The organism is Methylomonas defluvii (genome assembly GCF_033949435.1).
GTDB classification, from domain to species: Bacteria; Pseudomonadota; Gammaproteobacteria; order Methylococcales; family Methylomonadaceae; genus Methylomonas; species Methylomonas defluvii.
Map to the genome: position 1 here is coordinate 1 of NZ_JAXARY010000002.1, position 57,671 is coordinate 57,671.

Annotated in this window: 51 protein-coding genes (1 of these 51 running past the window's edge); 14 read left to right on the forward strand and 37 right to left on the reverse strand. The window is 51.1% G+C overall.

Features of this window, described 5'->3' with window-relative positions; translation table 11 throughout:
• Window positions 1-146: 146 nt before the first annotated feature.
• From QLH52_RS03075 to QLH52_RS03090, 4 genes are all read right to left on the reverse strand, one after another.
• Window positions 147-383, reverse strand: a complete 237-nt coding sequence (locus QLH52_RS03075; RefSeq protein ID WP_319960507.1) for a hypothetical protein — start codon at window positions 381-383, stop codon at window positions 147-149.
• 195 nt (window positions 384-578) lie between these two features.
• On the reverse strand, window positions 579-1,361 hold the full coding sequence (ppk2, locus tag QLH52_RS03080) for a polyphosphate kinase 2 (protein ID WP_171694790.1): 783 nt from the start codon (window positions 1,359-1,361) through the stop codon (window positions 579-581).
• 43 nt (window positions 1,362-1,404) lie between these two features.
• Window positions 1,405-2,724 carry a response regulator c-di-GMP phosphodiesterase, NosR family gene (nosR, locus tag QLH52_RS03085; protein WP_319960508.1) on the reverse strand — a complete coding sequence of 440 codons (1,320 nt, stop codon included), beginning with the start codon at window positions 2,722-2,724 and terminating at the stop codon, window positions 1,405-1,407.
• Between the two features lie 19 nt (window positions 2,725-2,743).
• A complete protein-coding gene (locus tag QLH52_RS03090) occupies window positions 2,744-4,528 on the reverse strand; it encodes a bacteriohemerythrin (RefSeq protein WP_319960509.1) in 1,785 nt (594 codons plus the stop codon).
• Between the two features lie 50 nt (window positions 4,529-4,578).
• Here QLH52_RS03090 and QLH52_RS03095 point away from each other — a divergent pair, with 50 nt between their 5' ends.
• Window positions 4,579-5,037, forward strand: coding sequence for a hypothetical protein (locus tag QLH52_RS03095; RefSeq protein WP_319960510.1), 459 nt, complete (start codon window positions 4,579-4,581; stop codon window positions 5,035-5,037).
• A 12-nt stretch (window positions 5,038-5,049) separates the two neighbouring features.
• Here QLH52_RS03095 and QLH52_RS03100 read toward each other — a convergent pair whose 3' ends face one another.
• From QLH52_RS03100 to QLH52_RS03125, 6 genes are all read right to left on the reverse strand, one after another.
• Window positions 5,050-6,936 (reverse strand): ATP-binding cassette domain-containing protein, encoded by a 1,887-nt coding sequence (locus QLH52_RS03100; protein ID WP_319960511.1) that lies wholly within the window; start codon window positions 6,934-6,936, stop codon window positions 5,050-5,052.
• Window positions 6,927-8,147 carry a competence/damage-inducible protein A gene (locus tag QLH52_RS03105; RefSeq protein ID WP_319960512.1) on the reverse strand — a complete coding sequence of 407 codons (1,221 nt, stop codon included), beginning with the start codon at window positions 8,145-8,147 and terminating at the stop codon, window positions 6,927-6,929. The genes QLH52_RS03100 and QLH52_RS03105 overlap by 10 nt, the downstream gene beginning before the upstream one ends.
• Window positions 8,144-9,058: an AEC family transporter gene (locus QLH52_RS03110; RefSeq protein ID WP_319960513.1), complete on the reverse strand. Its 915-nt coding sequence runs from the start codon at window positions 9,056-9,058 to the stop codon at window positions 8,144-8,146. Before QLH52_RS03110 ends, QLH52_RS03105 begins: the two co-directional genes overlap by 4 nt.
• A 143-nt stretch (window positions 9,059-9,201) precedes the next feature.
• A complete protein-coding gene (locus QLH52_RS03115; protein ID WP_319960514.1) occupies window positions 9,202-12,507 on the reverse strand; it encodes a bifunctional diguanylate cyclase/phosphodiesterase in 3,306 nt (1,101 codons plus the stop codon).
• 123 nt (window positions 12,508-12,630) lie between these two features.
• The gene (locus QLH52_RS03120) at window positions 12,631-13,317 is read right to left on the reverse strand and encodes a (5-formylfuran-3-yl)methyl phosphate synthase (RefSeq protein WP_319960515.1); all 687 of its coding nucleotides are present in this window, start codon (window positions 13,315-13,317) and stop codon (window positions 12,631-12,633) included.
• Entirely contained in the window at window positions 13,314-13,877 is a 564-nt protein-coding gene (locus tag QLH52_RS03125; protein WP_033157449.1) for a DUF447 domain-containing protein, read from the reverse strand. Before QLH52_RS03125 ends, QLH52_RS03120 begins: the two co-directional genes overlap by 4 nt.
• Window positions 13,878-14,030: 153 nt before the next feature.
• Between QLH52_RS03125 and QLH52_RS03130 the strand changes: the two genes are divergently transcribed.
• The 5 genes from QLH52_RS03130 to QLH52_RS03150 all read left to right on the forward strand — a co-directional run bounded on the left by QLH52_RS03130 (window position 14,031) and on the right by QLH52_RS03150 (window position 21,110).
• Window positions 14,031-14,837 (forward strand): response regulator, encoded by an 807-nt coding sequence (locus tag QLH52_RS03130; protein ID WP_033157448.1) that lies wholly within the window; start codon window positions 14,031-14,033, stop codon window positions 14,835-14,837.
• A 281-nt stretch (window positions 14,838-15,118) separates the two neighbouring features.
• On the forward strand, window positions 15,119-15,730 hold the full coding sequence (lexA, locus tag QLH52_RS03135; protein WP_319960516.1) for a transcriptional repressor LexA: 612 nt from the start codon (window positions 15,119-15,121) through the stop codon (window positions 15,728-15,730).
• A complete protein-coding gene (imuA, locus tag QLH52_RS03140) occupies window positions 15,727-16,341 on the forward strand; it encodes a translesion DNA synthesis-associated protein ImuA (RefSeq protein ID WP_319960517.1) in 615 nt (204 codons plus the stop codon). The genes lexA and imuA overlap by 4 nt, the downstream gene beginning before the upstream one ends.
• Window positions 16,342-16,348: 7 nt before the next feature.
• Complete coding sequence (locus tag QLH52_RS03145) at window positions 16,349-17,839, forward strand: Y-family DNA polymerase (protein WP_319960518.1); 1,491 nt, start codon at window positions 16,349-16,351, stop codon at window positions 17,837-17,839.
• On the forward strand, window positions 17,823-21,110 hold the full coding sequence (locus QLH52_RS03150; protein ID WP_319960519.1) for an error-prone DNA polymerase: 3,288 nt from the start codon (window positions 17,823-17,825) through the stop codon (window positions 21,108-21,110). The genes QLH52_RS03145 and QLH52_RS03150 overlap by 17 nt, the downstream gene beginning before the upstream one ends.
• A 47-nt stretch (window positions 21,111-21,157) precedes the next feature.
• Here QLH52_RS03150 and QLH52_RS03155 read toward each other — a convergent pair whose 3' ends face one another.
• On the reverse strand, window positions 21,158-21,676 hold the full coding sequence (locus QLH52_RS03155; RefSeq protein ID WP_425256949.1) for an REP-associated tyrosine transposase: 519 nt from the start codon (window positions 21,674-21,676) through the stop codon (window positions 21,158-21,160).
• A gap of 487 nt (window positions 21,677-22,163) precedes the next feature.
• Here QLH52_RS03155 and QLH52_RS03165 point away from each other — a divergent pair, with 487 nt between their 5' ends.
• Window positions 22,164-23,270 (forward strand): hypothetical protein, encoded by a 1,107-nt coding sequence (locus QLH52_RS03165; RefSeq protein WP_319960520.1) that lies wholly within the window; start codon window positions 22,164-22,166, stop codon window positions 23,268-23,270.
• Window positions 23,271-23,337: 67 nt separating this feature from the next.
• On the opposite strand, the gene rluB is transcribed toward QLH52_RS03165, so the two are convergent.
• The 9 genes from rluB to QLH52_RS03210 all read right to left on the reverse strand — a co-directional run bounded on the left by rluB (window position 23,338) and on the right by QLH52_RS03210 (window position 31,392).
• Window positions 23,338-24,060: a 23S rRNA pseudouridine(2605) synthase RluB gene (gene rluB / locus QLH52_RS03170; RefSeq protein ID WP_319960675.1), complete on the reverse strand. Its 723-nt coding sequence runs from the start codon at window positions 24,058-24,060 to the stop codon at window positions 23,338-23,340.
• 25 nt (window positions 24,061-24,085) lie between these two features.
• Entirely contained in the window at window positions 24,086-24,784 is a 699-nt protein-coding gene (gene scpB, locus QLH52_RS03175) for an SMC-Scp complex subunit ScpB (RefSeq protein WP_033157481.1), read from the reverse strand.
• A gap of 409 nt (window positions 24,785-25,193) precedes the next feature.
• Window positions 25,194-26,015: a segregation and condensation protein A gene (locus QLH52_RS03180; protein ID WP_319960521.1), complete on the reverse strand. Its 822-nt coding sequence runs from the start codon at window positions 26,013-26,015 to the stop codon at window positions 25,194-25,196.
• Window positions 26,016-26,017: 2 nt separating this feature from the next.
• A complete protein-coding gene (locus QLH52_RS03185) occupies window positions 26,018-26,671 on the reverse strand; it encodes a site-2 protease family protein (RefSeq protein WP_033157440.1) in 654 nt (217 codons plus the stop codon).
• 5 nt (window positions 26,672-26,676) lie between these two features.
• Window positions 26,677-27,297, reverse strand: a complete 621-nt coding sequence (locus tag QLH52_RS03190; RefSeq protein ID WP_033157439.1) for an L-threonylcarbamoyladenylate synthase — start codon at window positions 27,295-27,297, stop codon at window positions 26,677-26,679.
• A 101-nt stretch (window positions 27,298-27,398) separates the two neighbouring features.
• The gene (gene tsaB, locus QLH52_RS03195) at window positions 27,399-28,085 is read right to left on the reverse strand and encodes a tRNA (adenosine(37)-N6)-threonylcarbamoyltransferase complex dimerization subunit type 1 TsaB (RefSeq protein ID WP_319960522.1); all 687 of its coding nucleotides are present in this window, start codon (window positions 28,083-28,085) and stop codon (window positions 27,399-27,401) included.
• 61 nt (window positions 28,086-28,146) lie between these two features.
• Window positions 28,147-30,105, reverse strand: coding sequence for a DNA repair helicase YoaA (yoaA, locus tag QLH52_RS03200; RefSeq protein ID WP_319960523.1), 1,959 nt, complete (start codon window positions 30,103-30,105; stop codon window positions 28,147-28,149).
• Complete coding sequence (locus QLH52_RS03205; protein ID WP_205453868.1) at window positions 30,105-30,827, reverse strand: tetratricopeptide repeat protein; 723 nt, start codon at window positions 30,825-30,827, stop codon at window positions 30,105-30,107. Before QLH52_RS03205 ends, yoaA begins: the two co-directional genes overlap by 1 nt.
• A gap of 25 nt (window positions 30,828-30,852) precedes the next feature.
• Entirely contained in the window at window positions 30,853-31,392 is a 540-nt protein-coding gene (locus tag QLH52_RS03210; RefSeq protein WP_171694768.1) for a hypothetical protein, read from the reverse strand.
• 321 nt (window positions 31,393-31,713) lie between these two features.
• Between QLH52_RS03210 and QLH52_RS03215 the strand changes: the two genes are divergently transcribed.
• Window positions 31,714-33,126 (forward strand): PhoH family protein, encoded by a 1,413-nt coding sequence (locus QLH52_RS03215; protein ID WP_033157479.1) that lies wholly within the window; start codon window positions 31,714-31,716, stop codon window positions 33,124-33,126.
• A 5-nt stretch (window positions 33,127-33,131) separates the two neighbouring features.
• Here QLH52_RS03215 and QLH52_RS03220 read toward each other — a convergent pair whose 3' ends face one another.
• The 13 genes from QLH52_RS03220 to QLH52_RS03280 form a co-directional block, all read right to left on the reverse strand.
• Entirely contained in the window at window positions 33,132-34,229 is a 1,098-nt protein-coding gene (locus QLH52_RS03220; RefSeq protein ID WP_171694767.1) for an AI-2E family transporter, read from the reverse strand.
• A 72-nt stretch (window positions 34,230-34,301) separates the two neighbouring features.
• Entirely contained in the window at window positions 34,302-34,601 is a 300-nt protein-coding gene (locus tag QLH52_RS03225; RefSeq protein WP_033157434.1) for an STAS domain-containing protein, read from the reverse strand.
• 44 nt (window positions 34,602-34,645) lie between these two features.
• Entirely contained in the window at window positions 34,646-35,848 is a 1,203-nt protein-coding gene (locus tag QLH52_RS03230) for a methyl-accepting chemotaxis protein (RefSeq protein WP_319960524.1), read from the reverse strand.
• Window positions 35,849-35,852: 4 nt separating this feature from the next.
• On the reverse strand, window positions 35,853-36,914 hold the full coding sequence (locus tag QLH52_RS03235) for a protein-glutamate methylesterase/protein-glutamine glutaminase (RefSeq protein ID WP_033157432.1): 1,062 nt from the start codon (window positions 36,912-36,914) through the stop codon (window positions 35,853-35,855).
• A gap of 9 nt (window positions 36,915-36,923) precedes the next feature.
• Window positions 36,924-37,562: a chemoreceptor glutamine deamidase CheD gene (cheD, locus tag QLH52_RS03240; protein WP_205453864.1), complete on the reverse strand. Its 639-nt coding sequence runs from the start codon at window positions 37,560-37,562 to the stop codon at window positions 36,924-36,926.
• A complete protein-coding gene (locus tag QLH52_RS03245) occupies window positions 37,559-38,395 on the reverse strand; it encodes a CheR family methyltransferase (protein WP_171694765.1) in 837 nt (278 codons plus the stop codon). Before QLH52_RS03245 ends, cheD begins: the two co-directional genes overlap by 4 nt.
• A 24-nt stretch (window positions 38,396-38,419) precedes the next feature.
• A complete protein-coding gene (locus QLH52_RS03250; RefSeq protein ID WP_319960525.1) occupies window positions 38,420-38,929 on the reverse strand; it encodes an STAS domain-containing protein in 510 nt (169 codons plus the stop codon).
• Entirely contained in the window at window positions 38,929-39,690 is a 762-nt protein-coding gene (locus tag QLH52_RS03255) for a ParA family protein (RefSeq protein WP_033157429.1), read from the reverse strand. Before QLH52_RS03255 ends, QLH52_RS03250 begins: the two co-directional genes overlap by 1 nt.
• Window positions 39,687-40,193, reverse strand: coding sequence for a chemotaxis protein CheW (locus QLH52_RS03260; protein ID WP_033157428.1), 507 nt, complete (start codon window positions 40,191-40,193; stop codon window positions 39,687-39,689). The genes QLH52_RS03255 and QLH52_RS03260 overlap by 4 nt, the downstream gene beginning before the upstream one ends.
• A gap of 45 nt (window positions 40,194-40,238) precedes the next feature.
• Window positions 40,239-42,584 (reverse strand): methyl-accepting chemotaxis protein, encoded by a 2,346-nt coding sequence (locus QLH52_RS03265; protein WP_319960526.1) that lies wholly within the window; start codon window positions 42,582-42,584, stop codon window positions 40,239-40,241.
• A gap of 42 nt (window positions 42,585-42,626) precedes the next feature.
• Window positions 42,627-43,142 carry a chemotaxis protein CheW gene (locus QLH52_RS03270; protein ID WP_051670100.1) on the reverse strand — a complete coding sequence of 172 codons (516 nt, stop codon included), beginning with the start codon at window positions 43,140-43,142 and terminating at the stop codon, window positions 42,627-42,629.
• A gap of 19 nt (window positions 43,143-43,161) precedes the next feature.
• Complete coding sequence (locus QLH52_RS03275) at window positions 43,162-45,252, reverse strand: chemotaxis protein CheA (RefSeq protein ID WP_319960527.1); 2,091 nt, start codon at window positions 45,250-45,252, stop codon at window positions 43,162-43,164.
• A 39-nt stretch (window positions 45,253-45,291) separates the two neighbouring features.
• Window positions 45,292-45,654: a response regulator gene (locus tag QLH52_RS03280; protein WP_033157425.1), complete on the reverse strand. Its 363-nt coding sequence runs from the start codon at window positions 45,652-45,654 to the stop codon at window positions 45,292-45,294.
• Window positions 45,655-46,067: 413 nt separating this feature from the next.
• Between QLH52_RS03280 and QLH52_RS03285 the strand changes: the two genes are divergently transcribed.
• The 6 genes from QLH52_RS03285 (at window position 46,068) to QLH52_RS03310 (ending at window position 54,403) form a co-directional block, all read left to right on the forward strand.
• Entirely contained in the window at window positions 46,068-46,628 is a 561-nt protein-coding gene (locus QLH52_RS03285) for a GspH/FimT family pseudopilin (protein WP_319960528.1), read from the forward strand.
• A complete protein-coding gene (gene pilV / locus QLH52_RS03290; protein ID WP_319960529.1) occupies window positions 46,619-47,119 on the forward strand; it encodes a type IV pilus modification protein PilV in 501 nt (166 codons plus the stop codon). Before QLH52_RS03285 ends, pilV begins: the two co-directional genes overlap by 10 nt.
• Window positions 47,116-48,156, forward strand: coding sequence for a PilW family protein (locus QLH52_RS03295; RefSeq protein WP_319960530.1), 1,041 nt, complete (start codon window positions 47,116-47,118; stop codon window positions 48,154-48,156). The genes pilV and QLH52_RS03295 overlap by 4 nt, the downstream gene beginning before the upstream one ends.
• A gap of 8 nt (window positions 48,157-48,164) precedes the next feature.
• A complete protein-coding gene (locus tag QLH52_RS03300) occupies window positions 48,165-48,665 on the forward strand; it encodes a pilus assembly PilX family protein (RefSeq protein ID WP_171694759.1) in 501 nt (166 codons plus the stop codon).
• Window positions 48,666-48,717: 52 nt separating this feature from the next.
• Complete coding sequence (locus tag QLH52_RS03305) at window positions 48,718-53,760, forward strand: PilC/PilY family type IV pilus protein (RefSeq protein WP_319960531.1); 5,043 nt, start codon at window positions 48,718-48,720, stop codon at window positions 53,758-53,760.
• A gap of 181 nt (window positions 53,761-53,941) precedes the next feature.
• Window positions 53,942-54,403, forward strand: a complete 462-nt coding sequence (locus QLH52_RS03310; protein ID WP_084153333.1) for a type IV pilin protein — start codon at window positions 53,942-53,944, stop codon at window positions 54,401-54,403.
• A gap of 20 nt (window positions 54,404-54,423) precedes the next feature.
• Here QLH52_RS03310 and queA read toward each other — a convergent pair whose 3' ends face one another.
• The 4 genes from queA to sdhA all read right to left on the reverse strand — a co-directional run.
• Window positions 54,424-55,443 (reverse strand): tRNA preQ1(34) S-adenosylmethionine ribosyltransferase-isomerase QueA, encoded by a 1,020-nt coding sequence (gene queA, locus QLH52_RS03315; RefSeq protein ID WP_319960532.1) that lies wholly within the window; start codon window positions 55,441-55,443, stop codon window positions 54,424-54,426.
• 149 nt (window positions 55,444-55,592) lie between these two features.
• The gene (locus QLH52_RS03320; protein ID WP_319960533.1) at window positions 55,593-55,835 is read right to left on the reverse strand and encodes an FAD assembly factor SdhE; all 243 of its coding nucleotides are present in this window, start codon (window positions 55,833-55,835) and stop codon (window positions 55,593-55,595) included.
• Window positions 55,832-56,614: a succinate dehydrogenase iron-sulfur subunit gene (locus tag QLH52_RS03325; RefSeq protein ID WP_319960534.1), complete on the reverse strand. Its 783-nt coding sequence runs from the start codon at window positions 56,612-56,614 to the stop codon at window positions 55,832-55,834. Before QLH52_RS03325 ends, QLH52_RS03320 begins: the two co-directional genes overlap by 4 nt.
• A protein-coding gene (gene sdhA / locus QLH52_RS03330; protein WP_319960535.1) for a succinate dehydrogenase flavoprotein subunit crosses the window boundary here: on the reverse strand, window positions 56,614-57,671 show its 3' portion. Its footprint extends 727 nt past the window's final position; 1,058 of the gene's 1,785 nt are visible here — the last part of the coding sequence; its start codon lies off the right edge, out of view — the gene reads right to left on this strand; it ends in the stop codon at window positions 56,614-56,616. The genes QLH52_RS03325 and sdhA overlap by 1 nt, the downstream gene beginning before the upstream one ends.

The window sequence follows — 57,671 nt, forward strand, 5'->3', positions numbered from 1 at the left end:
TCTATCGCGGGTTCGTAGCCAGTCACTTTTTCATCTTCCACGGTTCAAGTCGTTGTATTCTCCATTACAAATCCAGTTAGGGACAGTATCAATACAGGGAAGTTATTTTTGGCGAAATCCTAAAAGCGTAAGAAGCTCATAGGGTGTCACTTGAACGTGCCCTTAAGAGTATTTTTTAGCATTTCCTCAATTTCTTTCTTGGCTTCTGGAATCAGTATTTCTTTGGCTTGCTCAATACCAGCTTCTTTTAGGTCGCAAAGCATTATCTGGTGTCCGCAAAATACGCATTTTACAAAATCATCATCTTGGACATTCTCGGGTTGCTCAAAGTCTGTGTACCCACATTGTGGACATTGAATTGTTACATGAGTTGTTTTTATCATTCTGCAATCTCCAATAGAATGTAACAAATAATTAAATAGTCAGGGTGGGCACGGTTTTTGTGCCCACGCGGAATTAAAGCAATCTCGCGATATGGTGGGCAGAAAAGCGTTGCCCACCCTACGTTTGAATACGGCTTGCTCAGTTTGGTGCATATAGGTATTTATCACCAACCCGACTCCTTTCTCACCTACACCTCACGGCGCAATCATCCCATTGTGCAAATAGCTTTCTTCGTAATTAAACACGATATTCGCATCCGGCAAGACCAGCGATTCGTCCTTGCCTTTGTAGTCCAAACGAAACAATAAATCCTTGATGATATTGATCCGTGCGGCTTGTTTATCGTCGGATCTAACGACAGTCCAGGGCGCGGATAAATGGTGGGTTCTGGCAAACATGATATTGCGGGCTTCGCTGTATTGCTGCCAGTGTTTTTGGGCTTCCTTGTCGATGGGGCTGATTTTCCATTGTTTCAGCGGATCTTTTTGGCGTTGTTTTAAGCGTTCTTTTTGTTCGGCTTTGCTGATGTCCAGATAGTATTTCAGCAGTTTGATGCCGGAGCGCACCAGCAACTGTTCGTAATGCGAGACGGTTTCGATGAACTCGTGGTATTCGTCATCGTTGCAAAATCCCATCACCCGCTCCACGCCGGCCCGGTTGTACCAACTGCGATTGAACAACACCATTTCCTGGGCGGCCGGCAAATGGTGGGTGTAGCGTTGAAAATACCAGGTGCTGAGATCGCGGTCGGACGGTTTACCCAGTGCCACCACCCGGATTTCCCGGGGGCTAAGATGTTGAATGATGCGCTTGATGGTGCCGTCTTTACCGCCGGCATCGCGGCCTTCCAGGATGATCAGGATTTTGTCGCCATGCTTGATGATATGGTTCTGTAACTTGACCAGTTCCACCTGCAATTGCTGCAAGGTATCTTTGTAGACCTGTTTGTCGGACTTTGGTGGGTGTTTTTTGCTCATAGTTACCTGCCTGTCTAAAAGGGTTTCCACCGTTCCGGCTTATTCAACCGCGTTGTCGCTCACTGCCCATTCTTACCCGCAAAATCAGATTTTTCTTTTGCTTCCTGAGTTCCAGAATGTCTTCGACGTTTTTTTCGTTGAGAATCTGATTCTTTAAATACAACACGTCGTTACAAATAATCTCGGCGGCTTCCATGCCTGCTTGCAACTGGGTCCAGGAAATTTCGATTATCGGCCGTTCGTCGACAGTTTCCGATTCGGCGAGCAGCGCCAGAAAGGTATCAACCACCCGTGGGTCGTAGTCCTTGGCTTTTTTGCTCAGCAGCCGTTCTTTCACTTGCTCGGTCGTCATCGCGGTGCCGGTGATCGAGCCGTCCAGATAATTGATATAGTCGCGCACCAGAGTCAATATCCTTGTACCCAAGGGTATCTCCGCGCCCGCCCAACCCAAAGGTTGGCCGGAACCGTCGAAATGTTCGTATTGGGCGGCGATGAGTTCGGCGGCGTTATGCAAGGGTTCCAGGCCTTTTAATAGCGTTTGCCCTTCCAAAGCGTGGTTTAAATAGCGTTTGCGTTGCAGGCTGTTCATGCTTAACAAAGCCTGGGTCAGCAAACTGTCCGGCAAGCTCATTTTGCCGATTTGCAGCAACAGGCCGGCATACACTACATCCTTCAGTGCGGCGGCATCCATGCCCAGCCGCCGCCCTACTTCCCTGGCATTTTCCGCCACATATTTGGCGTGACCGCTTTTGATACCCGGCCGCATTTCAATGGTTTTGGCGAACACCTTAACCGAATCGGCATACTGTTTTTTCAAGGCATCGTGGGCTTGATCGATCATCTGCAAGGACTTTCTCAACTGCTCGGTGCGTTTTTCGACCTTGTCTTCCAAACCGGCGTTCAGCTCTTTCAGCTCCTGATTTTGCCGGTTGATAATATCGAACAGCTGCCGACGTTCGTCGCGCAGGCGCTTTTGTTCCAGCGCGTTGTTCACCAGAATTTTCAGTTCGTTGTCTTCCCAAGGCTTGCTGCAATAACTGTAGATCTTGCCTTTGTTGACGGCGGCGATGGTCGATTCAATGTCGGCATAGCCGGTCAATAAAATCCGCACGATATTCGGCCAGCGTTCGGCAGCTCTGGTCAGAAACTCGGCCCCATCCATCTGCGGCATACGCATGTCGGAGATAATCAGATCGATAGGCTGTTGCGCCAAAATCTCCAGGCCGTCGGCGCCGCTCTCCGCCATATAGACTTGATATTCCGCACCGCGAAACAGGCGTCGCAGGGCCTTTAAGACATTGGGTTCGTCATCGACGAATAATAAATTGGCAACGGTTTGGGGGTCTGGGGATAGCTCGGTCATGGCGCGGCTGCGATAATCGTTAACTGGCAGGGGTACGGGTCGGCAAATAAATCCGGAACCGAGTTCCTCGGCCTATTTCCGAATCTATCTCGATACGACCATGATGGTCCTGGATGATTTTGTACGATAGCGACAAGCCCAGGCCGGTACCTTTACCGACCGGCTTGGTGGTAAAAAACGGATCGAATATCCGCATTCGGGTTGCCTCGCTCATACCTTGGCCGTTATCCTCCACGTCCACCCAAACCCAATCGGCATCCTGATAACCGGTACGCACCGTGATTTTGCCGAAATCTTCAATGGCTTGCGCGGCGTTGACCAATAGATTCATGAATACCTGATTCAACTGCGCGCCAACGCATTCGAAAGGTTTGATACCGCCGTATTCCTTCACCACTTCGGCCTTGTATTTCAGTTCGTTGTTGACGATATTCAAGGTGGCATCAATCCCGGCTTCCAAATCGAACATCTCCCGGCCCTGCTTATCGATCCGGGAAAAATCGCGTAAATCCTGGACGATTTTCTTCGCGCGAGTCGCGCCTTCCAGCGACTCTTCCACCAGGTCGGCGGCGTCATCTTTCAGAAAATCCAGATCGACCGTATTTTTAAACTGTTTAAAAGCTTGCACGTCCGGGTGGTTATCCGCCAGTTGCCCGGCCAGACGCTCAGCCAATTCGGCGGCCTTGATGAGTTCTTGTATGTATTGTTTCAGGCTGTTGAGGTTGGAATAAATATAACCGAGCGGATTATTGATCTCATGCGCCACCCCGGCCGCCAATTGGCCGATAGAGGCCATTTTTTCCGATTGCACCAGATGGGCCTGAGTTTCCTGGAGTTTCTGATTGAGCAGGGTTTGCTGGTTTTTTTCCATCTGCAGCGTCTGATTCGCTTCTGTCAGCGCTTGGGTGCGCTCGCGAACCCGTTCTTCCAGTTGTTGGTTCAGTTTCAGCAAAGCGGTTTCCGCCTGCTTTTGCGTGCTGATGTCCATCCCGCAGCCCATCAAGCCGGCAAATTTACCGTTCTTGCGCATCCTGGGCACGGCGGTTTCCAGAATCCAGGTTTCCTTGGCATCCTCGGTACACAGCCGGTACTGAATCTTGAACTTGGTTAATTCCTGCGCGGCTTGCTGATAGGTCTGCACCACCTTGTCCCTATCGTCGGGGTGTATCGTGTTCAGCCATTGCCGGCGGTCGACGAAACCGCGTTCGATGTGAAAGGTTTTAAACCAGAAACGATTGCAAAAAATCGGCAGGTTTTTGGCGTTGGTGATCCAGATCAGGGCCGGGAGATGGTCGGCAAGTTCCTTGAAACGCTCTTCGCTTTCCCGCAAGGCCGAATACAAATTGCTGTGCAAAATATCGACATGTTCATCCTTATCGATACTGACTTGCTCGGCGTCGATGCCTTGATTAAGGCTGATCGCCATCAACTTGTCGGTTTTTAAAATATGGTGGCAAAGCCAATCCACCAAAAAATCCAACAGATCCTTGGAAATGACCGAAACATCGGATTGCGCCTCGACATGCACTTGCTGCATTTTATCGATAAATTCTTGATGTTGCTGGCAATGCTGGTCCTGCATCCGCGGATTGAAGCCTGCCTCCATCATCAGTTGCTCTTCGTGTTGGAAGTGCTCGACGGTGTACTCGACCAACTGCTTGACGGTTTCCAGCACGGTTTGCAGGTCTGCGCCCAAGGCGTTTAGTTCATCCAGGCGATTAATCAACGCGACCAGTTGCCGATGCTGATTATCCACACTTTCTATACCAACCAATAGTTGGTCGTTCCACGTTAAAATACTCATCCGCGATCCATTCTCAGGAGGGTCAAGTCTGATTGCCGACGTTTGGCATTATGGCACAACGCATTTACGCTGTCGGTTATTTCAAGACTCAGGTTATTGCTATGGATATTCAAGATTTCGACGGTTTACAAGCCTTGCTGGATTCAACGTTTCCGAAAACCTGTCGCAGTTGCGGTTACGTATATATCTCGGCCGAGCAGTTTTTTATCGAAACCCAAGACATGCCCCATGGCCGTTCATCGTTACGGTCGGCTATTGAGGACGATGGCTTAATTCTAGTGGAAGTATTCAGAAACTGCCGCTGCGGCTCTACGCTGATGGATGAATTCGGCTGTCGGCGCGACCGAAACGAGGATGGCCTGCAGCAGCGTCTGGCTTTTGAGACGATACTGCGGGCCATGCAAGGCCGAAACATTCCCGCAGACGTGGCCCGCATGGAGATTATCAAATTTTTACAAGGCCAGCCCAATACGCTGGTGGCGCTGCTGAATATTGAACTGTTGCCCTAAGCGGCAACCTGCTCAACCCTGCAGGGCTTCCAATTCATCCCAACGCTGATAGGCCTGACTTAGATCGGCCTCGGCGGTTTGCAATTGCGCCAGTTTGGCGGCCACCGCATCGGGACTTTGTTTATAAAAACCGACTTCGTTCATTTCCGCTGTCAGCTGGGTTTGCAATGTTTCCAGTTGTTCGATCAGCGCCGGCAGTTGCTCGAGTTCCCGCTGTTCTTTAAAGCTAAGTTTCTTGGCCGGCGCGGTTTTGGGCTTCTCTTTTTTCACCGCTTGTTCGGCAATCTTTACTGCTTCGGCTTTTTTGTTCTGCTCCATCAGGGCAAACCAATCGGCATACCCGCCGATGTATTCTTCCACCCTGCCCTCGCCTTCGAACACCAATACGCTGGTGACGACGTTATCCAAGAACTCCCGGTCATGGCTCACCAGCAGCAAAGTGCCCTGATACTCGACCAGTTTTTCTTCCAGAATTTCCAGGGTTTCCAAATCCAAATCATTCGTGGGTTCGTCCATCACGATCAGGTTGGCGGTCTTGGTAAACAGGCGCGCCAGCAGCAACCGATTTTTCTCGCCGCCGGACAGGCTTTTGACCGGCGAACGGGCGCGGGCCGGCGCGAATAAAAAGTCGGCCAGATACGACATGACGTGGCGTTTGCCATCCGGCGTATCGACAAATTCGCCGCCGTCCAGCACGCTGTCGGCCACCGAGATTTCCGGATCAAGCTGTTCGCGCAACTGGTCGAAGTAAGCGATTTGCAGATTGGTGCCCAGCTCGATGCTGCCGGTGGTAGGTTGCAATTGACCGAGCAGCAACTTCAACAAAGTGGATTTGCCGGCACCGTTATTGCCGATTAAACCGATCTTGTCGCCGCGTTCGATGCGCAGCGAAAAATCCTTGATGATGGGTTTATCCTGATATTGAAAATTGACATCGATGGCTTCGACCACTTTCTTGCCGGACGCTTCGCCTTTATTCAAACTAAGCTTGGCGGTGCCTTGGGTATTGCGCCGTTCGGAACGCTCGGCGCGCAATTTCTTCAACGCTCGGACTCGCCCTTCGTTACGTGTCCGTCTGGCTTTGACGCCCTGGCGAATCCAGACTTCTTCCTTGGCCAGCTTCTTGTCGAACTCGGCGTTTTGATTGGCTTCGTCTTCCAAAGCCGCCGCCTTGCGGGTCAAATAATCTTGATAATTACCGGCCCAGGACGTCAATTGCCCGCGATCCAGATCGATAATCCGCGTCGCCAGTTTTTGTAAAAATGCCCGGTCATGGGTAACAAACATCACCGCACCCTGGAAGGCCAGGATTTGCTCTTCCAGCCAGGCGATGCTCTCGAAATCCAAATGGTTGGTCGGCTCGTCCAGCAACAACACTTCCGGCTCGATCACCAAAGCGCGCGCTAGTGCGACTCGGCGCTTCCAGCCGCCGGACAGGCTGCCGACCAGCACATCCGCCGGTAATTGCAGTTTGCTCAATACCGCTTCGACGCGGGTTTGAAACTCCCAGCCATTGTCGGCTTCCAGCTTATGTTGCACATCGCCCAAAGCTTGCAGCGACTGTTCGCTGCCATCCATATGGCTCAACAGCTCATGGTAACGGGCGATGACCCGGCCCAATTCCCCAAGTCCACCAGCGACGGCTTCGTAGATCGTGTCGTTTTCGTCCAGATTGGGCGATTGCTCCAGCCAAGCCAGGCGCAGTTCCGGTTGTTTCCAGATTTCGCCGTGATCGGCATGAATATCGCCGGCGATGATTTTCATTAAGGTGGATTTGCCTTCGCCGTTGCGGCCCAGCAGGCCGACCCGCTCGCCGGCGTCGAGTTGAAAAGCGGCGTTATCGAGCAGCGCGTGGGTGCCGAAGGCGATGGAAACATTGGTTAAACGGATTAAAGGCATTTGTTTTGTAGGTAACGTCTAAGTAAGTCCAGCGCGAATAAAGCCGCCTGGTTTTGTTTGGTGTTAAGGGCGCCATAGGCGCTAAGCTGGGTCGAGACCACGCCGCTGGGTGTGGCTAAGGCATTGTAAAGGACTATGGCTCTATCTTTATCCTGGTAATCTTCGGCGCTGCCGGCAAAAAGCTGAACTAAGGCAAAATCGGTTTGCTCGCGGGCTTTCAGTTGTTCCGCCCAAATTTTGGCGATGGGCAGTAAATCGCCGCCCCCCGCTTCGCCTGCACCGGTATTGCGTCCCCAATCCAGATTGATTTCAACGCGCCTCAGCCAGTCGCATCCCAAACATTTAGCGGCCAACTGGCCCTGGCTGGCGGTTTCCAGCAAGGCGAGCGAATAAGATTTCCGGCTCATGACCTTGCTCACCACGTCCAGCAGATCGCCCTGCGCTACGTCCAGGCCATCGATGGCAAACACGTAATCGCCGATGCTGTCGGCCACGGCGGCCACGCAGCCACGCTTTTCTTGCTCGGGGAAATTACTGGGAAACAATAGTTTGGTCTGCACTTCATCGGGCGCGGCACGAAACCCCAGCTGCACACCCGCGGGCAAATCAAAATCCGCCAAGCACTGCTGAATCGCCGATTCGCCTATACCTAGGCTGCGCAAGCTAACCAAACACGCCGGCTGTAGCTCAAAACCCTGCAGCAATTGCGGCCTGACTAGCGAGGTAAACATATTCTTCATTTCCGACGGCACACCCGGCAGACACACGAACCAGCAGCGTTTGAATTGCAAAGCAAAGCCCGGCGCGGTGCCGTAAGTGTTGTCGATACGTATTGCCGACTGCGGCAGCATGGCTTGCTTGCGATTTGCAGGCGGCATCACGCGATTGCGGCGGGCGTAATATTGTTGAATGTCGGCAAAGGCCTGATCGTCGAATCGTAAAGGCTGATCACTGGCGATACTGACTGCTTCGGCGGTTAAGTCGTCGATAGTCGGCCCTAAACCGCCGGTGCAAATACAACAATCGGAGCGCTCGGCGATTTCCGTGAACAAGGCCACCAAATCGTCCACGTCATCGCCCACTGCGGTGTGGCGTTTTAAGGTAAAGCCCAAATCAACCAATTGCTGGGAGAGCCAGGCGGCGTTGCTGTCCACGGTCTGCCCGCAGACAATTTCCTCGCCTTGCGAGAATATTTCGGCAATCTGTTTCATAACACCCGATACCAGAGCGGTAAGCTCACTAAACTCAAGGCCGTCGTCACCGTCACGGCCATCGCATATAAGCCGCTGTCCAGCTTATAGCGGTCGCACAAGACGATGCCCATCACCATACTCGGCATGGCTATATCCATCACGGCCGCCGCCCTGGGCTGACCGGTCAAATTGAGCAGGTTTGCCAGCCACAAGGCAATCAGCGGCATCAACCCTAGTTTAACTAATGCAGTGGGGACGATGAACGGTACGTTGCGCAGGCGTATATCCCGCCAGCTAAGCGCCAAACCTAACGAAAAAATCATCAACGGTGCGACCGCTCCGGAACATTTTTGCAGTAAGCCGGCCACCCAGAACGGTATCGGCACCTGATTGAGGTTTAACACGACCGCGACAAACGCAGCCCAGAACGGCGGCGCATTGAAAAATGCCAACACCGATTTTGGCTTAGGCTCCCCGCTTGCGCCGTAATGGCGGGCCAGCATGATACCTAAGGTATAGACCAACGGCGCTTCGGCAAATAAATCGATCTGAATGACCAAAGACCGGGTCCAGTCGCCGAAAATCTGCTCCAACACCGGCAAGCCCAGATAGGTGACGTTTGGAAAAGCCGCCGCCAAAATCACCGCCCCGGTTTGCGGGTTTTTAAATTTAAACAACTTAGCAAGCAGCCAGGTCGCCAAAATCGACAACAAGATACTGATAAAACCCAATGCGGAGTATTGTAGTGATTGCCAACCAATATCGGCCCGCCACAACACATCCAGCACCATAATCGGCATAAAAAAATAGTACACCACGCTGGTTAACACTGACCGGGTCTGATCCGCGGTTAAGCGGTTAGGGGTCAATACTCGCCAACCGGCACCGCACAGCATCAGCGCGGTCATTTGCATCAAGGTTGTATTCATGCCGCGCATTTTATCAGGCTGGCGATGCTGCCACCCGGCTAAAGCATTACAATCAACCAAGGCCCTTAAATTTTCCGGATGCGTGTCCCGCAAGAACGGGGGCGGCGATAGATAAAGGCCGGGTAATCATTCCAGTGTTCTGGCTAATGCCGTCCATCGCCGGACGGCGCTTGGGTAAAAGCCTTATCGAGCAACTGTTCGAATTGGTCGGCCGGGACCGGTTTGGAAATTAAATAGCCTTGTCCGTAATCGCAGCCCATTCGGTTTAATAGATCGTATTGTTCCTGGGTCTCTATACCCTCGGCGACGACCTTAATGCCCAGCTTGTGCGCCATCACCACGATAGCTTCGCATAAAGCCATGTCGCTGGAACCGGCCACCAGACTCCGGACAAACGCCTGGTCTATCTTGATGTAATCGATGTCGAATTTTTTCAAATAGGCCAAGGATGAATAGCCGGTGCCGAAATCGTCCAAAGCCACCTGCATCCCGCCATCGCGAAACGCCGACAGTTGCTCGCGCGTGCTGTTGCTGGCATCCAATATCAAGCCTTCGGTTATTTCGACGATCACGCTCTGGCCCGGCAAATCCAGTTCCTGCAATAAGGCAAGCCATTGGTTGGCTTCCATGGCTTGCCGGCGGAACTGCACGGGCGATTTGTTGACGCTGATCTGGAAATCCGGATGATAGGTTTGCCGCCACTGCTTAGCCTGGTGCGCGGCAGTGTCAAAAACCCAATCGCCAATATCGACGATAACCCCTGTATCTTCGGCAACCGGAATAAATTCGGCCGGGCTGACCATGCCCAGCGTCGGATGCAGCCAACGCAGCAGGGCTTCGGCTTTGGCTATGCTGCCGCTGGCAAATTCGATGATGGGTTGGTAATGCAGTAAAAACTGCTGACGGGCCAGCGCGCCGTGCAAATCGTTGGCCAGCCGCATGCGCAGTTGGGCGTTCTGCTGCATCAAGGCAGTGAAATATTGATAGCGGTCGCGACCCTGATTTTTGGCGGCGTACATTGCCTGATCGGCATTTTTTAATAAAGAATCGGTATCCAGCGCATCGTCCGGATATAGGGCAATGCCGATACTCCCTGAAATATAGGCCGTCTCATTGCCCAAACGAAACGGTTCCGCCAAAGCCTGCAAGATGTTCCGGGCGATCCGGTTGACGCCATCCACTTGATCCAATTCGCCGAGAATCACGGTAAATTCATCGCCGCCCAGTCTGGCAATGCTGTCGCAATCCCGCACGCAACCGCTGATGCGCCGCGCGGCTTCCTTCAACAAGATGTCTCCCATGAAGTGGCCCATGCTGTCATTGACATCCTTGAAACGGTCCAAATCCAGAAACATCAATGCCACATGCCGGCCATGCCGAAAAGCCTTTTTGATTTCCTGATTAAGCCGATCTAAAAACATATTGCGATTCGGCAAACCGGTCAGCGGATCGAAGTTGGCTTGCCGCCAAATCAATTCCTCGGATTTTTTGCGTTCGGTAATATCCGCGATCAAGGCCACTCGCCTGTGTACACCGCCGTTCTCATTCAGAATAGAGTTGATGGTGACCCACTGAATGCAATCCTCGCCGTTCTTGCGGCGGCCGCTGATTTCGCCGGCCCACTGGCCGTGGGTATTGATCACTCGCAAGACGGTTTTATAGAAAGCCTGATCATGCGGCTCTATGGTGGTACCGACAAAGGCCCGGCCTATCACTTCGTCCGCCGAATAACCGGTTACCGTGGTAAATGCCGGATTAACCGTGATGATGGTGCCCGTGGCATCGGTGACCATCATCGCTTCGCTGCTGTTCAAATACACCAGGGCCGCCAGTTGCATTTCCTCTTCGGCGCTTTTCCGCGCGGTGATGTCCTCATACACGCCCAGCACGCCAATGGTCTGTTGCTGCAAATTACGTAAGGGCACTCTTGAGGTTCTCAAATGCATGGTTTTACCTGCCGGCCCCATTAGCGTTTCTTCGTAATTCAATTTTGCCGTATTGCTCTCGATGACCTGCTTATCGTCTGCTCGATATAAGTGCGCTAAATCCCGCCAAACCAATTGCTCATCGGATTTACCGATCAATTCGGCCGGATTCTCTAACCCGGCATCTTGACTGAAGGCTAAGTTGGCGCCCAGATAACGGTAATTCAGGTCTTTCCAGAATACACGGCTGGGGATGGTGTTGATGACGGTTTGCAGCATGTTTACCGAATCGGCCAGTTTGTGCATCGCTTCCAACCGTTCGGAAATATCGCGCAAAATCAGTAATTGATTGCCGGCCAAGCTATCGCCCAATAAGACGATGTCGACCAACACCATCCGGCACCTGCCATCCTTGCAACAAACTTTCAATTCCGCGGTTTGGCCGGACTCGGTAGCAGACTGGGGAACACGCTGATAAGTATGCCAATTAGCGATGACCTGTTGCCGATATTCAGCGTCGGGATGGGCATGCCACCACCATTCCGCCAAGGTCGGAATATCGCCTAGCGTATAACCGAAGGTTTTTACGAAAGCCGAGTTCAAATAACTGATATTGCCCTGGCTATCATGCAAAGCATAGGCAATCGGCGACTCTTCGATAATGGCGTGAAATTTGGCTTCGCTAACAGACAGTGCCTGATGCGCTTGATAGAGCCGCTGGTAAGGCAGTTGGATGCTGTTGAGGAAAACCGAACGGTAAATCAGGCCATAGGCGACCAACTTATAGGCATGCCCGAGCAAAATATACAAATCGCTGACGCTGGCATAAAAGGTCGCGAACAACTCGCTCATGGCCATGATCGCAGCAGCCGCCGCCAAACCGGCCGGATCGTAGGTATGTTGGCGGCGGGTTTGGCGTAAATAGCCGATGGCGCTGACAGCATAGACGCCGGCCAACACATATTCGCAGGTTTTTTTAAAAGAGGTTAAACCATCAACTGCATCAAAGGTGCGCGGCAACCAATCTTGATGGAAAAACACCAGCCAGCAACTGAGGCCAATATAGAGCAGCACAACGCTCAGCATCAACGCACGCGACACCGGGGTTATCGGCCGGTTTGGCAGCAACCATCCCATCACCAGACCTATCGCTGCAAACCCGCGGGCCATTAGCCAAAAAGCGATGGCTTTTTCCGGATCGCTCTCGGTGATAAAGGCCGGCATACCGCTGAAAGACAGGGTATGCATTAAATCGAGGACCGCCACCCCCAAGAAGCAGCAGGCCAGCATCAGGAATCCGGCGGAATTCTCCTTTTGATAAACGCTCCAACCCACCGCGAAAACCAATGCGGAAATCACGATGGAAAAACCTTCCATCAAGGTATGCACGCCCAAGGATTGGCTGACAAAAGGCCGTAAGTAGTCTGCCAGCGGAAAATACAAGCTAAGCAACTGCGCAAGTAAAAGTAGTAGCACCGTCCAAAGCAGAGGCCTGGCCTGGTTTTGTTCGCGATATTGCTCCACAGTGATCCCTTGCTGTTTACCGGTCTGCCGACATTATGTAGATTTAAGTCTGTTGGCGGCTAGTGTTATTGTTATGTTTTGTCGATGTTGCTACGGGTACTGTCAATGCATCAGCGGGCTCATTCAGTACGCTAAAGCTCGCCAATGTTGCCTAATTATGTCGATTTGCCCGACGTCCAGTTGCGCAGTGCGGGAATGTTCCCGGCATAAGGCGCCGCGAAAGCCCAAATAATCCGGACCTAACTGCACTAAACCCGCTACATCGTCGGCACGCAAGGAACCGGCCAAGCCACTCAGCAAACCCAGGCCGGCGACTCTATCGACAAAAAGTTGCAATTCGTCGAGCGTCATCAGCCGCGTCAATGAACCGAGTTGTTTATTGGCGGTATCCAGCATCACCCCGCGAAAACCGGCCTGGGCTAAAGCATCAATCATCGCAAAATCCGGGCGGGTATCGGCAAACAATACCGCGACCAAGGCCACGCCCCGCGCAGCAATCGCCTGTAAACCCTCGACGCACGCCAGCCAGTCGCCGCCCGGAAAAAACCCGATTTTCACATAATTGACGCCGGTAGCCGCCATGGCTTGCACGGCCGGCAGGACCAGTTCGGGCTGCATCGGTAAATCGCCGATAGTGGCACTAACACAGCTGCCCGGTTGCAAGCGGCGGACAATCTCGGCAACCTCGGCCACATCCAGAGCACCCAAGGCGCCGCGAGCGGGTTGTTTTAAATCGATAATATCGACGGCGGCGGCTTCGACCAACAGCGCTTCCGCCAAACTATTCACGCTTGCCAACATCGCGGTCATACTTGCACTCCCCGGCGATGTTGTTCAATCGCCGCCATCAGCCAATCCCAGGCCTGACGCTCCCGCTCACCGGCGGTTTTATCCAGGCCGATGCGCAAATAATCCAGTTCGGCTTGAATTTTCTCCCCAGGCAATCTATCCAGCCGGCTGATCAAAATCGCCGCTTCCAGCACTGAATATTGCGCCCGATTAAAGCCTTGAAATGGCTTATGGTTGACCGTGTGCACGGCCCGGCAAAACAATTTCGGCCGGGTGTCGTCGTCTTCGATTCGCACCAATTGCAGTTCGGTATGCGCCAAAGTATCGGCTAAATAATACCCCGCGACTTGTTGGGCGGGCAATAAGGGCCAGTCCCTACGCCCGGTCAGACAGCCGGCAAAAATCCGCACATCGTCGCAATAATTGATGACGGCGGTTTCGGTTGCCAGCAGATTATCCAGCGTAGTCGAGGGCCGAAACGGCAAGATAATGTAGTGATCTTGTTCAACATGCACTCCCATCGGCGCGATGTGCGTATCGCCCTGCAGATTGATGGTAGTGACGAGGGTTTCTTGAATCATGGTGGTTTAGGTCTATCCTGAAGCGTGAAATGTTGCCGGTTTACCGGCAAACCAACGCGCAATTTTAATCTCGCCGGCTACCCTTGGGGATTTTTTTTCCAGCCGGCGCCTGCAGGATGCAATTCCGTTCAACATTAACCAGGCCACACGCTTATGCACGCCATAGATATTGCCGACTTATCGATTTTGCTGATTGAACCTTCGACCACACAATTAAAAGTCATCATGCAGCATTTACGTGACGAAGGCATAGCCAAAATCGAAGGCGTTTCCAACGCGGCGGCGGCGCTGGAAAGCTTGCATAATCACCGCCCGGATTTAATTATCAGCAGCCTGTATCTGCCGGATATGATGGCCACCGAACTGGTCGAGCATCTGCGCAATGAAGAAGCCCTGAGCCATATCCCCTTCATGCTGATTTCCAGCGAATCCAGCTTTGCGGTACTAGACACCATCCGCCAAGCCGGCGTGGTAGCGATTTTGCCCAAGCCGTTTGCGCACGACGATTTAAAAAACGCCTTGCGGGCGACCATCGAGTTTATCGATCCGCAAGAAATCAGCCTGGAACATTACGACATCGAAAACGTGCGGGTGTTGGTGGTGGACGACAGTCCGCTAGCGCGCAAACACATCAGCCGCGTGTTGAACAATATGGGCATCGTCAAGATTACCCAGGCCCAGGACGGTAAGGAAGGCGTCGATGTATTCGCTCGCGACCAAAACGCTTTCGACCTGATCGTCACCGATTACAATATGCCTATCATGGACGGCCAACAATTGATCAAAACCATCCGCCAGGATTTGGGCAATTCCATCGTACCGATCTTGATGGTGACCAGCGAAGAAAACGAAACCCGCCTCAGTAATGTCCACAAAGCCGGCGTCTCGGCGATTTGCGACAAACCCTTCGACCCGCAAACCGTGAAGGAAATGCTGTTTCGGGTGCTGGAGCCGGATTGAAGCTGCAATTACCGGCTTGCTTAAGCTTTATCTTGTTTAACCGTTCCACCCGCTAATAATTGACAGCCCCCTTCCTGTCATCACTCGTCCTTTACCTGCGCGTCTAGCATCCGGTTTGCTCCGGGCAAACGCTTGCCCAGCCTAAGTTTGAACATATAAAACCCGCCCAACCGCTCAAAGCCGCTAGCGTGCAGGCGGCAGTTTTTATAGCCGCCGGATAGTTGCGCTAATCCCATCATCCACACTATACTGCTTATAAAAGCAGTAACTATAAAAACAGCATGAAACCACTCACCGACCGCCAACAAGACATCCTGACCTTCATCGAGCGCAGCCTGTTACAGGATGGCTTTCCGCCGACCATCGCCGAAATCGCCGCTGCCTTTGGCGTGCGCTCCACCAACAGTATTCGCGGCCATTTGCAGGCCCTGGCACGCAAGGGCGCCATCGAACTGGTACCGGCCGCGTCACGCGGCATACGCCTGCTGAAACCGATAACCGATCCCGAGCGAGGTCTGCCCCTGGTTGGCCGGGTGGCGGCGGGGCAGCCGATTCTGGCCGAAGAACATATCGAGCGTTATTGCCGCCTGGGGCCGGAATTGTTCGACAACCGCGCCGATTATTTGCTGCGGGTGCAAGGCATGAGCATGCGCGATGCCGGCATTCTCGATGGCGATTTATTGGCCGTGCAACGCACACCGGAAGCGCGCAACGGCCAGATCGTTGTGGCACGGATTCACGACGAAGCCACGGTAAAGCGGCTACGCCTGGAGGGTGCTAAAGCTTTTCTGGAACCGGCCAATCCAGATTTTTCCATCATTGAAGTCGATTTGCAGCGTGAGCTATTGGTGATAGAAGGCGTGGTGGTCGGCGTGATTCGTAGCGGGCTATGAATGCAACTCCCCTGGATCAGCTGTTACGCACCCAGACCGAGATTTGGCGCGGATTGCATTCGGAAAATCAAAACTGGCGAACAATTGCCAGCGGTTTTGCCGAGTTGGATGCCTTACTGCCCGGTGGTGGCTGGCCGCTGGGCGGCGTACTGGAAATTCTATCGCCCTGCTTGGGCATCGGCGAATTAAGCCTGTTGCTGCCGGCCATGGCCTCCCTGTCTCAAAGCAAACGCTGGATAACCTGGATCGCGCCACCGCAGCAAGTCTATGCACCCGCCTTACTACAGGCAGGCATTGATGCAAGCTATGTTCTGGTAGTGGATTGCCGACAAGAGGCGGACATTCCCTGGAGTCTGGAAAAACTACTGCGTAGCGGCCGCTGCGGCATGGCCTTGGCCTGGCCGCGCCGGCTCAGCGATCATCAAATCCGCCGCTTACAACTGGCCGCGGAAGCCGGCTCGGCGTTGGCAGTGCTATTTCCCAAACAGCGTAGCGGCAGCGGCTACACGGCATTGCGCTTGGAAGTCAGACCCGCGAAAATCGGCCTGGCATTACAGATTTTAAAGGCGCGCGGTAGCTTGCAACGTGCGTCTTTGACCTTGCCGCTGTAAGACCGCCATGGCTGCCACCGCCAGGGCGCTATCGCCAACGCCGCCAGAGCGAATCGGCACCCTCGTAAAGCCCAATCCGGCCGACAGCCAACTTTGGCTATGCGCCTATTTTCCTGACTTGGCTTTGACTACACTGCATCTGGATTTAAATCAGGCCGTCGCCAGTGCTATGCCCCACAAAGGCCAGACTCGTCTACATACGGTTTCGGCGCCAGCCCGGCAAGCTGGCGTCGAACCGGGCATGGCACCCGCCGCCGCTCTGGCATTGTGTCCCGGCCTGAGCATTCATAACCGCGATCCGTTCGCCGAACGCCTGGCATTACAACAACTTGCCGAAATTGCCCTGGATTTCAGCCCATGGGTCAGCCTGGATCAGCCGGACTGCCTGCTGCTGGAAATTCGCTCCTGCCTGACCCTGTTCGGCGGCATAGAGCGCATACAAGATAAGCTAAGAACGGCATGGCAAACCACCAGGCATCGTCCGCTCATCGCCATTAGCCCGACCCCCACCGCCAGCAACTTACTGGCAAGACTCAGCCTGGAGACCATCATCACAGATCGTCAGGCCTTGCGCTCGGCGTTGGGCCCACTGCCCATCGCCGCTCTGGCACTGGACGATAAACTCTTACACCGGCTATTGCGCACCGGCATTCGCCAACTCACCGACCTGTGGCGACTGCCGCGCGACGGCCTGGCCAAGCGCTATGGTGCAGCCTTGTTGCAACAACTGGACAGACTTGCCGGCCAACAAATTCAAATTTTGCAGGCTTTCCATCGTCCGCCGCGCTTCCAGGCCAGCCGCGAGATGCCCATCGAACTGGAACGTATCGAACATTTCTTCCCGGCCATCGAACAACTGGCCGACGAGTTTGCCGCGTTTCTAAAAACCCGCGATGCCACAACCTTAGGCATCACGCTGGAACTACTGTATCACGGCCGCCCTGCCACTTGCTTGGCATTGGATTTTCGCGCCGGTAACCGCAACCCTAAACACTGGTGCGGCTTGCTGTCCGAAAAACTGGAACGCTCGCCGCTACCGGCCCCGGTGCTGGCTATCACCCTACTCAGCGCAGCCATAGTCCCATTTCAGCCGGAACGCTTCAGCCTGTTCGACGACCACGAGAAACCGGATAGTGACGCCGAATGGCAAGCGGTTTTGGATCAGTTGCAGGCCAGACTGGGCCATCAAGCCTTGAAATTTCCGGGTACGCAAGCCGACCATCGCCCGGAACGCGCCATGACCGTTGCACCAAACCAACTAACCGCCAATCCCGACTTAGCGCCCCGGCCTTTGTGGCTGCTAACTAATCCCGAACCAGTACAACTAAGCAGCCTGAGCCTGCTATCGTCGGCGGAACGCATCGAGTCCGGCTGGTGGGACGACCAGTCGATCCGCCGCAACTATCACATCGCCCAAGATCAACGCGGCCGCAAACTGTGGGTGTATCGCGACTTAAACGCCAAACAACAATGGTTTGTGCATGGCTTGTTCGGATGAGGCCAACGCGCCGGACAGCGGCTTTGCCGAACTGCATTGTCTGTCCAACTTCAGCTTTCTGCGCGGCGCCTCGCATCCGGAAGAACTGGTTGAGGAAGCCGCCCGGCTAGGTTACAAAGCGCTGGCGCTGACCGACGAATGCTCGCTGGCCGGCGTGGTAAGAGCGCATCTGGCCGCTAAGAAACACCATATCAAACTGATCATCGGCAGTGAGTTTGTCTTGGAAGGCGGTCTGAAACTGGTCTTGCTGGCAACCGATAGAAGCAGCTACGGCAACCTGTCTGCGTTGATTACCCTGGCCCGCCGCCAAGCCGAAAAAGGCAGCTACCGGCTAACCCGATCCGATTTGGCCGCCCACTGTCCGCAAGGCTATCTGGCCATCTGGCTGACCAACGGCTGTTACAGGGAAGAAGATGGCCATTGGTTGAAACAGTTATTTGCCGGCGATTTATGGCTGGGGATCGGCCTATTTCTATCCGGCCACGACCAAATCCATTGCCAACGAGCCACAGCCATAGCCCGGCAACTAAACATTCCGATTGTCGCCTGCAACGACGTGCACATGCACCGCCGCTCACGCCGGGCTTTGCAAGATACGCTGACCGCGATTCGCCTCGGCCAGCCTTTATCGCAACTGGGCTACGCCTTGTTCGCCAACGGTGAACGGCATCTACGCCCCCTGCCCCGGCTAGCCGAGCTTTATCCTACGGCATGGCTGCAACAAACCTTGCTTATCGCCGAACGCTGCCAATTCTCGCTGGACGAATTGCGTTACGAGTATCCTCAAGAGCTGGTGCCGAATGGGCATACGCCCACTTCCTGGCTGCGGCATTTGACCGAAACCGGCGTTCGCGAACGCTGGCCGCATAGCGAGCCGACAAAAGTCCGCCGACAAATCGAACACGAGCTGGCTCTGATCGCCGACTTGGCTTACGAGCCGTATTTTCTGACTGTACACGACATTGTCAGATACGCGCGGGAGCAAGGCATCCTCTGCCAAGGCCGCGGCTCGGCGGCGAATTCGGCGGTGTGCTTTTGCCTGGGAATCACCGAAGTGGACCCGAGTCGAATGAATCTGTTGTTCGAGCGCTTTCTATCCCGCGAGCGCAACGAACCGCCGGACATCGACGTGGATTTCGAACACGAACGCCGCGAGCAAGTGATTCAATACATCTACCAAAAATACGGCCGGCATCGGGCCGCGTTGGCCGCGACGGTGATCACTTACCGCACTCGTAGCGCGGTACGCGATGTCGGCAAAGCCTTGGGACTGAACTTGGCGCAAGTGGAACGCCTGGCCGATAGCGTAGATAGATGGGACGGCTATCAATTGATGCCGGAATCTTTAACAGCATGCGGTTTCGATCCGGACAGTCCCGTCGTGCAGCGCCTGTCCGTGCTGGTTCAGCAGATCAAGGGCTTTCCGCGCCATCTTTCCCAACACGTCGGCGGCTTCGTGATCGCCCGCGACGAACTCTCACGCCTGGTACCGGTGGAAAATGCCGCAATGGCCGACCGCACCGTGATTCAATGGGAAAAAGACGATCTGGAAGCGATGGGCTTGTTGAAGGTCGATGTACTGGCGTTGGGCATGCTCAGTGCGATTCGTAAAGCGCTGGAGTATCTTGGTCAATATTGCCGTCCGCCCCAGCACCAATATCCCTTTGTTGAAGAGAATTGCAGAAACGCCCTCTCCCGCCGGGAGAGGGCTGGGGTGAGGGAATATTCAAACCATAACCACCGCCCTCATCCTAACCTTCTCCCGGAGGGAGAAGGGACTGTTTCGACTTTTATCACCCCTACCGAAGAAACAGGCTCACCCAACATCCCCTGGACTTTAGCCGACATTCCCGCCGAAGACCCGGCGGTTTACCAAATGCTGCAACAAGCCGACAGCATCGGCGTGTTCCAAGTCGAGTCGCGGGCGCAAATGACCATGCTGCCGCGCCTGAAGCCAGCCAATTATTACGATCTGGTCATCGAAATCGCCATCGTCCGCCCCGGCCCAATTCAAGGTGAGATGGTGCATCCCTATCTAGCCCGACGCAAGGGTTTGGAGAAAATCGAGTACCCCAGCCCGGAAGTCCAAGCCGTTCTGGAACGCACCTTAGGCATCCCGATTTTTCAGGAACAAGTCATGCAACTAGCCATGGTCGCAGCCGGCTTCACCGCCGATGAAGCCGACCAACTGCGCCGAGCCATGGCTGCCTGGAAACGCAAGGGCGGCCTGGAGCCGTTCGAGCGCAAGTTACTGGACGGCATGCGGGCGCGCGGCTACAGCGCCGAGTTTGCCCAACGGATTTTTCAACAGATCAAGGGCTTTGGCGATTACGGCTTTCCGGAATCGCATTCCGCCAGCTTTGCCTTGCTGGCTTATGTGTCGGCTTGGTTGAAGCGCCATCATCCGGCGGCGTTTTGCTGTGCTTTGTTGAACAGCCAACCGATGGGCTTTTACGGCCCGTCGCAATTGGTGCAAGACGCCCGCCGCCATGGCGTAGAAGTGCGCCCGGTGGATGTGCAAGCCAGTCAAAGCCAATGTTCATTGGAGTTTCCCGCCAACGCAGCGCCGGCCTTACGCTTGGGGTTTAATCAAGTCAAGGGTTTATCAGAAACAGCGGCACGCAAGATTGTCCAAACCAGGGGTTTACAGCCATTCGCGAATGTTGCCGAACTGGCGGCCCGCACCGGTTTGGATCGACAAGATTTGGAGTATTTGGCAGCGGCCGATGCTTTGAAAAGTCTGGCCGGCAACCGGCATCGTGCCTTTTGGGCCGCCGGCGGCGTCGAACCGGCCACCCCAGCATTTGGCGTACCGGTCATCGCCGAAGCCACGCCGCTATTAAAAGCCCCCAAGCCGGGCCAGGAGGTATTGGCGGACTATGCCAGCACCCGGCTCAGCCTGCGCGAACACCCGCTGGGCCTGCTGCGCGAGCGCTTGCGCCGCCGGGGTGTCACCACCGCCGCCTCTTTATGGCAACGCCGTAACGGCAGCATCGCTCAAGTCGCCGGTCTTGTGATCTGCCGGCAACGGCCGATGACCGCATCCGGCGTGACTTTTGTGACACTGGAAGACGAAACCGGCCAAGTCAACCTGGTGGTCTGGCCCGCCACTGCCCTAGCCCAACGTAAACCCTTACTGAAAGCCCGCCTGTTGTCGGTGAGCGGCACGATTCAACAGGAGGACGGCGTGTTGCATTTGGTGGCCGGCAAGCTGGAAGACTGGAGCAGCTGGATCGGCGAATTGGAAACTAAATCCCGGGATTTTCATTGAAGCGCCAAATTTTAAAAGAATAGTTTTTATCCCTTAACCCAACTCGACTACTCGCAGTCCAAGTTCGTTATATCCGCAGCCAGGGTACAACCCCAACTGGCGGGATAAAACCCAGCATCTACAAAACGTTGAAACGAACTGTGTGGCCATTCACCGGGAGACAAAGCCAAACCATGTTTGACTGGGTTGTAATGGATGTAATCCAAATGCTTATTAAAGTCGGATTCGTCACGGATGCAATGCTCGAAAAAACGTGGTTGCCAAATGGTTTTTGCACCGTCTTTTTTCACACTCGCCGAAACTCTTCGAGAAAAAGCAGTTTTAATCATTTGCCACCGAGTTGAATAGTCGAAATCGCCCTCAGGCAGTAGCCAGAGACAATGCAAATGATCAGGCAAAATGACGGCAGCCGTTATGTCGAAGGGTCGTTTGCATTTGACCTCTTGAAACGCCTGACGAAGCAACGCAACCCGCTGAATATCGGCGAAAATCGGTTGGCGACGATACGCCACAACCGTAAAAAAATACAAGCCGCCAGGGACATACAACCGCCGATAGTCGCTCATAATCCAATTAGTTACCCAGTGTAAGATTATTTCTAGCCTAGTCCAAGGCGGACATTTCCAACAAAAATCACTGTCCTAGTGTAGGCCAGAATAAGCCGATAGGCGTTTCTGGCAATTGCACGTTTTGCCGGAAACGCTAACGCTTATTCCGGCCTACATGGCTTTTGGTTACTTTTCTTTGGACAAGCAAAGAAAAGTAACCCGCCCGCCGGTGCGGTAACCGGCATTCAAATAAACCTCGCGATAGCGAAACATTGTTTATGTAAACCAACCATTGCGTGAGGATTTGCGCATCAACCGAAAAACAAGACACTATATTCGTCGCAAGGGATGCGCTGTTTTTGACTTTCAAAAACTACCAACTATAGTGAGTTGCGAGCAACCTTTGCAGCAACTTTGCTGGTAATAGTTTTGCAAGTGCCGACCGAGCTCCCATCAGCAATTCAATGCCGTGTAAGCATAATCTCAAGCCATTTAGAGCAGAAAAATGTTGAAGAATTTTTTTAAGAAAAAAGTTACGACAATTGAGACGGCAACTAACTATCCAGCGGTCAATATCACACCAACCGACTTAGAAGAACTCAAAAAAATATTAAGAGCAGCACTTCCGAATATCCAAGCAGAACATAACCCGCTTGCTTGGTCTTGGGATCCGGATTTATGGGTGTCCGGCAAATTGCATTACCTAATCCCGCATGAGGTCGCTACTACAAAGGATATTGCCGAATTTCTAAGATATATCCGTACCGCGTCGCTGACTTTTCCAGGCGGACCATTCATTTGGGATCTCAATTCGCTGGACAATTTGGTGTTTCTACCAACGAGCCACGCGGAACGAAAGCAAAAAGCGGGTATCTTTGCCGCAATTTATTCGGCTAGCGACGAACCATACCAAGCCTACTGCCAATTCGTGGCAGAAATTCTAAGAAACATCAAGAACAACCATGACGAAACCTTAGCCAATACCGAGAACAGCGTGCAAAGGCGAGCATTGGCCGCTATGAGATCGGCGGCTCAAATTTTGGATTTTCAACGTAGTTTGCGTGCTGGACTTGTCAGCACAAGTCCCGAAAACGTCAAATACTTCTTAAGCGATACCGACGAACTCTTGTTCGGCAGGCCTGATAAGCCGGCAACCGTAAAGGTCAAATTCCAACAAGAATCGGTATCTGTGGTGCTCCCACACTACGTGCGTATTTCAAAAACGCCCGCCGACCAGATCGACGCAACCTTTGGCGAGGATTACATCTGTAGGCTTGAAATTTCGAGAGTCCACTCAGATGGTCCTGAATATCCCGAAGAATTTGGAGTATATCTGGTCAAACAATCTGCGGAAAAGCACGGGATGACGGTCAACTACTCTGCCGACGGCAAGGCGATAATTCCAGTCCCACCCTTAATAAAACAAGAACGCGACCAACTATTCCAGGTTTCTCACTTCACTATTGGCACAAAACGAAGCGTATTCACCATGACCCTGACATGTCCTCCGCTACAAAACCTTCCAGAACAAGAAAAGACTCGAATCAACCAAATCATTAATGGCGTGATCGCAACGCTGACCGAAGAGTATCCGACCTCAAAACTCCACTGAACAATTGAGATCATCGCGCCGCAGCGGACACGGCTTGCCGATTGCAGCATCGATTAGTTCAACGGGACTACAATTCCACAAACTCCATCAATCCCTGCAATTCCTTAGGCTCAAGCTCATAAAACGAATGCGCCCTGACCCGTTCCGGCAAACCAACATCGCCGTAACGAACCCGAATCAAGCGGCTGACTTTAACCCCCTGCGATTCCCACAAGCGCCTTACCAAACGATTCCGCCCCTGTTTCACCGTGGCGTAAAACCATTTGTTGGCGCCTTCGCCGGCGTAAAAGCTGACGTCTTCGAAATGCGCCGGGCCGTCGTCTAGTTCCACGCCTTGTTTCAAGCGCGCCAGCATCGCATCGTCGACTTCGCCCAAGATCCGCACCGCGTATTCGCGCTCCACTTCCCGCGACGGGTGCATCAAACGGTTGGCGAGTTCGCCGTTATTGGTGACTAAAATCAGGCCGGAGGTGTTGATGTCCAGCCGGCCGACCGCGATCCAGCGGCCGACCTGCAGGCGCGGCAGTTGGGTAAAGATTACCGGCCGGCCTTCCGGATCGCGGCGGGTGACCAGTTCGCCGACCGGCTTGTGATACACCAGTACCCTGGTCGGTTGCTCGGCATATTTTTCCCATTTCACCACCCGGCCATTGATTTGCAGATGGTCGTCGGGTTTTAAGTGGTAGCCGGGCTGTACCGGATTGCCATTGACGGTGAGTTTGCCTTCTTCTATCCAGCGCTCGATTTCCCGGCGCGAACCGACACCAGCCCGCGCCAGCAGTTTCTGGATGCGCTCGCCGCCGGCCGGTGCAGCTTTAGTGGAGGGTGAGCTTTTCGGTGCCGAGGCCGGCTTCGGCTTGTGGGTCGAACTCGGTTTCCGCGGCTGCGGTTTCTGGGTCCGTTTGTCCTGCGGAGCTGACGGGTTGTTGGATCTCGGCGGTTTGCGGTCTTTCACTGTGGTCCTGCTCGGGTTGCGGTTGAGGCGAGTTGCCGAAATCGAAATTGACGATTTCTTCCAGCGTCGGTAATTCGCTCAATGAGGTTAAATTGAAATAATCCAGAAATTGTTTGGTGGTGCCGAACAAGGCCGGCCGGCCCGGTACTTCCTTATGGGCGATGACGCGAATCCACTCGCGCTCCAACAGAGTTTGAATGATGGAACTGCTGACGCTGACGCCGCGAATATCCTCGATTTCGCCGCGCGTCACCGGCTGGCGGTAGGCGATGATCGCCAAGGTTTCTAAAAGCGCGCGCGAATAACGGGCCGGCTTTTCCTCGAACAAGCGCGTCACATAGGGCGATAGGCCCTCGCGAACCTGAAACCGATAGCCGCTGGCCAATTGCCGCAGGCCGATGGGGCGGTCAGCGTAGTCGCGGGCGATTTCATCCAGGGCCATTTGCACCGACAAGGTATCGGGTTGCTCCAGTTCCGGAAAAGTTTCCTGGATCTGTCTAATCGTCATCGGCCGGTTGGCGGCAAACAAGATGGCTTCCACAATACGTTTGGTATTCATGTCGCACTCTTTAATCGGGTCGGGCTGCAATCGGTGGCGTTCAACCAGAATAGGTTGGTAGGTGCTGGCGCGAATAATCTCTGACCAGCGCCACGGCAAACGGCTTGCGCGCCTAGACTGGCTAACTGCCAAAGCCAACGGCACGGGTGCTTGCCAACTACTCCGCCAAACTGGCAGTAAGCGCACCGCTCGCCGACCGGACCTCGGCAAAACCACGGATTCGCTTGGTTCGAGGACTTGACCAACCGGAACGCGCGGCTCGCTAGTCCAGATAGCCGGAAAACGCACGGCGCGCCGTTTGACCGGCACGAATATCGTAACCGGTTCGGGTTTGATGCGCGGCTTGCGAGGTGCTCTGGGTTTGGCTGTGGGAATAACATCATCGACGACGGTTTCGGCTAACTGCGGATCAGTCCCCGGTGCCGCTATCAAGGCGGATTCTGACCTGGATGCCGGCGTAAGGCTCGGACTGGAAGATGTCGATGATGCGTTCCTTGGAGAGTTCAAGGATGGCAAGAAACGCGACAACCACTCCGTTTTTTCCTTCACTTCGGGTAAAACACGCTGCGAAAGGGAGCTGATTTGCTCCGTTAAGTTTTTCCAAAATGGCTGCCATTCGTTCACGGACTGATAGGGGTTCTTTGGTTATTTGATGATGGGTAAGCCTCTCGGCGCGTTTCAAAATGTCCTGGAAGGCCAGCAGGAGTTCCTTGAGTTGCACATCCGGTAAAATTTGCTGTACATCCACGGTCGAGGTGTCGACACCAAATTCGAAGGTATCGCGCTCGTTTCTGGGCAGTAGATCGATCTCTTCGGCCACTTTTTTGATCGCTTCGTATTCCTGCAATTTGCGGATCAAAAACGCTCTGGGGTCCTCTTCTTCCTCTTCGCTTTCCGGTTGTCTGGGCAGCAGCATCCGCGATTTGATCTCCGCCAGCAGCGCGGCCATCACCAGATATTCGGCAGCAAGCTCTAGACGCAGATTTTCCATCATGTCGATGTAGGCGATATATTGCCGGGTGATCTGAGCGATGGGGATGTCGAGAATATCCAGATTCTGCCGGCGAATCAAATATAACAGCAAATCCAGCGGCCCTTCGAACGCATCCAGAAACACTTCCAGCGCATCCGGCGGGATGTAAAGATCTTCCGGCAAGTCTTGATAAGGCTGGCCTTGCACCAGCGCCAGCGGCGGCAGTACGGTTTCAACCGGTAATGCTACTTCGTTCAAAACTACATGCCCGCCAAACTAAAAAATAATTGTTGGGCGTAGTACATCGGATAAGCCAGCAAATATTGCAACACGTCGGTAGCAAGTAATATCAACAAAAAAATAAAACCAAACCGTTCCAAACGATTGTATTGCCAGGCCCAATAATCCGATAGCACTCCGGACAAAATCCGGCTGCCGTCCAAGGGCGGAATCGGCAGAAGATTAATCAAAGCCAAAACCAAATTGATGCTGATGCCTGCTACGCCGCTGTAAATCAGCGGAAAAGAGATGTATTCGATTTCCAACATCACGCCGATTCTAGACAGCAAAGCCCAGGCCGCCGCCATTAATAGATTGGACAAGGGGCCGGCTACCGCCACAATCGCCATGGCTTGACGCGGTTTTTTAAACGCGCGGGGATCGACCGGCACCGGCTTGGCCCACCCGAACACAAAACCGGTAAAGGTCAGCAACAATAAACCGGGAATAATCAGCGTGCCCAGCACATCAATATGTTTGAGAGGATTCAGCGTTAAACGGCCTTGGTCGGCAGCGGTGTTGTCGCCTAACTTCTTGGCCACCCAGCCGTGCGCCACCTCGTGACCGGTGATCGCGAAAATCACCGGCAAAATCCACACCACGATCCTTTGTATCAGGGTTAATTCGTCCATCATGGCTTTTACTCCAACATCGGCGCAATACCGATACCTTGCCGAACAATGTCAATCGACTTATCGCCGCAAGCGATGACGGTAGTGGGTTGATATTCGATCACGCCCACATCTATGACCAGGGCCAACTCTTTTTCCAGCCGCTTTCGGATTTCGTACGGATCGGCCAAAGGCTCGTCATCGCCGGGCATCATCAACGTGGAGGTCAACAAGGGTTCGCCAAGCTGCTCGACCAAGGCTTGAGCCACCGGATGATCAGTGATCCTGACGCCTATGGTTTTCTTTTTGGGGTGCTGCAACCGGCGCGGCACTTCGCGCGTGGCATCCAGTAAAAACGTAAACGGACCGGGCGTCAGTTTTTTGATCAAGCGGTGGGCTTCATTGCCCATTTTGGTGAAGGTGGAAACCTGCGACAGGTCGGTACACAACAGTGTGAAGTTATGATTATCGTCCAGCCGGCGGAGGCTGCGAATTTGATCCATGGCCGCCTTATCGCCGATCTGGCAACCCAGCGCGTAGGATGCGTCAGTGGGATAGGCGATGACTCCGCCGTTGCGCAAGATATTGACTGCTTGTTGAATCAAGCGCGGCTGCGGGTTCTTCGGATGAATTTCGAAATATTGCGCCATGGGCTAAAACTATCGGCTTAGGTAAAGGGCCATTGTACCCCAGAAGGTATTTAAAAATGTGGCGCGGCCGTTTTAGCGGCCGCTGGAAACCGGAAACCGACTCATCTTTCCGATTGTTTTTTGGCGACTTTATCGCGCAAATAAACCGGCATGGCTTGCTCGACAGGCACCGCCAAACCGCAAGCAAAACCGTAAGCGCCCAATTGCGCGACACAGCCGGCGCGCGGCCAGACATCCACCTCAACGCCCAGCACACGCTCTGCTAAACGCTGGCCCAACTGCTCCGCATAAACGCCCCAGCCGGAGCCGACGCCAAAGCCACGGCAATCCGGAAATATCGCTTCGCCGGCTGGCGTGACGGCTTCCGCGCCGATCAAGTCCGCCAGGCCCAATTCATTGCGTTGATACACACCCCAAAAAATTTCGTCCATCCGTGCATCCATCGCGGTGAAACTCAAATTGGCATCGACGCGACGGTTGAAAAAGTCTTGCGCGATGGCCGCCAAGGTCGAAACCGGCACCACCGGTAAATCTGCGCCATAAGCGATGCCTTGCACCACGCCGCCGGCAATTCTGACACCGGTAAACGAACCGGGCCCGCGACTCAAACCGATGGCATCCAGTTGTTGCGCCTTGAGTTGAGCATCGGCCATTAATTGATCGATCATCGGCAAAATCAGCTTGGTGTGCTCGCGCGGGGCGACGGCAAACTTTTCGGCAATCTCGCCATCGATAAACAAGGCCGCCGAACAGGCGTCGGTGGAGGTTTCTACTGCCAATAATTTCAAATCTGTACCTCTGTCAACAAGATGCCGGAAACGCTAACGCTTATTCCGGCCTACGCAATGTTCAATGTGATTCATCCAACGCAAAAAACCGCCGCACATCCTCGATCTCGCGGCTGCGCTTCATCGCCGGCACGCTATCCAGAAACATCTGGCCGTAGGAACGTTTTAATAATCTGGGATCGCAGACCATCAGCACGCCGCGGTCATTGACATCCCGAATCAAGCGGCCCACACCCTGGCGCAACATGATGATGGCGCTGGGCAGTTGATGCTCAAAAAACGGGTTGCGGCCCTGCTTTTCCATTGCATTCATCCGCGCTTTCAATACCGGATCGCCCGGCGATGCAAACGGCAGTTTGTCGATAATCACGCAAGATAAAGCATCGCCGCGCACGTCCACGCCTTCCCAGAAACTGGCAGTTGCTAACAATACCGCGTTGCCCAGTTCCTTGAACTGATCCAGCAATACGCCTTTAGATTTTGTCCCTTGTACCAGGATGGGATGGTCGAGCTTGCCTTCCAACAATTGCGCGGCGCGTTGCAAGGCGCGGTGACTGGTAAATAGGAAGAACGCCCTGCCCCGGCTGGCTTCCAGCACCGGCAAGGCGAAACCGACAATCTTATCGGTAAAATCGGGGTCACTGGGCTGCGGCAAACCTTTGGGGTGATAAAACAAGGCTTGATTTGGGTAATCGAACGGACTTTCCCAGCTCTGGCTGAGCGCACCGCTCAAGCCCAAATTCTTGGAAAAATGCACGAAGTTATTCGCAACACTCAGGGTTGCGGAGGTAAAAATCCACGTAGCTTTGTGCCGGGCCATGAAACCACGAAATTCCTTGGCAATATCCAGCGGCGTGCGGCTGAGCGTGAACGACTTGCTATAAGTCTCGTACCATTTAATCCACTGGCCGTCCTTGTCGTTAATCAGCGTTTCCAGTTGCGCGTCCAGCGCTTCAGCCCTATCGAAGCAGGATTCTAGACCTTTGCTGCGCACCGAGGCGCGCTCCAGTTGATCGGTTAGCCGGGCCAATTGCTTTTGCAAGGATTCCAACGCGCCGGCGATTTTGGGGTTGGTTTCGATGTCTTGCCAGTCGCCGCGGCGCAATTCCAGGCCAAACGCTAGGCGTAAATCCTTGACTTCGTGTTGCAGGTCCTCACAGGCGGTGCGCAAATCCGGCATGTCCTTGGCGTCGGTGAAATACTCGGCCAGGCTGTCGTCGGCCAAATCGACCAGTTGTTTGCCGCTAATCGTCACGCCCAAAAAATTGGAGGCGGTGTCGGCCAGTTGATGGGCTTCGTCGATAACGACGACTTCGGCATCCGGCAGCAATTCACCGAAGCCGGTTTCACGGATCGACCAATCTGCGCAGAGCAAATGATGATTGACCACCACGATCTCGGCTTCCTGGGCCTGCTTGCGGGCTTTGGTTAAAAAGCAATCGGCATAATCAGGGCAGTTCTGCCCCAGGCAGTTGTCGGTGGTGGAAGTGGCGTGAAACCAGATCGGATCGCCGTCATGCACGTCAGCCACTTCCGAGACATCGCCGGCCTTGGTGCGTTTCGACCAAGCCTTGATCTGCGCCAACGCCGCCGCGTCTTCCTGGCTGTAACCGAACGCGGAATTCAAAGCCTGTTCCAACCGGTAGGTGCACAAATAATTAGCGCGGCCTTTTAACAAGCTGGCTTTGAACGGCCGTCTGCTCAAGGCTTTGCGGATCACCGGCAAATCCTTGTTGAACAATTGATCTTGTAGATTTTTGGTGCCGGTGGAAACGATGACTTTCTTGCCGGACAGGATCGCAGGAATCAGATAGGCAAAGGTTTTGCCGGTACCGGTGCCGGCCTCGGCAATCAGGTTTTGCTGGGACTCGATGGCGTAGGCGATTTTTTCGGCCATCTCGATCTGCGCGGCGCGCGGCGAATAACCGCTGATAACCTCGGCTAAGGCGCCGCCGTCGCCAAAAACATCGGCCAATTTGCTGGCGGCACCGGCAAGCGCCGTCTTGGAACTGTCAACCACTAGCGACCGAAAAAGCTGTCCGCCTTGGCTTTAGCTTCTCTGGCCCCTTGGGCATTTTGCTGCATTTGCCGGGCTTCGGCGATCAACAACCAGCTTTTGCGTTTCAAATCCAGATCACCACCAGCCAGCAAAGCGGCCTTGCCGGCCAATTCTTCGGCAAGTTGCGGTTTATTTTGCTTGATTCTGAGCTGCGCCAGCTTGTAAGTCAGCGTGGGGTTGCGTGAATCGATGCGTAGCGCCCGTTCCATCACGACCACTGCAGCATCCAGGTCGCCACTATTACGGCTACGGTCTGACTCGCTAATTAAAGCTACTACAGCCGGCGGCGTGCCGCTGGGGATGCGCGCGTCTTCTATAACAAACCTTGGTGCCGGCGCAGTTGCTGTAGCCACCGCCGCAGGAGCGGGTGCCGCTAGAGCCGGACTGGCTGGCGCAGGCGGCGGAATATCGGCCGGCGGCATCAACGGCTCGGCACGAAAGGTCGGCAGATTCGGTTCATCTTTAAAGTTATTGCTGACACTTTCGATAGGATAGGTGGCGGTATCGGGACTAGACACCGGTTTTTTAGCCGTAGTTGCGGGAGCTTTGTTTGCCGCTGATTTTTTAGCCGGGGCTTTTTTGACCGGTACACTGCCGGCCACCGGTGGTTCTGAGCCAGGATTACTACACGCCGTTAATATCAGTAACAGAGGGCACAAAATTAACAGAGATTTTTTTTTCATTTACGATTTGAGTAGCCAAGTAAAATTAAAACAGTTCGATTTCATCGTCGTCGCTTTGCCGATTTGCTTGTTGAAACAAGGCTAGCGCTTCATCGACGCTTTTGCCCTGATGGATAGCATCAAACATCACTTTTTCAGACTCCATAGTGTACTGGTTGCGAATGCTTTCCTGAAACTTATACCATTCGGCAGGATTATATAACCTCTGCGGCGTATCGATGATGACCGACAAGCCTTTTAGATTGTTGGACACGTGTTGCAAGCATTGCTGCAGGCGATCATAAAACTGGAACGCCACAATCGCCGAATAGATTTTATCCTGGGTCGCCTCGCAATGCGCCAGAGCCTGGTCGCGGCTCTCGCTCTGCTGAAAACTACTCAGTAACTGATGAATATTTTTCATATCTTCAACCATACCGGTAAACGAGTCGGCCAAGGCTGAGACCGACTCATCACCGGCTTTCATGCTGCCCTCAACCTGAGCAACCGAAACGGTCAACAGCTTGATGGTTTCCCTAATCTGGCTCCAACCCAAGTCTGGCTGGCTTGATGGTGAAAGTGTCATAAATAACTATCCTAAAAATACCGATACAAATAAAGTTGTCGCGACATATGCGCCCTATTGTAACCGACTATACAAAAGCAATGACGACGGCTTAAGTATAGAGAAACTGGAGATTAGTCGATTATTGGCGCCGGTATTTTTAAAAAACCCGGAATTGACGGTGAAATCGCACTACTCTTTTGCATAGGGTAGCAACGCTTATCGGGCACAAGGCAAGCGATAGCTCGGTTGACGATAACTCTGCACTTGGAGTAGAAATACCTTTAGCGCAGCACCGGGTTTGCGTTGAAACCGCCTTTCCACGCTTTTTACAAGGATAATATGAATATTCAATCCGCCGGCAAAAAATTGTTCGTGTTGGACACCAACGTACTGATGCACGACCCAACGTCCATTTTTCGCTTTCAAGAACATAATGTTTTCATTCCGATGGTGGTGCTGGAGGAATTGGATCACGCCAAAAAAGGCTTATCCGACGTATCGCGCAACGTCCGCCAAGTTAGCCGGTTTTTGGACGAATTAATCCGCGATGCCGATCAACAAACCATCAACGCCGGGCTACCGCTGTCGCGCATCGATTATGCTCGGAACGGCGAGCGAGAATTCGACGGCCGTTTGTATTTTCAAACCCGGCAATTGTCGCATCTACTCCCTGCCGACCTACCTGGACAGATTGCCGATAATTCTATCCTGAGTATCGTATTGGCCTTGGGTAAGGAATACCCGGATGTGAATGTAATCCTAGTCTCCAAAGACATCAATATGCGCATCAAAGCAGCCGCGCTACAGATTACTGCCGAGGATTACCATAACGATCAAACCATCGAAGATATAGACCTGCTCTACACCGGCACGATGCCGCTGGACAGCGACTTCTGGGAGGAACACGGCGGCAAGATGGAATCGTGGCAGGAAAACGACCACACATACTACCGCGTGAATGGTCCGCTGGTGGCCGAATGGTATCCCAACCAATATCTGTATATGGAAGGCGAAGATAACTTCGAAGCCATTGTGAAAAGCCGCGAAGGCGACACGGCTGTATTGCAATTGGCCCGCGATTATCGGACCAAACACAATAGCATCTGGGGCATTTCCGCCAAAAACCGCGAGCAAAATTTTGCGTTGAATGCCCTGCTCGACCCAAACGTTGACTTCGTGACGTTAATAGGCTCTGCCGGCACCGGTAAAACCTTGCTGGCACTGGCAGCCGGCCTGTCTTTGACTCTGGAAAGCAAAGCCTATTTGGAAATTATCATGACACGGGAGACCATGCCGGTCGGCGAGGACATTGGCTTTTTACCGGGTACGGAAGAGGAAAAAATGGCGCCGTGGATGGGGGCGTTGATGGACAACCTGGAGTTGCTGGGCAGCCGCTCGGGCACGACCGAATGGGAACAAGGCGCGTCGCAAAACGTCATGATGAACCGGGTAAAAATTCGTTCGCTGAACTTTATGCGTGGCCGGACTTTTCTGAACCGCTACCTGATTATCGACGAGGCACAAAACCTGACGCCTAAACAGATGAAGACCTTGATTACCCGGGCAGGACCGGGGACAAAAATTATCTGCATCGGCAACCTGGCGCAAATCGATACGCCGTATCTAACGGCAACCAGCTCCGGTTTGACCTATGTGGTTGATCGTTTCAAATCTTGGCCGAATAGCGCCCATATTACTTTGCGGCGCGGCGAGCGTTCCCGCCTGGCGGATTTTGCATCCGATAATTTGTAAAGCCATCAAGCCGATGATTGACTGATCTCAGCCTTTGGCCACGCCATTAATACCGCTTTAACCAGCGTGGCCAAGGGTATCGCAAAAAATACCCCCCAAAAACCCCACAAGCCGCCAAAAAACAGGATGGCAACAATAATTGCAATAGGATGCAAATTCACGGCTTCAGAAAACAGCAGCGGCACCAATATGACACCATCCAGCGCCTGAATCACTGAATAGGCAATAAATACGTACATAAAATGATCACTGCCGCCCACGCCCCACTGCACGTAGGCTACCGCCAATACTGGAAAAGTGACTAATGTCGCGCCGACATAAGGAATCACCACAGACAAGCCCATCAGTACCGCAAGCAACATCGCATAATTCAAACCCAACAACCAGAAGACTATGTAACTGACCGCCCACAGGATAAACACTTCGAGAAATTTGCCTCTAACGTAATTGGCTATTTGCCTATCGACTTCATGCCACACTCGCAGGCTAAGACTGGTATCCCTTGGCAGAAACTGTACAAACCAGCCCAATAAAACCTGTTTATCTTTCAGAAAGAAAAACACCATCAACGGCACCAAAAACAAGTAAATGATCACCGCCACCAATCCGACAAACGATTGGGCGGAGCCGGAGATCAAATCCTGACCATACTTGAGCAAGTCTTGCTGAATGGAGAACATGATTTCGCGAATCCGGACTTCCGAAATCAGTTCCGGATGGCGTTCAGGGAAGCGCATGATTTCGGCTTGGGTACTGGAAACAATCTCCGGTATGTGTTGCACCAGTTGCACGGTTTGCTCGGACACTATCGGCACCAGCACGAACAACACAAAACCCAGCACAGCCATAAACGCAAAGAATACGAGATGCACCGAAATCAAACGACCGAGTTGACGCTGTTCGGCTTTAACCACCAGCCCTTCCAGTAGATACGCCAACACAATCGCCACAAAGACCGGCATCAGCAAATCCAGCAAGCCGTATATCAATAAAAAGCCGCCCAGCAAAACTATGGCTAGGGAAACAACTTGGGAATTGGGTAGAAATCGCTGGAAAAAATTTCTAATGAAATCGGAACTGGAAAAGTCAGTCTGCTGGTTCATGGATTGTTGGCGGCTACGCAAACCGTTGTCGGTTTGATCGCGCCATTAGGTTATATAAAAAAGCGGGATTGCTCAGGACAGTGTAAATAATTTATCAAAATTAGCGATTTCCAAAATTTTTTTAACTTCGGTACGCGAATTTTTAATCCGTATTGCCGACTTATCACCCGCCATCTTATCTCGCAGAACTAACAGCATGCCAAGGGCGGAGCTATCTAAGTATTCGGTACCGATCAAATCCACTTCTATCAACTTCACGCCACTTTCAACCAGCTTGGTGGCTTCGCGAAACTCGTTGTGCACGCCGAAATCGAACCGACCGCTTATTTTAATCGACAGCACTCCCGCATCAACACGTGCATCAATACCCATATTCTTTAACCTCACAAATTTTCATGTCATCTCTTACCTTTAGCCTAAAACAGATCCACATCGCCTTCCTCCATGGAAGATTGCGACACAATGTGCGATTTTCTGACTTGCCACTGTTGCTTCATGATTTTCAAGCGATCCGAGCCTTGCCGTAATTGGTCACGCCAGTCAGTGTCGCCACCGGTTTTAAATACCCCCAAACCTATACTGACCTCGTCGGATAGCGAACCGAAATGTTCTAAATTGAATTGTAAGTATTCAATCAATTGCCGGGCCATATCCTCAAATTGCAGACCTCTCACCGCATTACCCACATTGAACTCGATTTGATTGGTCAGTTGGGAAATTTCGCCGACATTGTTGGAGATATTGGCATTAATGATGGCGATATCATCCATCATCTTGTCGATACTGGCCTTGGAACTAATCGCCACGTTCATGTCTTTGGAGGCCATTATTTCGATCATGGTTTGCGCTTCGCGGATATTATCCTTGGAGGCCTTCACCACTCGCTTAATTTCCTCGCTGAACTTATCGGAGTTTTTTGAAAGATTCCGCACTTCTCCCGCAACCACTGCAAAGCCTCGACCGGCTTCTCCCGCCCTGGCTGCTTCTATGGCGGCATTCAGAGCCAACAAATTGGTTTGATCGGCAATCTTCTGCACATCGCCCAATAGTTTCTCGACATGAGCCATATGGCCCCCAACATCATTGATGACCGCGACCATTTCCATGCTCTGCTTACTGATTTGCAGAATATGGTCGATAAAAAACTGCAGGACATCATCGGTTTCCTGAGCAAAACTCGTGAAATTGAGAGTACTACGCCCTTTGTCGGTACTTCCTTCCAGATCAGCTACCAACGAATATACTATCGATGACTGCCCGGAGGTCAAACTAGCCAAGCTATTGAAGCTGCTGGACATCGTAGTCACCGCATCGGCAAGCATGGATTTGAGCTGTTCCAATTCCGCGCGAAAATAGGAGGCTTCTTGGTCGATACAATCTTTCAAATGCAGTAAATAGTCATCAATCGCGCGCACCAATTCGGCTTCGCTTAGACCCTTGCTGTTTGTCAAGGCTGACACTTGCGCACGTTGCGCACGAAATGCTTTGACCATCCACAACATGGTTGCGATGGGGGCGGCTAGCCAATAAACCAGCGCGTTGGACGAAAGCAACGGCAATAACAAAACTACCAGCGTGAATAAAACCAGAAGCGCGTTATCTTTTAGGAACTGCAACATATTTTCAATCCACCAGGGCCAGGATTTTTTCCGCTATTTTCCCCAAGGATAACACATGATGCGCGGCTCCCAGTTTGTAGGCCTCGCCGGGCATGCCCCAAACGATACTGGATGCTTCATCCTGCACTATGTTGACGGCCCCGGCCTCGCGCATCTCAAGCATGGCTCTGGCACCATCCGCCCCCATGCCCGTCAACATAACCCCAACCGCATTGCTACCCACATTCTCGGCAACTGATCGAAACAGGACATCCACGGAAGGCTTATGTCTGTTGACAGGTGGACCATCATCAAGGCGGCACGCATAACGAGCACCATCTCTCACAACCATTAAATGCTGATCACCTGGCGCTATATAGATATTTCCGGGCAATATCAGTTGCCCATCGCTAGCCACGCAAGCAGTCATCTCAGTGGCCTCGTTAACATGTTTGGCAAACGAAGCGCTGAAGGCGAGCGGTAAATGTTGGGTAATGACAATCGCCGGCGCCGTCCTGGGCAGGCTTTTTACCAGTTCCTTGACCGCTTCGGTGCCGCCCGTTGAAGAACCCAACGCCACGATTTTATGAGTCGTTTTGAAATGCTTTTTCATCGTACTGGCTGCATTCTCATTCACTGAATTAAGAGCTGGGACATTAACCCGATTGGTTTCCAAAGCTTTGACTTTTGCTTGAGCGGCCATCCTGATTTTACCGATAATCTCATCCGCATAGGCTCGTAAGCCATGGGAGACATCGATTTTTGGTTTTGCCACAAAGTCAACCGCACCGAGCGCTAACGCATCAAGGGTCACTTCGGCGCCTTTTTCGGTCAACGTTGAAATCATGACCACCGGCATCGGTCGTAAACGCATCAAATTACGTAAAAATGTCAGACCATCCATACGCGGCATTTCTACATCCAGTGTTAATACGTCGGGATTCAAGGCCTTTATTTTTTCCCGGGCAATAATCGGATCACTGGCCGTGCCGACGACTTCAATATCGCCTGCCTCATTAAAAATTTGCGTCAACATTTGGCGAATTAATGCCGAGTCGTCAACAATCAATAGCTTAATTTTTGTCATCCTGGTTTCCTAAAATAGCTCTACGCTACCTTCAACCGGTGCGTCCTTGATACTGGAACTATATTGCTTCTCGCGCAGGAAGATAGTTTGGTTGTGTAAATCTTTAATTTTTTTCATTCTGACCCGTCCGGTATGCGGAAAGAAATTCACCTTACGCGGATAAATATCGCCCAAATCATGAGAAACCAGATTCAACGCTTCAGTGTCCACATAGTCCAAAACGAATTGAATGTTTCTGGCCCCCACATCACCGAGGGTAGCAATGATTTTGCCGCCGCCGAACAGCTTAACTTCCAGGTTTTTACGCTTACCGCCATTTTGCAAAATAGCGTTGATCAAATGTTCCATCGCGTAATTGCCATAGCGAGAGGCATTGCCAACGACAGCTTCGTCCCTGGCATTCAAGCGACTTTTACTGGTCTCCGGCAACATGAAATGATTCATACCCCCCACGCCGGTCACCACATCCCTGATACAGGCTGCCACGCAAGAACCCAGCACAGTCGTAATCATTTCATCCTGTTTGGTGACGTAGTAATCACCGGGCATTAATTTTGCCGCCACTATTTGATTTTCTTGATCCCAATATCGATTGACGTTTTCGAAGCCGGCGATAAGCGGTCTTTCCACATGTCGCACATGACTCACTTAATCGACTTCCTGTAGATGGTGTTACCTATCAAACTGAATCCGGTATCGAGCTGATGCAAGGATTCTGAATGTCCAATGAATAAATATGAACCCTCTTCCAATAGGCCGCAGTAACGATTCGCTAACATCGCCTTGGTTTCCCGATCAAAATAGATCAAAACATTTCGGCAAAAAATAAAATCAAAATACCCTTTCAAGGGCCACTCCTGCATCAAATTCAATTGTTTAAACTCTATCAATTCTTTCAATTCCGGTTTAACTCGCACCTTGTTCGCTTGTCCACCCACACCTTTTTGAAACCAGCGTTTAAGGCGTTGCTCGGCTATTCCTGTCACGCGATCAGCCATGTAAATACCGGCTGCGGCGGTGGCCAAAACATTTGTATCAAGATCAGTAGCCAGAATATTGATGGTCCAATCAGCCGGAACGCTTTCCTTCAAGGTCATCGCCAAAGAATAAGGCTCCTCACCTGTTGAGCAACCTGCGGACCAAACTTTAATCTGTTTAGTCCCGGCATGTTTTTTAAGCAAGCCCGGTACAACCGTCTTGCTTAAATATTCAAAGTGGTGATTTTCGCGAAAAAAAGAAGTGAGGTTAGTGGTGACAGCATTAATAAATTCAGTAAACTCAGTATCCGGGTTGTTTTTCAAATAGTGACAATACTGTTTGAAGCTGGTGAAGCCCAGCATGCGGACCCGTTTCGACAACCTCGAATAAAACATATCGAATTTATCGTCCGGCACCAAGATTCCGGAATATTGGTTGGATATTTTCCTTAGAACGTCAAAATCTGCTTGGGTATATTCAAACTCGCGCGCTTTTTCTTTCATTTTGTATATTCGGGTAGTACCCCATCAAAAAAAGCCGGATGCAGCCTGATCAACTTCCAACATTTCGGCAATCCCCAACAACTCCGAGGCTTCAATAAACTTATCGGAAGGAAAATCGATAGAAACGGATTTCTGCAAGCCAATTGCGGTCTGCTTTAAAATCAATAACAGTTGCAAAGTGGCCGTATCTATCATCGTCACGCCGGAAGCGTCGATATCGATAGCCTCAAAATTGCTGAGCATCTGCGTTAAGCGCTGGTGGAGAGCCGAGACATTTTGAATATTCAGTACTGGATCCAATACCAAAACCGCTCGCTCACTTTGAGAGACGTATGGCTCAGAGGCGTCGGCCGGCGCTTGATCCAAGTCTGTCTCAAGGTTTGACGCTGTTTCTGTCGAGCTCGCAAGTTCTGTCGAACTGTCCGCTTCCGCTTCACTAGCTTGGGCTTTTTGTGAGTCGTGATTGAAATCTGATCGATGCATCCAGGCCAGAGGATCGTAACCGATCAAACTATCTTCATTTTGTTCCGCCATTACATCATCCTCCCTTCTAAAAAGTCTTCGGCAAGTGCCATAAAATCTCGTGCGGAACGGCAGCCCGGGCGATATTCAAAAATGGTTTTACCAAAACTAGGGCACTCTGCGAGTAAAGCCGTTTCCCGAATGGTGGTCGCCAAAATTTGCCCAGGGAAGTATTTTTGTATGACACTCAATACCTCCTTTGACATGCGTCTGGCCGGAATATACCTGGACATGACCAGGGAAAATTTGTAGGGCCTTTTCAAAGCACTTTCAAATTTCCTGATGGTTCCCACCAAATGCGACAAGCCTTGCAATGCCAAATAATCACTGGTCATCGGCACCAATATTTCATCGGCGGCAAACAAGGCATTGGCCACTAATACCCCGGAAGAAGGGGGACAATCGATAAAGATAAAATCTTCATCGCGATTGCCGTCAAGCAAAGCTCTGCGGAGCAGATCGCCACGTCTGGCTCCACCATCCGTCAATTGCTCAATTTCCTGCAATCTTGGACCGGCAACCACCAAATTCAGATTCTTTCTAACCGGAATTGATTGCTCCGCAAGACTCGCCCCTTCCAACAAAACCTTATCAATCCCACTTGTTTGCGTATCTACGGAACCTAGCGAAACGGCCAAATGACTCTGCGGATCAAAGTCTATCACTGTAATTTTCTTACCGAGTTTAGCTAGAGCGTGGGTCAAATTGACCGAAGTGGTGGTTTTTCCTACCCCGCCTTTCTGGTTAAGGACCGCTACAATCCTCGCGCTCATTTACCCTCGGCAATAGCAGCAAGCCCGGCAATACCGACAAACTCTTCCGGATTTAAAAGCTTATCGACATCCAATAACATCACCATATTTTTCTTGCCGACGAACATGCCGCGCATATATTGAGTATTGATTTTCGACCCCAAATTCGGCGCTTCTTTTATATCGGACAGCTTAATATCCAACACGTCGGATACGGCATCAGCGACGATGCCCATCACCGAAGTACCGGAAGCAGTATTGACACTCATCACAATAACGACCGTCACCGGGGTATATTCCACTTTTTGCATCTGAAAACGTTCGCGCAGATCGACAATCGGCACTATGGAACCGCGCAAATTTAACGCACCTTTTACAAAATCAGGGGTATTGGGAATTTTTCTAATGGGCTCCCAACCTCTAATTTCTTGGACTTTCAAAATTTCGATGCCATATGCCTCGCCTTCCAACTCGAAAGTCAGAAATTGCTCAACGTGCTGATTGGATTCTAAATCGGCTGTCATGGCGGCTATTCCCTATCTAATGGTTTGGTCAATCAAGCAACTCCGCTAAAAATCCTGCCACTCGTCGTCGGCTTGGGAGGTTTGCTTAAAACTACTTGGTTGACGAACCGCTGGCGATGGTGCCGCTCTATTGGCCTCTGCACGAACAACACTGGCACTATCGGCTTGATGAACAACTTTTTGCTGCCCGGATTTTTTTTCTGTTTTGAAAAACGCCAACATCTCGACCATATTCGTCGACAAGTCGCTCATTGAAACACTGGCGGCAGATGCTTCTTCGGCTAACGCCGCGTTTTGTTGGGTGATTTCGTCCATTTGCGCAACAGCCTGATTCACCTGCCCTATACCCGCAGACTGCTCAATACTTGCATCGGCAATCTGGGCTACGATATCCCCCACCTTCTGCACACCTGCCACAATTTCGTTCAGCGCTTTACCGGTTTCGTTCACAAACTCGGTACCTGCTCTGACTTTTTGCACACTGGTTTGAATCAGCTCTTTACTCTCCCTGGCCGCAGTAGCACTGCGTTGCGCCAGATTTCTCACCTCTGTGGCAACAACGGAAAAGCCTCTACCTTGCTCGCCTGCTCTGGCTGCTTCCACTGAGGCATTCAAAGCCAACAAATTGGTTTGGAAGGCAATTTCATCAATCACGCTGATGATGTCAGCGATTTTATTACTGCTCTCGTTGATTTCCTGCATGGCGGAAACCGCCGCCTTGACGACATTCCCACCTTTTTCAGCCAATTCTCTGGCGTTATTGGCCACTGCGTTAGCTTGCTGAGCGTTATCGGCGTTATTTTTTACAGTACTGGTCAACTCTTCCATGCTGGCGGCAGTTTGCTGCAAATTCGCAGCCTGTTGCTCGGCGCGTTGCGATAGATTGTTATTACCGCTGGCAATTTCTTGGGACGAGTTGTTAATAAAATGAGCAGACTCGCTAACCTGGCCGAAAATTTCGTTCAGCTTATCGATGGTGGTATTAATATCGTTTTTGCAGTTTAAATAAACCCCTTGGTAATCACTGGTGATTCGATTGGTCAAATCTCCAGAAGCCATACTTTGCATGGTACTGCCAACATCTCGGAAGACATTTTCGATCACATCGGTCAGTTCGTTGATGCCTTCGCTGAGCGTTTCAAAAAAGCCTTGTTTGTCGGCCATCTCAATCCGGCTGGACAACTCACCCACTTTGACAGCTTCCACAATGCTGGCAATTTCCTGCTCGATTTTTACTTCATGCGTTCTATCCAACCACTCGACCACGATGCCGATACGCTCGTTTTCGTCGTTCTTAACCGGGTTGGCAACGATATTCATGTGTCTGCCGCCAATCACCAACGCAGAACTAAATGTGCTGGATAGGTTTGCCAACAGGCCTCGTTGGTGAGCTGGTTTTTTATGGAATTGATCGATGTTGGCACCCATCAGTTTGCTGGCATTGAAGTCAGGCAACTGCTTGCGAATGTCCGCTTCCGCATTTTGGAACATATCGGCTACTGTCTTATTCATGTAGATGATGTCTAAATCGTTGTTAGCCACCATGACACAGGACTGCACATTGTCGAGCGCCTGTTTGATGCGCATCGCTTCCGACGCTACCTGTTTGGAATAAGCCAAATCGGAATTCAATTTAACTTGCATGCCGTATAAGGCCCGATAGAAATCACCGATCTCATCACCACGGTCCAAATCTATAGTATTCCGGAATTGTTCATCCGCCATCCGATAAGAAATACGTATCGAATTCTCTAAAGCCTTTACAACACTACGAATCACCGAATATCCCAATATTGAGGCAAACCCGGCCAAGCCCAAAAACAGGAACATCTCCGGGTATTTTTGTTCGATATAGTGATCGTAAATGGAATTGATCGTCGGCAACAAAAAGATGAGATAGATAATCCCCACTTTTTTCCACAAGCCCAATTCCAGTAATTTCTTAATGAGCGCATTAAACCCCGTCGGCCGTATTGTGGCTTTATTGGCATTTAGTTTTTCATACAAAGATTCGGCTTGTTGGATTTGTTCCCGGGATGGCGCGTAACGAACCGACAGGTATTCCTGCACTTTGCCATTCTTGAACACCGGCGTTACGTTTGCTTCCACCCAATAATAATCTCCGGTCTTGGTCCTATTTTTGACGGGTGCGGTCCACGGGCGCCCAGCCTTCAAACAATTCCATAAATCCTCAAATGCCGCCGGCGGCATGTCAGGATGACGAACCATATTATGATTCGCCCCCACAAGTTCATCCTTGCTAAAGCCGCTAATTTCGATAAAAGCGTCGTTTGCATAGGTAATAATGCCTTTTAAATTGGTGCGCGTGACCAAAATGGTGCCTGGCTTCATTAAGACTTCGCGATCAGTCACAGGGTGATTGAGTTTCATTGCATATCCTCCATTACAAGCCAGCCATAAACAGCTCTTTTTTTAACTTTCATCTTCACCATCCAGGCCATCAAGTTTTAATAATTTATCTACATCCAACAGCATCACCATTCGGCCATTTACTGAAACCAGGCCGTTGATAAATTCAGTACTGACTTTTGCACCAAAATTCGGCGCGCTTTGGATACTTTTTTTATTGACATCGACAACGTCTGAAACTGAATCCACCACGACCCCGATGATCCTGGTTTTATCGGCCATGTGCGCTTGCAAGACCACAACGACCGTCAAAGGCGAATAATCACTGTGTCCCAGTTGAAATCGCTCGCGTAAATCTATGATAGGCACTATCGCACCGCGCAGATTGACCACACCTTTTTCATAAGCCGGCACATTGGGAATTCGCGATACCGGCTCCCAACTGCGAATCTCCTGAACTCGCAGAATATCTACCCCATATTCTTCCTGGCCCAAGGTAAAGCTTAAAAACTGCAAACTAGTATCCAATCGCTTTGCATCTTGCTGGTCAGTGTTGCTGAGTTCGATTATTTCCGACATGACACGCTTTAGGTTAGGTTTATTGATTGGCTAAACGCACGAGACCGGGGATATCAAGAATCAGTGCCACCGAACCATCGCCCAGAATAGTTGCGCCGGATACCCCGTCAATCCGTCGATAATTCGCCTCGAGCGACTTGATTACCACTTGCTGCTGGCCAAGCAGATCATCCACGAACAATCCGCAACGCAACCCTTGCCCATCGACAACCACAATTAAACCTTCGGTTAGCTTGGTGGTTTTCGCAGTGGGTACGTTAAAAATTTGATGCATTCTGATAATCGGCAGATATTGGCCGCGTAACAGGAAAGTTTCGCCTTTGCCCGCTACTCTATTAAGCCTGTCTTCCTTGACATGGAGTGACTCGATAATAGAACCCAAAGGTAATATGTAGGTTTCGTCGCCAACCGCAATCGACTGACCATCCAGGATAGCCAGAGTCAGCGGGAGATGAATGGAAATGGTGGACCCTTTGCCTAACTCGGAAAGGATTTCTATGTTGCCGCCCAAAGCCTGGATATTACGTCGCACCACATCCATCCCCACGCCGCGACCGGAAATATCGGTAAGCTTTTCGGCCGTAGAAAACCCCGGCATAAAAATCAGCTCGTATGTTTGCTTATCGCTTAAGATCGCATCGGGATCGATCAAACCTTTTTCAACGGCTTTGGCCCTTAATTTATCTTTGTCGAGGCCTTTACCATCGTCAGTCACTTCAATCACGATGTTGCCGCCGCGATGATAGGCTTCAAGTGTAACCGTACCCGTCTCGGGTTTGCCGGCCGCGAGCCTGACATCGGGCATTTCAATGCCATGATCCAAGCTGTTTCTGACTAAGTGAACCAAGGGATCACTGAGCAGTTCGACGACGGTCTTATCCACTTCGGTGTGTTCACCCACCAATTTAAGTTCGATTTTTTTACCTAGTTTGCTGCTGATATCATGCGCCAGCCGTGGGAAACGGCTAAACACGAAACTGATAGGCAACATGCGAATGTTCATCACACTTTCCTGCAGTTCGCGGGTATGCCGCTCTAGCTGAGAAAGTCCGTTTTTCAATTGATCAAGTTTATTCAGTTCGAAATGTTCGCCTAATAAGCTGAGCATGGATTGCGTAATGACCAACTCCCCTACCATGTTAATCAAGGTATCGATTTTGCTGGTATCCACGCGAATGGAACTTGAACCTTTCGGTGCGGCTTTTGCTTCCTCTTTTTTGCCGTTTTTACGCTCCAGCGTATTCGACTCAGATTCTCCGGTACTTGCAAACTCAGGGCTGATGTCTCTATGAACGCTGTTTGTAACGGGCGTTATAGCGATGTCTGCTGAGACCTGGGCTTGCGCAGAACCTGTGGACGTTTTGTAGATCGGTTGTTTAGCCAAATCGCAATCGTCCTCGACCCAATCGAAAATCTCGTCAATTTCCGCCTCCGGAATATCGCCCGAAACACGCAATTTCCAGGACAAATGACACTCTTCCGGATCCAAATCGTCAAGATCGGGTACACCTTGTAAATCAACGGTTGTCGTCAATTGGCCCAGGGCTGCCAACTCCCTGAACATCCGTACCGGTTCGTTACCGGTCTTCAACAAATGTAAATGCGGGCTGAAGGCTATCACCCAGCCGGCGATTTGTTCAGCTTCTTCAGCCGGTAAATCCGCAGCACTTTTTGACGCCGAAGTGTCCGGAGCGTGTCTCCCTGCAGGGGAACTGGGCACTGTATTATTTAGCTCGTTATCCAAAGCTAATTTATGCTCAGCGACATCAGACTGATCCACTTGACTGCCGTTTTGTATCGATTGCAGCATATCTCTCAGACAATCGACTGACCCCAACAATACATCAACCGCCGGTTGCGTGATCTTTCTACGGCCGTCGCGCATTTCATCAAGCAAGGTCTCCATGACATGGGTGAAGTCGGAAACCGCGGTAAAACCGAAAGTTCCGCTACCGCCTTTGATCGAATGCGCGGCGCGGAAAATGGTGTTGATGTCTTCGACGTTAACATCCCCCAAATCAAGGTTGAGCAATCCCGATTCCATCGCGTCAAGTCCTTCGAAACTCTCTTCGAAAAAAACCTGATGAAATTGCGCCATATCGATTGACATAGAATTACCCGGTGCTGATGTCTTTGAAGAGGCGGATACTTAACCCATCACTTTTTTGATCGTTTTCAAGAGTTGGTCGGGATTGAATGGCTTCACTATCCAGCCCGTTGCACCGGCATCTTTGCCCTGCTGCTTTTTATCCGCTCCCGCTTCAGTGGTCAGCATCAACATCGGCGTAAACTTGTAGTTTGGTAAAGCGCGTAAGTCTCTAATCAACTCAATTCCGTCCTTGTTTGGCATATTGACATCAGTAACGACGCAATCAAAAGCTTGCGCTTTCGCTTTGTTCAAGGCATCCGCTCCATCAACCGCTTCTACCACGTTATAACCGGCGCCTTTTAAGGTAAACGCCACCATCTGCCTCATTGATGCGGAATCGTCTACAGCAAGAATTGTTGCCACAATTTTCTCCTCAAAATTTATCGAACATAATTTAAAACTGTTAAATCAGCACAAACTGCGATTGCCAGTTCACCTGATTAGAATTTTACATTGCTCAGATTGTAGCTAAGCTCAGCCAAGATTGTAGTTAGAGAAAGCTGATCTTGCCGAAAAACACTCATTTTAAAAATCTAAGACGCTTCGTTGCAGGGACCGCCATTTTGGCGAAAATCTGTAAACACTCACATTGCGATTGTGGTTTAACTCGCATAACTTTGTTGAATCCTGTGCTATCTTCAAACTCGATTTTGACGAGCCAACGCTTCCCTGTTCCCAGAGTAGAAACGCACTTTTCATAGGCCGGAGCGGCAAATAACAGCAACAGAGTTTGAGTTCATTTCCGCCCAACTACCTGAGTCACAATCCAATAAATTATGCAAAAATTATTCACCGAAACATCTAAAGGATTCACGCTGGTCGAGCTGATGGTGACCATCGCTATCGCCGGCGTTCTGGTGGGTATTGCAATTCCAAGCTTCACTTCGATTATCAGCAACAACCGCTTAACCACATCAGCCAACGAATTAGTCACAGCATTGAATTTAGCGCGAAGCGAAGCAGTTAAGCGGGGCTTTCAAGTGACCGTAAGACGCAAGGGAGCAACTAGCACACAGTGGGAAAGTGGTTGGGATATTTTTGTGGATAGGGATGGTAATAATACATTCTCAGACAACGGAAATGCCACGCTGTGTGAAGCGACTGAAGATTGTCTTTTAAAAACCTACTCGGCCTTACCAGGAAATTTAACCCTGAGAACAGGCAATAGCTCATATAAAGATTATGCGGCATATTTACCAAACGGCTTAAGTAAAGCCGGCGTTGGTGATACTTTCACCTTATGCAGCGATTCGGGAACATCAATGCCGCAGCGAACAATTGTCATCAATCCTATCGGACGCCCGAGAACATCAGCCGCGACAGGAACATGCCCTTGATAAACCTAAGCGGACAGACCGTAAATCATAACCATGGCTTCACACTGATTGAAGTCTTGATCGCAGTGGTGATACTTGCCCTGGGCTTGCTTGGCTTGGCGGGCTTGCAATCCACAAGCCTGCGGAACAATCAAAGTGCATATTTTCGCTCACAGGCTACTTTGCTTGCTTACGATATAGCCGACCGAGTACGAGCAAACGCAGTGGGTAACTACGATAACCAAGCAGAAACGAATAACGATTGCTTAGCAAACACTTGCACACCGGCACAAATGGCTGGTTACGATTTAAAACAATGGAACGACCAGTTAAGAAATCAATTACCTAGCGGCGAAGGTGTTGTTTGTAAGGACAAAACCCCGGGGGACGGAAATTCAAAATCCGCACACAACTGCGACGGGGTTGGCGATGCGTATGCGGTAAAAATTTGGTGGGATGACGACCACGATGGGGCGGCGACGCAACGCTTTGTAATGAGTTTCCAGCCATGAAAAAGAATCAGCCGTATTTCCTGCAAACAGGCATGACTCTCATAGAAATTATGATAGCGCTGCTTCTGGGCGCATTCCTATTAGGTGGGGTAATTAAGATTTTCGTTAACGCGAAGCAGACTTACGGAATGCAGGAAGGCTTATCCCGTTTACAAGAAAACAGCCGTTATGCGTTGGAAATACTCAGCAAAGACTTACGCTTAAGCGGTTTTCAAGGCTGTATATCCATCGCCGACTTAACCCCCACCAATACGGCCGCCGCACCGATTATTGCGCCTACGCCCGCCACTATCATAGTCGGCTACAACGGCAGTGAGGCATCGCCGGTAACGACCACTTGGTCCCCAGCCTTGCCAAGCGCCTTATCAGGTTTAGCTACGCCGATCACTCCTGGCACCGATGTCATAACAGTGGTTTACGGTGAAAGTTGCGGCGGTTATTTATCTGCAGATATGGCAAGCGCAAGCTCGGATATACAAATTTCCAGTTCCAATACTTGCGGCATAGTTGATGGTGATCCGGTTTTAATATCCAGTTGTAGCAACGCCGACCTTTTCCGGGCCACCACGGGCACTACCTCGACACTGATAAAGCACAATGCGGTGTCTTTGCCGGCAACTTGCGCTTCCCCACCCTGCTACAAAACCAGCTCGGAAGTGTTTGCTTACCGCGCATACAGCTATTTCATCCGTCCAGGCGCAAGCGGGGAACCAGCTCTTTGGCGATACGACAATACCAAGGCTGCAAGTAGCAGCAATCCAGTTGAAATACTTGATGGCATCGAAAACCTGCAAATTCTCTACGGAGAAGATACTGATGCCGACGGGGTAGCCAACCAATATAAAACCGCCGCCAACGTCACCGATATCACCCATGTCGCCAGCGTGCGTATCTCCATCCTGGCGCGCACCAGCGAGAATCTGGCCTCGCAAACCCTCACTTACGATTACAACGGGAACACTGGCATTAACCCAGGTGACCGGCGAATTCGCCGCGTGTTCAACGCGACGCTTGCAGTACGTAATCGGCTGCAATAGGTGGCACCATGAATAAGTCGAAAATAAATCAAACTGGCGCAGTGCTAGTCGTCGCCTTAATCATGCTGATGCTCCTGACCATCATTGGCGTGACCGGCACCAATGTCACCAGTCTGGAAGAAAAAATGGCCGGCAATATGCGTGACCGTAATCTTGCCTTTCAAGCGGCGGAGTCCGCCTTGCAAGCCGGGGAAACTTGGCTAAATACCCATGCCTACACCTGCAGTAAAGCTGCCGGCAGATTCAAGCCGCGCGATAAAGATTGCAATAGCGCAACAGCGGAAACGTCGGAAGTTTGGGACAGCATAAGTTGGGACGACAATGATTCGGTGCTTTATACGGGCGTTTTGTCAAACCTCAGCGCTAATCCTCGTTACATAATCGAAGACTTGGGCTGCTTGCCCGCACCTGCGGCATGTCCCGGAAAGCATAACTATCGAATTACCGCCAGAGCAACCGGCGGCACAGCGGACACTATCGTCATGCTCCAGTCTATTTACCAAATTTAGTGAGTCGTACGACTATGTTGATTTCAGACAGAAACACGCAGAGGGCAAAATCATGAAAACTAAGCAACGCCAAGTAAAAGCCTTTTTTTTGCTGATTCTGTCTCAGACATTGCTAGCAAGCTTCAACGCTTCTGCAGGTATTTCTCAACAACCTTTATTTCTAACCTCCAGCGTTCCGCCTATTGTCATGCTGACCATGGGTCGCGATCATAAGTTGTATTATGAAGCCTATAACGATGCCTCTGACCTTAACGGCGATGGATTAATTGACGTTGGCTATAAACCGGCAATTGACTACTATGGCTATTTCGATTCAAAACGCTGTTACGATTACAACAGTTCCGGCTATTTCGAACCCAAAGATGCCACAACCGATAAAAAGTGCTCAAGCGTGGCAGGTGGTTGGAGTGGCGACTTTCTTAATTATCTGACCACTGCTCGAATAGATGCGTTGCGCAAAGTGTTGTACGGCGGTTATCGAGGCGAAGATACTGCTACCCAAACACTATTGAAACGCTCATTTATTCCCCAAGACGCCCACGCCTGGGGGAAAGAGTACGATCCAGCCAACACCCCAGGCTACTTAATTTCGGATTACACTCCCCTTAGCGAACCCGAGCTAGGTAAACGGCACTTATTTGCCAATGTCTCTTTGAGTTACACCGGCCAGCCACTGTTACGAGTGTTGGACAACAGCCAGTACAGAATATGGGAGTGGGTATCGATAGAGCGCCCCGTTGCCGGAACTAAATGTTTACACGGCGGTACTGGGCCTAATTGCACAGTGGCAAGTAGTTCCAGTTGGTCGGTGGTTCCCAGTACTGTATTGAGTAATCTGATACGTAAAACTTACGATGTATCTTCATCTGATGAAAGTGGCCACCCTAGCGATCACGACGATTTTAAAGACTGGATAAATGACTACGCAAAAACTTCTAAAGAATTTGGTAGCGGCGCGATGACCACGCTAGAAGGTAACGATCAAAACCCCTACGGCCGCGACGACTATTACATGACGGTTGTCAAAGGAAAGATAACCGTTCCTGCTACCGGCACCTACAAATTTTCCATTGACGGCGACGACGCCGTCGAAGTTATCATCGGCACTAGCGTGGTCGCCAGCTGGTACGGCGGGCATGGTAAATGCAATTGCAACGATCATAGTGGCACTATATATCTAACTGGTGGGACGGCTTACGATATTGAATTTCGCCATGAGGAACGCTACGGCGACGACAACTTTGTGTTGCGCTGGGAAACCACAACGGGCGGTTCTAGCATGACCGATTATAGCGTCAACGTTAAAGTCTGCGAAACCGGCAAATTGGAAGCCAACTGCAAAGCCTACAAAAGTGGATCAACCACAACCTATAAACCCACAGGGTTGCTACACACCTATGGCGAAAACGACTCGATGGCATTTGGCTTGCTAACCGGGTCTTACAAAAAGAACATATCCGGTGGCGTATTGCGGAAAAACATAGAATCCTTCAAAAACGAAGTTGACGCGAATACCGGGATATTCACCACAACCAACGGCATCGTAAACACGATCAACAATCTGCGTATCAACACCTTCAACTACTCGGGGCACGAATATGCTTCCGGCTGGATTACGACACGGGCCATCGACGAAGGAGAAGCTGCGGAGTGGGGAAATCCGATTGCCGAAATGATGTATGAGGGCCTACGCTATTTTGCCGGCAAAGCAGCACCCACATCGGCTTACTCTATAACTTCCACCGACACGCCGGATGCAACCTTAGGATTACCGTTACCGACCTGGCTTGATCCATACTCATCCACTGGCGGCAACTATCTGAGTTGCGCCAAACCCATGCAGCTAGTGATAAGTGACATCAACGCATCCTATGATACAGACCAACTGCCTGGCAGTTATTTCAATTCATCCTTCACCGGCGATTTGGCAGGTCTAAGCGTGAAAACATTGGCGGACACGATATGGAGTAACGAATCAGAAGCTAGCAACCTGTTTATCGGTCAATCGGGGATTCTCAGCGACGGTGCCCCCACGGCAAAATCGGCAAACAGCTTTAAAAATATCCGTGGCCTTGCTCCGGAAGAACCCACCAAATTAGGTGGCTTTTATGCCGGCAGCATTGCTTTGCACGGCAGACAAACCGACTTAAATGCCGCTACCGGCGATCAGAAGACCGATACTTTGGCCGTCGCATTGGCTTCACCGCTCCCCAGAATCGAAATACCGGTCAGCGGTAAGATAGTAACCTTGGTACCGTTCGCAAAATCCGTAGCGGGCGCCAGCATCACTCAGCCTTCAACCAGCTTTCAGCCCACCAATCAGATCGTAGACTTTTACGTGGAAAAGATTGTGAACACAGTAGAACCTGTCTCGGGTGTTACTCCAGGCAATAAAGATACCTCCATTAACGGCGGACGCCCGTACGGAAAATTCCGTATAAATTACGAGGACGTTGAGCAAGCCGCCGATCATGATATGGACGCAATTGTGGAATACACATTCAGTGTCAATGCATCAAACCAAGTAGTGGTCGATCTGAATTCAACCTATGCCGCGGGCGGCATAACCCAACATATGGGTTATGTTATTTCCGGTACCACCAAAGACGGCGTTTACCTGGAAGTACGTGACAAACCCGATGCCGGAGAAAATGATAAAGATTATTTTCTTGATACACCTCCAGGTCAGTTTCCTGGTGGTACTTGGGCCGATGGCGTCTCTTTACCGCTCACGGCATCCAGAACATTTAACGTGGGCACCACCACCTCAGCCAGCTTTATTAAACATGACCCGCTTTGGTACGCGGCAAAATGGGGCGTAAACGACAAAAACAAAGACAACATTCTTGACCAAAATGAATGGGACGAAGATAAAAATGGTACTCCTGACGGTTATTTTCTGGTAACCAATGCCGGTAAACTTTCCGAACAATTGGGAAAAGCTTTCGCCAAAATACTCAGCAACGTTAGTTCTTCCTCTGCGGTAGCCGCCAATACCGCAAAATTAAATACCGGGACATTGGTTTATCAAGCCAAATTCGATCCCAGAGACTGGAGCGGACATTTGTTGGCGATCCCGATCAATGACACTACTGGCGCATTGGAAACAAACAATCTCAACTGGGACGCTGCCACAAAGTTACCGACACCAAGTAGCCGCAAAATTTACACGCTCAACCCAACGTTAACCAGTGCTCCACGCGGTATAGAGTTTCGCTGGGCAAACTTAACCACCGCGCCAACAGGCAGTTCGCAGCAGGACTATTTAAACCAAATATCGGGTACTGCTGACGGCAAAGGTGAGTTACGGCTCAATTGGTTACGCGGGGATAACACAAACGAACAGCGCTTGGGTACCGGAAACTTTAGAAACAGAATCAAGAAATTTGACGGCACTTTCTTAGAAAACAACACGGATCTAGCGAATGCCGCAATTGCTACCAACAAGCTCGGTGACATCGTAAACTCAGACCCCGTCTATGTTGGAACCGATGACTTCGGATACAGTTCGCTACCCGGAGCAGAAGGTAGCGACTACACTTCATTTCGCGCCAGCACGAGTTACCAAAATCGCAGACCCATGATTTACGTAGGTGCCAATGACGGCATGCTACATGGGTTCGACGCCAAAAAGAACTCCGGCTCGATCACCACTGGCGGTACGGAGGTTTTTGCTTATGTTCCGAATGCGTTATTTCCGGAACTAAGCAAGTTGACATCGCTCACTTATGCCCATCAGTATTTTATTGATGGCATGTCAAGCTTTGGCGACGTGTATTACGATTCGAGCTGGCATACCCTTCTCGCAGGCGTCACAGGAGCCGGAGGCAGAGCCGCATTCGCGCTCGACGTCACTAATCCGGATACGTTTGGCGCCAGCAGCGTTTTATGGGAGTTTACTAGCACGGATGACAATGACCTAGGCTATACGATAGGTCAACCCGCTATCGCTAGAATGAAAGACGGCACGTGGGCAGTTATCGTTGCGAATGGCTATAACAGCGACGCGGGTAAGGCAGTGTTGTTTGTATTGAATGCCAAGACAGGCGCGTTAATCAAAAAATTTGATACCGGAGTCGGTGACGCCGCACAAAAAAATGGTCTGTCATCACCAAAGGCGGTTGATACTGACGGGGACACAATTGTAGACACCATATACGCCGGGGATCTCTACGGAAACCTTTGGAAATTCAACGTAGGCACGACCTCCGCAACTAGTTGGACTATTGCTAACAGTGGCGCACCACTATTCGTCGCCTGCACCACAACAGGCACGTCATGCACATCAGCAAACCGTCAACCGATTACCGGAAAACCTAGTGTTGGTGCAGTTGGCTCAGAGCAAACCGGTGGCATTATGGTGTATTTTGGTACAGGCAAATATTTTGAGACTACTGACAACGTCATACCGACGAGTCCACAGGTTCAGTCTTTTTACGGCCTATGGGATGACAACTCTGGGGCAATCACCGACAGAGCAAAACTACAAGAACAAACTATCACATATGAGGGTAAACCCAAAAACTCTGCCGGCGTAGAAGGTACAGGCGTGGTACGGGTAAGCTCTAGAAATACTGTGTGTTACTCGGTGGCAACCATTCCATCAACGGACGACGATACGCCCACCACCACTTGCAATGCAGCCAATCTTAAAAAGGGCTGGGCTATGAACCTCCTTAAACCCACGAGCATCTCTCAAGGTGAAAGAGTCGTTAGTCCACCGGTGATGTATCTAGATTTAGTGATTTTCTCGACAATGATTCCGAGTGCTGATCCTTGCTCGGGCGGCGGTGTGAGCCGCGTCATGACTGTGGAGGCAATCACAGGTAAACGCCCCTCTACAGCCTCTTTCGATCTATTCGGTAATGATGGTAAAGCTGACGTAAATGACCTTATGCTAATTAATGGCAAATTAGTTGCTGCTACTGGCTTTGACATGGGCATTGGTATACATAAGAATCTTAGCCTTGTTGGGAATATTGGTATCGGATCAGGTAGCGAGAGCATCGACGAAATGAAATTTAAAGAAAGCCCAACTACCCCTGGCGGCGGCGGAGGTGGCGGCAAAAGAACTTCTTGGCGCCAATTGAGATAGATAGCTCAGTTGTTCAGAGCTTATTTTGGAATTAGTCTGATACTAAGAATTTAATGCCTGTGACTTTTGGGGAATCTGGGTTTAGCCGTGAACTTGCGTGTATTCACTGAATTAAACCGATATGCGATAACAGGCTTACATATTTCAATAAACGATAAAACCCAAACCGGTCAAAATTAAAATGAACAAAACACAACAAGGCGTAACTCTTATAGAGTTAATGGTTACAGTGGCGATCATCGGCATACTTGCAGGCGTCGCGATACCTGGCTATCAAGAGAGTGTACGCAAATCGCGAAGAGCGGATGTCAAAGGCGTATTGCTCGGACTAACCAATGCCATGGAGCGACGTTTTACGGAAGCCAATACCTTTTGTGACGCCGCTGCGGGAGGAACGGCGGTAACCGGTTGTGGATCATCAACCGGGGATACCGGGACACCATCGATCTATACGATCCCAACAGAAACCGCCGGCTTTTACACGGTAACTATCAGTGGCGCCAGTGCTAGTAGCTATACCTTGAGCGCGGTTCCGACCGGAGCCCAAGCCAGTGACAAATGCGGTACCTTATTAATAGACAATACAGGCAGCAAAACGGTAGCGAGTGCAACATTAGATGCCTCAACATGCTGGAGCAGATAGAATTCTGGCTAACAAAACTGTTAAATAATCAGCATTGCGTCGCCATAGCTGAAAAATCGATAGCGTTGATCAATAGCATGACGATAAGTGTTCATGACTGCGTCATAGCCGGCGAATGCCGAAACCAACATTAACAAAGTCGACTCCGGCAAATGAAAGTTGGTCAGCAACGCATCTACAGATTTGAACGAATAACCCGGCGTGATAAATAAGTCAGTATCGCCGCATCCAGCCTGCAATACGCCACTATGTGAGGCTGACTCCAAAGCTCTTACCGCAGTGGTACCTATAGCCACAACTCTGCCTCCCCTGGCCCTCGCCTGATTAACTGCATCTACACAATCTTGCGAGATGCTATAAAACTCCTTATGCATCACGTGTTCGGATAGATCCTCGACCCGCACAGGACGAAATGTGCCGCTGCCGACATGCAAAGTTACAAAACTGCGCGCTACGCCTTTTTGATCTAAGCGATCCATAGTTGGCTGATCGAAATGTAACCCGGCTGTAGGTGCAGCCACGGCGCCCAGTTGCTCGGCAAATACCGTTTGGTAACGATCCAAATCACTTGCTTCGTCAACACGGCTAATATAAGGCGGCAGCGGAATATGCCCTACTTCGTCCAATAGCGCCAACAAGCCGGCTTCCGTTTCAAACCGCAGCCTGAATAAATCGTTATGTCTACCCATAACCCTGCATACCGCGCCATTCTCCAAGCTCAACAAGGCATCGGTCTTTGGCGACTTACTTGCTTTAACATGAGCAAGCGCTGTGTGAGTATCCTCGATTCGCTCGATCAACATTTCGACTTTACCGCCGCTTGACTTATGCGCGAACAAGCGAGCAGGCATGACTTTGGTATTGTTAAAAACCAATAAATCGTTGCTGCTTATCATGTCGACAAAATCGGCAAACTGACAGTCTGCAATTGCCGCACTTTGTCTATCCAGACGCAGCAATCGACTGGCGCTCCGTTCCGGCAGCGGATACTGGGCAATAAGTTGCTCCGGCAACTGATAATTGAAGTCGCTCTTTTTCATTCCGAATAGGTTTTAAATGACTTTTGAACAATCTTGGGACTTTATCTGCCGCAAGATACGTAAAGGAGAGTTTATTTGAAGTTTTTTAATACGTTAGATCATTTTGTATGGTGAGAAGCATCGCTTTTGCAGCCAGATTTTAGCAAAACTTAAACCGGCAAAGTTCTGATTACCAAGACCAAGCTTTTCATACTCTCGTCGCTCGGCAATTGTTCACCCATCAAGTATCGCATCAGTTCAGTGTCTTCAAGTTCCAACATTTGCAAAAACGTCTGCTGTTCCGTAGTGTCGGCGAAGAGGTAACGATGTTCTAAGTACCTGAGCAGCATCAAATCCAGCTCAAGGGTACCGCGCCGGCAACGCCAGCGCAGTTTATTGATGTTTTCGTTCACAGATGGTCGCGTTCTACCAAGAGCTTCTTGATTTCGGCAATCGCCTTAGCGGGGTTAAGTCCTTTCGGACAAGTATCCGTGCAGTTCATAATGGTGTGACAACGATACAATTTAAAGGACTCATCAAGTTCGTCCAAACGTTCTTTATCGTTTTCATCGCGGCTGTCGGCCAACCAACGGTAGGCTTGCAACAGGATCGCCGGGCCGAGATATTTATCGCTATTCCACCAATAACTTGGACAACTGGTTGAACAACACGCGCAAAGCACGCATTCGTAGAGACCGTCGAGTTTGGCGCGATCTTCCCTGCTTTGCAAGCGTTCGGTTTCGGCAGGCGCTTCTGATTCAGCAGTTAACCAGGGTTTTATCGACGTATATTGTTCGAAGAAATGCGTCATATCCGCGACCAAATCTTTAACCACGGACATATGCGGCAACGGGAATATTTTCACGGTGCCTTTGTAGTCGCTAATCGCTTTGGTGCATGCCAGCGTGTTTTTGCCGTTGATGTTCATCGCGCATGAGCCGCAGACGCCTTCGCGACAGGAGCGGCGAAAAGTCAGACTACTGTCGATTTCATTTTTAATTTTCAGAATCGCATCCAGCACCATCGGTCCGCATTGGTCCATATCGATCTCATAGGTGTCGATGCGCGGATTTTCCCCAAAATCCGGATCCCAGCGATAAACTTCAAAATGGCGGACGTTGGTAGCGCCCTCGGCTTTATAGGTTTTACCCTTTTTAATCACCGAGTTTTTGGGTAGTGTAAATTCAACCATTAGTAAACCCTCTCTTTAGGCGCAACGACTTCGACTTCGTCGGTAAGCGTATACAGGTGGACGGGGCGGTAGTCGATTTTGACTTTGTTGCCTTCCCGCCAGGTCAGAGTGTGCTTCATCCAATTCTTGTCATCGCGTTTCGGGAAATCCTCACGCGCATGGCCGCCGCGACTTTCTTGACGATTACCGGCGGCAGTAATAGTAACCTGAGCCTGGCCGAGCAAATTATCCAGCTCTAAGGTTTCCACCAGATCGGTATTCCAAATCAGTGATTTATCACCCACTTTGACATCATCAAACGATGCAGCAATCTCACCTATAGCCTTGATACCTTCGTTTAGCGTGGCCTCAGTTCTGAATACCGCCGCCTTAGACTGCATAGTGGTTTGCATATCCATGCGGATTTCCGCCGTTTTACGGCTACCGTTGGCATGGCGGATTTTATCGAAACGCGATAATGCTTGATCCGTGGCGTCTTTTGCCAACTGCTTATGCGGCATGCCCGGCTTGATCAGCTCTGTGCAACGAATCGCAGCCGCCCGCCCAAATACCACCAAATCCAACAAAGAGTTAGAACCCAAACGATTGGCGCCATGCACCGAAACACAGGCGGTTTCACCAATCGCCATCAAGCCAGGAACCACATAATCAGGATTACCGTCTTTCAGTGTGACCACTTCGGCCTTGTAATTGGTCGGAATACCGCCCATGTTGTAATGCACGGTAGGTAAAACCGGAATCGGCTGTTTCGTCGCATCGACACCGGCAAAAATTCGGGCGGTTTCGGTGATGCCGGGCAACCGCTCATGGATGATGGCCGGGTCGAGATGCTCCAAATGCAAATGTACGTGGTCTTTCTTTGGACCGATGCCGCGTCCTTCGTTAATCTCAACCGTAATTGCCCGACTCACTACGTCGCGAGACGCCAAGTCTTTGGCATGCGGGGCGTAACGAGCCATGAAGTGCTCGCCTTCTGAGTTGGTCAAATACCCCCCCTCACCGCGCGCGCCTTCAGTCATCAAGCAACCGGAACCATAAATACCTGTTGGATGGAATT

What these genes read in the sequence shown, in the direction of transcription:
- QLH52_RS03075 (WP_319960507.1), bottom strand. Translation starts at nt 383, where the DNA reads ATGATAAAAACAACTCATGTAACAATTCAATGTCCACAATGTGGGTAC.
- ppk2 (WP_171694790.1), bottom strand. Translation starts at nt 1,361, where the DNA reads ATGAGCAAAAAACACCCACCAAAGTCCGACAAACAGGTCTACAAAGAT.
- nosR (WP_319960508.1), bottom strand. Translation starts at nt 2,724, where the DNA reads ATGACCGAGCTATCCCCAGACCCCCAAACCGTTGCCAATTTATTATTC.
- QLH52_RS03090 (WP_319960509.1), bottom strand. Translation starts at nt 4,528, where the DNA reads ATGAGTATTTTAACGTGGAACGACCAACTATTGGTTGGTATAGAAAGT.
- QLH52_RS03095 (WP_319960510.1), top strand. Translation starts at nt 4,579, where the DNA reads ATGGCACAACGCATTTACGCTGTCGGTTATTTCAAGACTCAGGTTATT.
- QLH52_RS03100 (WP_319960511.1), bottom strand. Translation starts at nt 6,936, where the DNA reads ATGCCTTTAATCCGTTTAACCAATGTTTCCATCGCCTTCGGCACCCAC.
- QLH52_RS03105 (WP_319960512.1), bottom strand. Translation starts at nt 8,147, where the DNA reads ATGAAACAGATTGCCGAAATATTCTCGCAAGGCGAGGAAATTGTCTGC.
- QLH52_RS03110 (WP_319960513.1), bottom strand. Translation starts at nt 9,058, where the DNA reads ATGAATACAACCTTGATGCAAATGACCGCGCTGATGCTGTGCGGTGCC.
- QLH52_RS03120 (WP_319960515.1), bottom strand. Translation starts at nt 13,317, where the DNA reads ATGACCGCGATGTTGGCAAGCGTGAATAGTTTGGCGGAAGCGCTGTTG.
- QLH52_RS03125 (WP_033157449.1), bottom strand. Translation starts at nt 13,877, where the DNA reads ATGATTCAAGAAACCCTCGTCACTACCATCAATCTGCAGGGCGATACG.
- QLH52_RS03130 (WP_033157448.1), top strand. Translation starts at nt 14,031, where the DNA reads ATGCACGCCATAGATATTGCCGACTTATCGATTTTGCTGATTGAACCT.
- lexA (WP_319960516.1), top strand. Translation starts at nt 15,119, where the DNA reads ATGAAACCACTCACCGACCGCCAACAAGACATCCTGACCTTCATCGAG.
- imuA (WP_319960517.1), top strand. Translation starts at nt 15,727, where the DNA reads ATGAATGCAACTCCCCTGGATCAGCTGTTACGCACCCAGACCGAGATT.
- QLH52_RS03145 (WP_319960518.1), top strand. Translation starts at nt 16,349, where the DNA reads ATGGCTGCCACCGCCAGGGCGCTATCGCCAACGCCGCCAGAGCGAATC.
- QLH52_RS03150 (WP_319960519.1), top strand. Translation starts at nt 17,823, where the DNA reads ATGGCTTGTTCGGATGAGGCCAACGCGCCGGACAGCGGCTTTGCCGAA.
- QLH52_RS03155 (WP_425256949.1), bottom strand. Translation starts at nt 21,676, where the DNA reads ATGAGCGACTATCGGCGGTTGTATGTCCCTGGCGGCTTGTATTTTTTT.
- QLH52_RS03165 (WP_319960520.1), top strand. Translation starts at nt 22,164, where the DNA reads ATGTTGAAGAATTTTTTTAAGAAAAAAGTTACGACAATTGAGACGGCA.
- scpB (WP_033157481.1), bottom strand. Translation starts at nt 24,784, where the DNA reads ATGAATACCAAACGTATTGTGGAAGCCATCTTGTTTGCCGCCAACCGG.
- QLH52_RS03185 (WP_033157440.1), bottom strand. Translation starts at nt 26,671, where the DNA reads ATGATGGACGAATTAACCCTGATACAAAGGATCGTGGTGTGGATTTTG.
- QLH52_RS03190 (WP_033157439.1), bottom strand. Translation starts at nt 27,297, where the DNA reads ATGGCGCAATATTTCGAAATTCATCCGAAGAACCCGCAGCCGCGCTTG.
- QLH52_RS03205 (WP_205453868.1), bottom strand. Translation starts at nt 30,827, where the DNA reads ATGAAAAAAAAATCTCTGTTAATTTTGTGCCCTCTGTTACTGATATTA.
- QLH52_RS03210 (WP_171694768.1), bottom strand. Translation starts at nt 31,392, where the DNA reads ATGACACTTTCACCATCAAGCCAGCCAGACTTGGGTTGGAGCCAGATT.
- QLH52_RS03215 (WP_033157479.1), top strand. Translation starts at nt 31,714, where the DNA reads ATGAATATTCAATCCGCCGGCAAAAAATTGTTCGTGTTGGACACCAAC.
- QLH52_RS03220 (WP_171694767.1), bottom strand. Translation starts at nt 34,229, where the DNA reads ATGAACCAGCAGACTGACTTTTCCAGTTCCGATTTCATTAGAAATTTT.
- QLH52_RS03225 (WP_033157434.1), bottom strand. Translation starts at nt 34,601, where the DNA reads ATGGGTATTGATGCACGTGTTGATGCGGGAGTGCTGTCGATTAAAATA.
- QLH52_RS03230 (WP_319960524.1), bottom strand. Translation starts at nt 35,848, where the DNA reads ATGTTGCAGTTCCTAAAAGATAACGCGCTTCTGGTTTTATTCACGCTG.
- QLH52_RS03235 (WP_033157432.1), bottom strand. Translation starts at nt 36,914, where the DNA reads ATGACAAAAATTAAGCTATTGATTGTTGACGACTCGGCATTAATTCGC.
- QLH52_RS03245 (WP_171694765.1), bottom strand. Translation starts at nt 38,395, where the DNA reads ATGAAAGAAAAAGCGCGCGAGTTTGAATATACCCAAGCAGATTTTGAC.
- QLH52_RS03250 (WP_319960525.1), bottom strand. Translation starts at nt 38,929, where the DNA reads ATGGCGGAACAAAATGAAGATAGTTTGATCGGTTACGATCCTCTGGCC.
- QLH52_RS03255 (WP_033157429.1), bottom strand. Translation starts at nt 39,690, where the DNA reads ATGAGCGCGAGGATTGTAGCGGTCCTTAACCAGAAAGGCGGGGTAGGA.
- QLH52_RS03260 (WP_033157428.1), bottom strand. Translation starts at nt 40,193, where the DNA reads ATGACAGCCGATTTAGAATCCAATCAGCACGTTGAGCAATTTCTGACT.
- QLH52_RS03265 (WP_319960526.1), bottom strand. Translation starts at nt 42,584, where the DNA reads ATGAAACTCAATCACCCTGTGACTGATCGCGAAGTCTTAATGAAGCCA.
- QLH52_RS03270 (WP_051670100.1), bottom strand. Translation starts at nt 43,142, where the DNA reads ATGTCGGAAATAATCGAACTCAGCAACACTGACCAGCAAGATGCAAAG.
- QLH52_RS03275 (WP_319960527.1), bottom strand. Translation starts at nt 45,252, where the DNA reads ATGTCAATCGATATGGCGCAATTTCATCAGGTTTTTTTCGAAGAGAGT.
- QLH52_RS03285 (WP_319960528.1), top strand. Translation starts at nt 46,068, where the DNA reads ATGCAAAAATTATTCACCGAAACATCTAAAGGATTCACGCTGGTCGAG.
- pilV (WP_319960529.1), top strand. Translation starts at nt 46,619, where the DNA reads ATGCCCTTGATAAACCTAAGCGGACAGACCGTAAATCATAACCATGGC.
- QLH52_RS03295 (WP_319960530.1), top strand. Translation starts at nt 47,116, where the DNA reads ATGAAAAAGAATCAGCCGTATTTCCTGCAAACAGGCATGACTCTCATA.
- QLH52_RS03300 (WP_171694759.1), top strand. Translation starts at nt 48,165, where the DNA reads ATGAATAAGTCGAAAATAAATCAAACTGGCGCAGTGCTAGTCGTCGCC.
- QLH52_RS03305 (WP_319960531.1), top strand. Translation starts at nt 48,718, where the DNA reads ATGAAAACTAAGCAACGCCAAGTAAAAGCCTTTTTTTTGCTGATTCTG.
- QLH52_RS03310 (WP_084153333.1), top strand. Translation starts at nt 53,942, where the DNA reads ATGAACAAAACACAACAAGGCGTAACTCTTATAGAGTTAATGGTTACA.
- queA (WP_319960532.1), bottom strand. Translation starts at nt 55,443, where the DNA reads ATGAAAAAGAGCGACTTCAATTATCAGTTGCCGGAGCAACTTATTGCC.
- QLH52_RS03325 (WP_319960534.1), bottom strand. Translation starts at nt 56,614, where the DNA reads ATGGTTGAATTTACACTACCCAAAAACTCGGTGATTAAAAAGGGTAAA.